The organism is Phycicoccus sp. CSK15P-2 (genome assembly GCF_016888005.1).
GTDB lineage: Bacteria > Actinomycetota > Actinomycetes > Actinomycetales > Dermatophilaceae > Phycicoccus.
The window spans coordinates 1-56,335 of record NZ_JAFDVE010000022.1; the positions used below are offsets into that span (position 1 = coordinate 1).

52 protein-coding genes and 2 pseudogenes are annotated in these 56,335 nt (G+C 72.5%); 37 read left to right on the forward strand and 17 right to left on the reverse strand.

The genetic code is table 11. The features are described from left to right. The first annotated feature begins 265 nt into the window (after positions 1-265). Positions 266-1,552 (forward strand): citrate synthase, encoded by a 1,287-nt coding sequence (locus JQN72_RS12780; RefSeq protein WP_204135508.1) that lies wholly within the window; start codon positions 266-268, stop codon positions 1,550-1,552. A 464-nt stretch (positions 1,553-2,016) separates the two neighbouring features. Beyond that, the gene (locus JQN72_RS12785; RefSeq protein ID WP_204135509.1) at positions 2,017-2,547 is read left to right on the forward strand and encodes a MarR family winged helix-turn-helix transcriptional regulator; all 531 of its coding nucleotides are present in this window, start codon (positions 2,017-2,019) and stop codon (positions 2,545-2,547) included. 7 nt (positions 2,548-2,554) lie between these two features. Here JQN72_RS12785 and JQN72_RS12790 read toward each other — a convergent pair whose 3' ends face one another. Together JQN72_RS12790 and dapD are read right to left on the reverse strand one after the other, a co-directional pair. Continuing rightward, positions 2,555-3,457: a hypothetical protein gene (locus JQN72_RS12790; protein WP_204135510.1), complete on the reverse strand. Its 903-nt coding sequence runs from the start codon at positions 3,455-3,457 to the stop codon at positions 2,555-2,557. A gap of 20 nt (positions 3,458-3,477) precedes the next feature. Further along, positions 3,478-4,410: a 2,3,4,5-tetrahydropyridine-2,6-dicarboxylate N-succinyltransferase gene (gene dapD, locus JQN72_RS12795; RefSeq protein ID WP_204135511.1), complete on the reverse strand. Its 933-nt coding sequence runs from the start codon at positions 4,408-4,410 to the stop codon at positions 3,478-3,480. A gap of 69 nt (positions 4,411-4,479) precedes the next feature. Between dapD and dapE the strand changes: the two genes are divergently transcribed. The 9 genes from dapE to JQN72_RS12840 all read left to right on the forward strand — a co-directional run bounded on the left by dapE (position 4,480) and on the right by JQN72_RS12840 (position 12,903). Next, complete coding sequence (dapE, locus tag JQN72_RS12800) at positions 4,480-5,574, forward strand: succinyl-diaminopimelate desuccinylase (protein ID WP_204135512.1); 1,095 nt, start codon at positions 4,480-4,482, stop codon at positions 5,572-5,574. A 55-nt stretch (positions 5,575-5,629) separates the two neighbouring features. Next, the gene (locus JQN72_RS12805) at positions 5,630-6,406 is read left to right on the forward strand and encodes a TIGR00730 family Rossman fold protein (RefSeq protein WP_204135513.1); all 777 of its coding nucleotides are present in this window, start codon (positions 5,630-5,632) and stop codon (positions 6,404-6,406) included. A 28-nt stretch (positions 6,407-6,434) separates the two neighbouring features. After that, entirely contained in the window at positions 6,435-6,722 is a 288-nt protein-coding gene (locus tag JQN72_RS18940; protein WP_204135514.1) for a DivIVA domain-containing protein, read from the forward strand. Continuing rightward, entirely contained in the window at positions 6,722-7,168 is a 447-nt protein-coding gene (locus tag JQN72_RS12815; RefSeq protein WP_204135515.1) for an SRPBCC family protein, read from the forward strand. The genes JQN72_RS18940 and JQN72_RS12815 overlap by 1 nt, the downstream gene beginning before the upstream one ends. Beyond that, positions 7,165-9,261, forward strand: a complete 2,097-nt coding sequence (locus JQN72_RS12820; protein WP_204135516.1) for a glycosyl transferase — start codon at positions 7,165-7,167, stop codon at positions 9,259-9,261. The genes JQN72_RS12815 and JQN72_RS12820 overlap by 4 nt, the downstream gene beginning before the upstream one ends. Beyond that, the gene (locus tag JQN72_RS12825) at positions 9,258-10,568 is read left to right on the forward strand and encodes a hypothetical protein (protein WP_204135517.1); all 1,311 of its coding nucleotides are present in this window, start codon (positions 9,258-9,260) and stop codon (positions 10,566-10,568) included. Before JQN72_RS12820 ends, JQN72_RS12825 begins: the two co-directional genes overlap by 4 nt. A 138-nt stretch (positions 10,569-10,706) precedes the next feature. Continuing rightward, positions 10,707-10,880, forward strand: a complete 174-nt coding sequence (locus JQN72_RS12830) for a DUF3117 domain-containing protein (protein ID WP_204135518.1) — start codon at positions 10,707-10,709, stop codon at positions 10,878-10,880. 176 nt (positions 10,881-11,056) lie between these two features. Beyond that, complete coding sequence (locus JQN72_RS12835) at positions 11,057-12,550, forward strand: M17 family metallopeptidase (RefSeq protein ID WP_204135519.1); 1,494 nt, start codon at positions 11,057-11,059, stop codon at positions 12,548-12,550. After that, positions 12,547-12,903 (forward strand): hypothetical protein, encoded by a 357-nt coding sequence (locus JQN72_RS12840; protein WP_204135520.1) that lies wholly within the window; start codon positions 12,547-12,549, stop codon positions 12,901-12,903. Before JQN72_RS12835 ends, JQN72_RS12840 begins: the two co-directional genes overlap by 4 nt. A gap of 15 nt (positions 12,904-12,918) precedes the next feature. Here the strand turns inward: JQN72_RS12840 and JQN72_RS12845 are convergent, their stop codons facing one another. Further along, positions 12,919-13,554, reverse strand: a complete 636-nt coding sequence (locus JQN72_RS12845; protein WP_204135521.1) for an O-methyltransferase — start codon at positions 13,552-13,554, stop codon at positions 12,919-12,921. Positions 13,555-13,689: 135 nt separating this feature from the next. Between JQN72_RS12845 and sigE the strand changes: the two genes are divergently transcribed. From sigE to JQN72_RS12865, 4 genes are read left to right on the forward strand one after another with little or no spacing between them, the layout of a single operon-like run. Continuing rightward, positions 13,690-14,310 carry an RNA polymerase sigma factor SigE gene (sigE, locus tag JQN72_RS12850; RefSeq protein ID WP_204135522.1) on the forward strand — a complete coding sequence of 207 codons (621 nt, stop codon included), beginning with the start codon at positions 13,690-13,692 and terminating at the stop codon, positions 14,308-14,310. Then, positions 14,307-14,867 carry a hypothetical protein gene (locus tag JQN72_RS12855; RefSeq protein WP_204135523.1) on the forward strand — a complete coding sequence of 187 codons (561 nt, stop codon included), beginning with the start codon at positions 14,307-14,309 and terminating at the stop codon, positions 14,865-14,867. The genes sigE and JQN72_RS12855 overlap by 4 nt, the downstream gene beginning before the upstream one ends. Beyond that, complete coding sequence (locus JQN72_RS12860; protein ID WP_204135524.1) at positions 14,864-16,207, forward strand: S1C family serine protease; 1,344 nt, start codon at positions 14,864-14,866, stop codon at positions 16,205-16,207. Before JQN72_RS12855 ends, JQN72_RS12860 begins: the two co-directional genes overlap by 4 nt. A 33-nt stretch (positions 16,208-16,240) precedes the next feature. After that, positions 16,241-16,753 (forward strand): twin-arginine translocase TatA/TatE family subunit, encoded by a 513-nt coding sequence (locus JQN72_RS12865; RefSeq protein ID WP_204135525.1) that lies wholly within the window; start codon positions 16,241-16,243, stop codon positions 16,751-16,753. An 11-nt stretch (positions 16,754-16,764) separates the two neighbouring features. Here the strand turns inward: JQN72_RS12865 and JQN72_RS12870 are convergent, their stop codons facing one another. Genes JQN72_RS12870 through JQN72_RS12885 form a run of 4 tightly spaced genes read right to left on the reverse strand, consistent with a single transcriptional unit; the run spans position 16,765 to position 20,436 of the window. Beyond that, on the reverse strand, positions 16,765-17,898 hold the full coding sequence (locus tag JQN72_RS12870) for an Mrp/NBP35 family ATP-binding protein (RefSeq protein ID WP_204135526.1): 1,134 nt from the start codon (positions 17,896-17,898) through the stop codon (positions 16,765-16,767). Between the two features lie 10 nt (positions 17,899-17,908). Beyond that, positions 17,909-18,460: a DUF1003 domain-containing protein gene (locus JQN72_RS12875; protein ID WP_307812657.1), complete on the reverse strand. Its 552-nt coding sequence runs from the start codon at positions 18,458-18,460 to the stop codon at positions 17,909-17,911. Continuing rightward, on the reverse strand, positions 18,453-19,751 hold the full coding sequence (locus JQN72_RS12880) for a magnesium transporter MgtE N-terminal domain-containing protein (RefSeq protein ID WP_204135527.1): 1,299 nt from the start codon (positions 19,749-19,751) through the stop codon (positions 18,453-18,455). The genes JQN72_RS12875 and JQN72_RS12880 overlap by 8 nt, the downstream gene beginning before the upstream one ends. A gap of 40 nt (positions 19,752-19,791) precedes the next feature. Next, positions 19,792-20,436, reverse strand: coding sequence for a hypothetical protein (locus JQN72_RS12885; protein WP_239100598.1), 645 nt, complete (start codon positions 20,434-20,436; stop codon positions 19,792-19,794). A gap of 303 nt (positions 20,437-20,739) precedes the next feature. Here JQN72_RS12885 and JQN72_RS12890 point away from each other — a divergent pair, with 303 nt between their 5' ends. The 5 genes from JQN72_RS12890 (at position 20,740) to JQN72_RS12910 (ending at position 26,587) form a co-directional block, all read left to right on the forward strand. Continuing rightward, positions 20,740-21,804, forward strand: a complete 1,065-nt coding sequence (locus tag JQN72_RS12890; protein WP_204135528.1) for a CoA ester lyase — start codon at positions 20,740-20,742, stop codon at positions 21,802-21,804. Beyond that, a complete protein-coding gene (locus JQN72_RS12895) occupies positions 21,801-22,667 on the forward strand; it encodes a CoA ester lyase (RefSeq protein ID WP_204135529.1) in 867 nt (288 codons plus the stop codon). The genes JQN72_RS12890 and JQN72_RS12895 overlap by 4 nt, the downstream gene beginning before the upstream one ends. A 112-nt stretch (positions 22,668-22,779) precedes the next feature. Continuing rightward, entirely contained in the window at positions 22,780-23,664 is an 885-nt protein-coding gene (locus JQN72_RS12900; RefSeq protein WP_204135530.1) for a L,D-transpeptidase family protein, read from the forward strand. A gap of 363 nt (positions 23,665-24,027) precedes the next feature. Then, positions 24,028-25,194: a ThiF family adenylyltransferase gene (locus JQN72_RS12905; protein ID WP_307812658.1), complete on the forward strand. Its 1,167-nt coding sequence runs from the start codon at positions 24,028-24,030 to the stop codon at positions 25,192-25,194. Positions 25,195-25,369: 175 nt separating this feature from the next. Then, a complete protein-coding gene (locus JQN72_RS12910; RefSeq protein WP_204135532.1) occupies positions 25,370-26,587 on the forward strand; it encodes a hypothetical protein in 1,218 nt (405 codons plus the stop codon). A 26-nt stretch (positions 26,588-26,613) separates the two neighbouring features. On the opposite strand, the gene JQN72_RS12915 is transcribed toward JQN72_RS12910, so the two are convergent. Both JQN72_RS12915 and JQN72_RS12920 read right to left on the reverse strand, forming a co-directional pair. Next, positions 26,614-27,657, reverse strand: a complete 1,044-nt coding sequence (locus JQN72_RS12915) for a Gfo/Idh/MocA family protein (protein ID WP_204135533.1) — start codon at positions 27,655-27,657, stop codon at positions 26,614-26,616. 42 nt (positions 27,658-27,699) lie between these two features. Further along, positions 27,700-28,302: an RIO1 family regulatory kinase/ATPase gene (locus JQN72_RS12920; RefSeq protein ID WP_239100599.1), complete on the reverse strand. Its 603-nt coding sequence runs from the start codon at positions 28,300-28,302 to the stop codon at positions 27,700-27,702. 516 nt (positions 28,303-28,818) lie between these two features. On the opposite strand from JQN72_RS12920, the gene JQN72_RS12925 reads away from it, so the two are divergent. The 3 genes from JQN72_RS12925 (at position 28,819) to JQN72_RS12935 (ending at position 31,449) form a co-directional block, all read left to right on the forward strand. Continuing rightward, positions 28,819-30,015 carry an acyl-CoA dehydrogenase family protein gene (locus JQN72_RS12925; protein ID WP_204135534.1) on the forward strand — a complete coding sequence of 399 codons (1,197 nt, stop codon included), beginning with the start codon at positions 28,819-28,821 and terminating at the stop codon, positions 30,013-30,015. 74 nt (positions 30,016-30,089) lie between these two features. Then, positions 30,090-30,647, forward strand: coding sequence for a general stress protein (locus tag JQN72_RS12930; protein ID WP_204135535.1), 558 nt, complete (start codon positions 30,090-30,092; stop codon positions 30,645-30,647). 34 nt (positions 30,648-30,681) lie between these two features. Further along, a complete protein-coding gene (locus tag JQN72_RS12935) occupies positions 30,682-31,449 on the forward strand; it encodes a PIG-L deacetylase family protein (RefSeq protein WP_204135536.1) in 768 nt (255 codons plus the stop codon). A 9-nt stretch (positions 31,450-31,458) separates the two neighbouring features. Here the strand turns inward: JQN72_RS12935 and JQN72_RS12940 are convergent, their stop codons facing one another. Both JQN72_RS12940 and JQN72_RS12945 read right to left on the reverse strand, forming a co-directional pair. After that, positions 31,459-32,265 carry a thioesterase family protein gene (locus tag JQN72_RS12940; protein ID WP_204135537.1) on the reverse strand — a complete coding sequence of 269 codons (807 nt, stop codon included), beginning with the start codon at positions 32,263-32,265 and terminating at the stop codon, positions 31,459-31,461. A gap of 77 nt (positions 32,266-32,342) precedes the next feature. Further along, positions 32,343-33,833 carry an aminopeptidase P family protein gene (locus tag JQN72_RS12945; RefSeq protein WP_204135538.1) on the reverse strand — a complete coding sequence of 497 codons (1,491 nt, stop codon included), beginning with the start codon at positions 33,831-33,833 and terminating at the stop codon, positions 32,343-32,345. Positions 33,834-34,476: 643 nt separating this feature from the next. Between JQN72_RS12945 and JQN72_RS12950 the strand changes: the two genes are divergently transcribed. Beyond that, the gene (locus JQN72_RS12950) at positions 34,477-35,517 is read left to right on the forward strand and encodes a DUF2332 domain-containing protein (protein WP_204135539.1); all 1,041 of its coding nucleotides are present in this window, start codon (positions 34,477-34,479) and stop codon (positions 35,515-35,517) included. Positions 35,518-35,679: 162 nt separating this feature from the next. Here JQN72_RS12950 and JQN72_RS12955 read toward each other — a convergent pair whose 3' ends face one another. Then, entirely contained in the window at positions 35,680-36,420 is a 741-nt protein-coding gene (locus tag JQN72_RS12955) for a GntR family transcriptional regulator (RefSeq protein ID WP_204135540.1), read from the reverse strand. 118 nt (positions 36,421-36,538) lie between these two features. On the opposite strand from JQN72_RS12955, the gene JQN72_RS12960 reads away from it, so the two are divergent. The 8 genes and pseudogenes from JQN72_RS12960 to JQN72_RS18455 form a co-directional block, all read left to right on the forward strand. Then, entirely contained in the window at positions 36,539-37,906 is a 1,368-nt protein-coding gene (locus JQN72_RS12960) for an MFS transporter (RefSeq protein WP_204135541.1), read from the forward strand. Beyond that, positions 37,903-38,955 (forward strand): phosphoglycerate dehydrogenase, encoded by a 1,053-nt coding sequence (locus JQN72_RS12965; protein WP_204135542.1) that lies wholly within the window; start codon positions 37,903-37,905, stop codon positions 38,953-38,955. Before JQN72_RS12960 ends, JQN72_RS12965 begins: the two co-directional genes overlap by 4 nt. Next, positions 38,952-40,046, forward strand: coding sequence for a tartrate dehydrogenase (locus JQN72_RS12970; protein ID WP_204135543.1), 1,095 nt, complete (start codon positions 38,952-38,954; stop codon positions 40,044-40,046). The genes JQN72_RS12965 and JQN72_RS12970 overlap by 4 nt, the downstream gene beginning before the upstream one ends. A 43-nt stretch (positions 40,047-40,089) precedes the next feature. Next, the gene (locus tag JQN72_RS12975) at positions 40,090-41,454 is read left to right on the forward strand and encodes an acyclic terpene utilization AtuA family protein (protein WP_204135544.1); all 1,365 of its coding nucleotides are present in this window, start codon (positions 40,090-40,092) and stop codon (positions 41,452-41,454) included. Then, entirely contained in the window at positions 41,451-41,828 is a 378-nt protein-coding gene (locus JQN72_RS12980) for a DUF4387 domain-containing protein (protein ID WP_204135545.1), read from the forward strand. Before JQN72_RS12975 ends, JQN72_RS12980 begins: the two co-directional genes overlap by 4 nt. Next, the gene (locus tag JQN72_RS12985; protein WP_307812660.1) at positions 41,825-43,504 is read left to right on the forward strand and encodes an FAD-binding dehydrogenase; all 1,680 of its coding nucleotides are present in this window, start codon (positions 41,825-41,827) and stop codon (positions 43,502-43,504) included. The genes JQN72_RS12980 and JQN72_RS12985 overlap by 4 nt, the downstream gene beginning before the upstream one ends. Before the next feature lie 458 nt (positions 43,505-43,962). Beyond that, positions 43,963-44,133 (forward strand): annotated as a pseudogene (locus JQN72_RS19055) (serine hydrolase); the annotation flags it as partial. Positions 44,134-44,185: 52 nt separating this feature from the next. Beyond that, a pseudogene (locus JQN72_RS18455) lies at positions 44,186-44,539 on the forward strand (serine hydrolase); the annotation flags it as partial. Between the two features lie 117 nt (positions 44,540-44,656). On the opposite strand, the gene JQN72_RS12995 reads toward JQN72_RS18455, so the two are convergent. Beyond that, the gene (locus JQN72_RS12995; RefSeq protein ID WP_204135547.1) at positions 44,657-46,663 is read right to left on the reverse strand and encodes an RICIN domain-containing protein; all 2,007 of its coding nucleotides are present in this window, start codon (positions 46,661-46,663) and stop codon (positions 44,657-44,659) included. Between the two features lie 377 nt (positions 46,664-47,040). On the opposite strand from JQN72_RS12995, the gene JQN72_RS18730 reads away from it, so the two are divergent. Then, positions 47,041-47,574, forward strand: a complete 534-nt coding sequence (locus JQN72_RS18730) for a MaoC family dehydratase (protein WP_204135548.1) — start codon at positions 47,041-47,043, stop codon at positions 47,572-47,574. A gap of 1 nt (position 47,575) precedes the next feature. Here the strand turns inward: JQN72_RS18730 and JQN72_RS13005 are convergent, their stop codons facing one another. Further along, a complete protein-coding gene (locus JQN72_RS13005; RefSeq protein WP_204135549.1) occupies positions 47,576-49,027 on the reverse strand; it encodes a hypothetical protein in 1,452 nt (483 codons plus the stop codon). Then, entirely contained in the window at positions 49,024-49,533 is a 510-nt protein-coding gene (locus JQN72_RS13010) for a SigE family RNA polymerase sigma factor (protein WP_204135550.1), read from the reverse strand. Before JQN72_RS13010 ends, JQN72_RS13005 begins: the two co-directional genes overlap by 4 nt. 97 nt (positions 49,534-49,630) lie before the next feature. On the opposite strand from JQN72_RS13010, the gene JQN72_RS13015 reads away from it, so the two are divergent. The 4 genes from JQN72_RS13015 (at position 49,631) to JQN72_RS13030 (ending at position 52,484) form a co-directional block, all read left to right on the forward strand. After that, positions 49,631-50,476: a PHP domain-containing protein gene (locus JQN72_RS13015; protein ID WP_307812661.1), complete on the forward strand. Its 846-nt coding sequence runs from the start codon at positions 49,631-49,633 to the stop codon at positions 50,474-50,476. Further along, complete coding sequence (locus JQN72_RS13020) at positions 50,473-51,102, forward strand: MarC family protein (RefSeq protein ID WP_204135552.1); 630 nt, start codon at positions 50,473-50,475, stop codon at positions 51,100-51,102. Before JQN72_RS13015 ends, JQN72_RS13020 begins: the two co-directional genes overlap by 4 nt. Before the next feature lie 18 nt (positions 51,103-51,120). After that, the gene (gene purU / locus JQN72_RS13025; protein ID WP_307812662.1) at positions 51,121-51,981 is read left to right on the forward strand and encodes a formyltetrahydrofolate deformylase; all 861 of its coding nucleotides are present in this window, start codon (positions 51,121-51,123) and stop codon (positions 51,979-51,981) included. 65 nt (positions 51,982-52,046) lie between these two features. After that, the gene (locus tag JQN72_RS13030) at positions 52,047-52,484 is read left to right on the forward strand and encodes a hypothetical protein (protein ID WP_204135553.1); all 438 of its coding nucleotides are present in this window, start codon (positions 52,047-52,049) and stop codon (positions 52,482-52,484) included. 24 nt (positions 52,485-52,508) lie between these two features. Here JQN72_RS13030 and betT read toward each other — a convergent pair whose 3' ends face one another. Together betT and betA are read right to left on the reverse strand one after the other, a co-directional pair. Then, entirely contained in the window at positions 52,509-54,599 is a 2,091-nt protein-coding gene (betT, locus tag JQN72_RS13035; RefSeq protein WP_204135554.1) for a choline BCCT transporter BetT, read from the reverse strand. Positions 54,600-54,638: 39 nt separating this feature from the next. Beyond that, complete coding sequence (betA, locus tag JQN72_RS13040) at positions 54,639-56,321, reverse strand: choline dehydrogenase (protein ID WP_204135642.1); 1,683 nt, start codon at positions 56,319-56,321, stop codon at positions 54,639-54,641. Positions 56,322-56,335: the final 14 nt, after the last annotated feature.

The window sequence follows — 56,335 nt, forward strand, 5'->3', positions numbered from 1 at the left end:
ACCGGGGCCTCCTACGACTGTGGATAGGCCGAGCAGGCGCCTCCTGCTCGGTAACCCACGAACACTCGTGAGCGAGGCCCCGGCCCGCAACCCCCTCACCGCGAGGGCGTCACGTCATACCGTCTGACTGTGCGGGTCGGCGGCGCAGCCTGATCGTGCCGGGCCGCTCCGGCTCGACCGTCGACGGCCGCGTTTCACGCCCCGGCTACGGGCGGGTAGGGTCGAAAGGACGTCCGAGCCACCACGAACCCCCGAGGATCGCGACATGACCGACGGAGCCACCCTCCACGCTGCGGGAACGCAGCTCGACCTCTCCCTCGTCCCCGCCACGGAGGGGAACAGCGGCTACGACATCTCCGCGCTCCTCAAGGAGACCGGGAACGTCACCCTCGACGCGGGCTTCACGAACACCGCGAGCTGCACGAGCGCCATCACGTACATCGACGGCGACGCCGGCATCCTGCGTTACCGCGGCTACCCGATCGAGCAGCTCGCGAAGAGCTCGACCTTCCTCGAGACCTCGTACCTGCTGATCTACGGCACGCTGCCCACCACCGCGCAGCTCGAGGACTTCGAGGACCGGGTGCGCGACCACACGATGCTGCACGAGGACCTCAAGGGCTTCTTCCAGGGCTTCCCGCGCGACGCGCACCCGATGCCGGTGCTGTCGTCCGCCGTGTCGGCGCTGTCCACCTTCTACCAGGACAGCCTCGACCCGTTCGACCAGGAGCAGGTCGAGATCTCGACGATCCGCCTGCTCGCCAAGCTGCCGACGATCGCGGCGTACGCGTACAAGAAGTCGATCGGCCAGCCGTTCCTCTACCCGGACAACGACCTCTCGCTCGTCGAGAACTTCCTCCGGATGACGTTCGGGGTCCCGGCGACGCAGTACGAGGTCGACCCCGACATCGTCAAGGCCGTCGAGCTCCTTCTCATCCTGCACGCCGACCACGAGCAGAACTGCTCGACGTCCACCGTCCGGCTCGTCGGCTCCTCGCACGCCAACCTCTTCGCATCCGTCTCGGCCGGGATCAACGCGCTGTTCGGGCCGCTGCACGGCGGCGCCAACCAGGCGGTGCTCGAGATGCTCGAGCGGATCCAGAGCGCCGAGTACTCCACGGACGAGTTCATGAAGAAGGTGAAGAACAAGGAGGACGGCGTCCGGCTCATGGGCTTCGGGCACCGGGTCTACAAGAACTACGACCCGCGCGCGGCGATCATCAAGGACACCGCCCACTCCATCCTCGAGAAGGCCGGGGGTGGCGACGAGCTGCTCGAGATCGCCATGCGTCTCGAGGAGATCGCGCTGGCGGACGACTACTTCGTCGAGCGCAAGCTGTACCCCAACGTCGACTTCTACACGGGGCTCATCTACAAGTCGATGGGCTTCCCGACGCGGATGTTCACCGTGCTGTTCGCGCTCGGCCGGCTCCCCGGCTGGATCGCCCAGTGGCGCGAGATGATCGAGGACCCGACGACGAAGATCGGCCGGCCCCGCCAGGTGTACACCGGCGAGGGTGAGCGTGACTACGTGCCGCTCGACCAGCGCTGAGCGGCCACGCCCCTACTCGTCTGCGCGGCGCTCTTCGGGCGCGACGACCTGTCCCTGCCCTGGGCGTTCCGCGCGCCACGATCTGCACCTGCCCTGGGCGCCCGGGTTGGCGCCTGCCCGCGGCCTCCAGCGGACGGGGGAGGGGAGACCCCTCGGCAGAGCTAATACTGCGGGTGAAGGGTTCGCTTCCGGCGCGGTAGTGGTTCTGCCGACCCCCATGGCACGGGGTGCCTGGCCCCGCCTCCCTGCCCGGTGGTCTCACCTGGCCTGGTGACGACCCCTACTTCCTCGACCGCCTTCACGTCTCCTCGTCATCGGGCTTGTGGACAACGCCCGAGCCTCGTGCGCCGCCCCGGGCAGGATGGTTCCGGGCGTCGGGCGGGTGATGGTGCTCCGGACGCGCGGTGGACACCGGCGGCGGAGGCGCAGGACCAGGGGAGGCGAGCGTGGAGATGGGTGGGCACGTGACGAGCAGCGGGAGGGCGGAGCCCGACCGGTCGGTGGCCGAGCTGGTGGAGTTGCTGGAGCAGCGCGTACGCCTGGAGCGACGACACGCGTACCGGATGCACCATCCGGACGTCGACCTCGCCGGTGACCTCCCACTGCTGCTGCGCCTTGCCTCCGCGGCCCTCGACACCCAGCTCGACCGAGCCCTCGCTCGGGCCGGGTCGGAGCTGAACCTGCTCGAGCTCGAGGTGCTACGCCGGGTCCGGGCCCGCCCGTCGGGGGGCGGTGACCTCGCCGAGTACCTGGGTCGGAGCCCGCAACGCATGTCCGCCGTGCTCTCCGGGCTCGAGCAGGGCGGCCTCGTCGAGCGCGAGCCCGCATGGCACGACCAGCGGGTGAGGCAGGCCCGCCTCACGGACGCGGGCCTGGACGTCGCCGACGAGCTCGACGCCTGCCTGTCGTCCCGGCTCGACCTCGTGGTCGGCGACCTCGACCCGGTGGCCCGCCGGGCGCTCGCGCTCCTCCTGGCGCTCGTCCTCGTCGGGTGACCGCGCCTCAGGAGGTGGCGAGGTCGATGACCACGTGCCCGGGGTCGCCGGCACCGGAGTCGTCCGCGTCGAGCCGGGTGAACGTGAGCGAGGTGTCCGCCATCGACCGCTCCCACCGGTAGCGGTCGAGCGTGACGCGCACGGCACCGGTGTCGGTCGCCCGGGCCACGGCCCAGGAGGCGACCGCCCACGGCAGGTCGCCGTCGGAGCGGACGGTCACGGTCGCCCCGTCCACCTCCCCGGCGAGACCGAAGTCCTTCCGGAGCAATGCGGCGAGGTCCTCGGCGTCGCCCGGTGCCTCGGGGTCGCGCAGCGCGCAGCCGATGCCGGCGCTCGTCTGCCCGGACAGCACGGAGGCCGTCGCTCTCGCCTGCCCCTCGTGCTGGGCGTACGCCGACCCGGCGGCCGAGCGCTGCACCTCCTGCGCCGCCTCGGCGATGTCCATCTCGGTGTAGCCGTCGACCTCGACCAGCGCGTCGTAGAACGTGTTCGTCGAGTACTCGGGGTCGAGGATCTGCTCCGCGGTGCCCCAGCCCTGCGACGGACGCTGCTGGAAGAGCCCCAGCGAGTCACGGTCGCCGAACCGGACGTTGCGCACCTTCGACTCCTGCATCGCGGTGGCCAGGGCGATCGAGGCGGCTCGCGGCGGCAGCCCGCGCTTGACCGCGATCGCGGTGATCGCGGCCGCGTTGCTCGACTGGTCGGGGGCCCAGGTGTAGGTGGCACCGCCCGCGCTGACCTGGCACCGCTGGCTGGACAGCGTGTGCACGACCCGCTGGAACCCCTGGTAGCCGGCCACGCCGAGCACCCCGACGACGAGCACGCCGACGACCCCGGCGAGGACCCGCGCGGCACGGCCGCGTGGCTGCTCCTCGGCGAGGGTCAGGGCACCCCTCGACGTGCGGGGCATCGGCGAAGTCCCTCCGGTGGTCAGTCGTTGGCGTGCAGGACGGAGTTGAGGACGATGCCGTGGCCGTCCCGCGGCCGGGCCTCGACCGCGCCCGACACCGAGTTGCGGATGAACAGGAGGTTGCTCTGGCCGGACAGCTCGCGGGCCTTGGTGACCGTGCCGTCGGGCAGCGTGACCTTCGTCCCTGCCGTCAGGTACAGCCCGGCCTCGACGACGCAGTCGTCACCGAGGGCGATGCCGAGGCCGGCCTCCGCCCCGAGCAGGCAGCGCTCGCCGATGCGTACCCGCTCGGTACCGCCACCGGAGAGCGTCCCCATCGTCGAGGCCCCGCCGCCGACGTCCGAGCCGTCGCCCACGACGACGCCCTGGCTGATCCGCCCCTCGACCATCGACGAGCCGAGCGTGCCGGCGTTGAAGTTGACGAAGCCCTCGTGCATGACCGTCGTGCCGCTCGCGAGGTGCGCGCCGAGCCGCACGCGGTCCGCGTCGCCGATGCGGACTCCGCCCGGGACGACGTAGTCGACCATCCGGGGGAACTTGTCGACGCCGAGCACCTGGACCGGACCGCGGGCCATGAGTCGGGCGCGAGTCGTCTCGAAGCCCTCGACGGCGCACGGGCCCTGCGTGGTCCACACCACGTTCGGGAGGACGCCGAACAGGCCGTCGAGCGAGATCGAGTTCGGCTCGCAGAGGCGGTGCGAGAGCAGGTGCAGGCGCAGGTAGGCGTCGGCGGTGTCGACCGGTGCCGCGTCGAGGTCGACCGTCACGAGCCGGATCTCGCGCTGCACGCCACGCGCGTCGTCCGGGCCGACCAGCGCCTCGAGCCCTGCGGGCGCGTCGAGCTCTCCGGCGCCCCCCGGCTCACCGAGGGCGGGGGAGGGGTACCAGGCGTCGAGGACCGTGCCGGTCCCGGTGGTCGTGAGGAGCCCGTGGCCCCAGGCGGTGCGCGTCATGCCGTCCAGGGTACGGGGGCGGCGCGGGCACCCCACAGCGCGTCCGGCCCGCTCACTAGGGTGGACGGCATGCCACCCGGAGCCCCGTCCCTCGACCTCTCCGCCGACGTCACGAGCCTCACGGCGGCGGTCTGCGACATCGAGTCGGTGAGCCTCGACGAGGCCGCTCTCGCGGATGCCGTCGAGGCCGCGGTCCGCGCGACGGGCCGGCTCGAGGTCACCCGGATCGGCAACACCGTCGTCGCCCGGACCGCCCTCGGCCGCGACGAGCGCGTCGTGCTCGCCGGGCACCTCGACACGGTGCCCTTGACCACCGACCCCGAGAACCTCCCGACCCGGCGGGTCGACGGCGCCGGCGGCGAGGTGCTCTGGGGCCGCGGCACGGTCGACATGAAGGGCGGCGTCGCCGTCATGCTGCGCGTCCTGCACGAGGTGCCCGAGCCCACCCGCGACATCACGTACGTCTTCTACGAGGCCGAGGAGATCGACAGCCGGTTCAACGGCCTGCTCCACGTCCAGCAGGAGGCCCCGCACCTCGTCGAGGACGCCGACTTCGCCGTCCTGCTCGAGCCCACCGACGCGCGGGTGGAGGGCGGCTGCAAGGGCACCCTGCGGGCCCTGGTCTCCACCAAGGGCATCGCGGCCCACTCCGCGCGGCCGTGGAAGGGGCACAACGCCATCCACGACGCCGCCGAGATCCTCGCGCGCCTCGTCGCCTACGAGCCGGAGACCGTCGAGGTCGACGGCCTCGAGTACCGCGAGGCCCTCAACGCCGTCGGCGTCGAGGGCGGGGTCGCCGGCAACGTCATCCCCGACCGCTGCGTCGTCACGGTCAACTACCGGTACGCGCCCTCCCTCTCCGAGGCCGAGGCCGATGCCCACGTCCGCCAGGTGTTCTCCGGCTTCGAGGTCGAGGTCGTCGACAACGCCGGTGGCGCCCGCCCGGGGCTCGACCTCCCCGCGGCCCGCGCCTTCGTCGAGGCGCTCGGCCTGCCCGCCCGGGCCAAGCAGGGATGGACCGACGTCGCGCGCTTCTCGGCGATGGGCGTGCCCGCGGTGAACTTCGGGCCGGGCGACCCCAACCTCGCGCACATGGACGACGAACAGTGTCCCGTCGCCCAGTACGAGGAGTGCGAGGCCGCGCTGCTCCGCTGGCTGTGCTGACGCGCGGAGGCAGCGGCACCCGGGGCCACTCGTGGACCGGCCTAGAGTGACGGACATGACGCCCTCGCAGGACCGCGACTACTACCAGGGGCCGGTCGTCATGCGCCGGTCCAAGGTGCCGGGGTCGACCACGGACCAGCGGCTCCTCGACACGCGGGGGTCCGCCGACTGGCTGCACACCGACCCGTGGCGTGTCATGCGCATCCAGTCCGAGTTCGTCAACGGCTTCGGTGCGCTCGCCGAGCTCGGGCCGGCGGTCAGCGTGTTCGGCTCGGCCCGCACCCGCCCGGACGCCCCGGAGTACGCGCTCGGCGAGCGGGTGGGGAGGGCGCTCGTGGAAGCCGGCTACGCCGTCATCACCGGCGGCGGCCCAGGTGCGATGGAGGCCGCGAACAAGGGCGCCCTCGAGGCCGGCGGCACCTCCGTCGGCCTGGGCATCGAGCTCCCCTTCGAGGCCGGCCTCAACGAGCACGTCGACCTCGGCGTCAACTTCCGCTACTTCTTCGCGCGCAAGACGATGTTCGTCAAGTACGCCAGTGGCTTCGTCGTCCTCCCGGGCGGCTTCGGCACCCTCGACGAGCTCTTCGAGGCGGTGACCCTCGTCCAGACCCAGAAGGTGACGAGCTTCCCGATCGTGCTCCTCGGGTCCGCGTTCTGGGGTGGCCTCGTCGACTGGCTACAGGGGACCGCGGCCGTACAGGGGACGGTGGGGGCGAAGGACCTCGCCCTGCTCACCGTCACCGACGACGTCGACGAGGCCGTGGGTGTCGTCGTCGACGCCGACCGGGTGGCGGGGCGGGGAGGTCCGGGCGGCCCGGTGCGGCCGGAGTAGCCGCAGGTCGCGGCCGTAGGATCGGCGCGTGGTCCCGATCGTCCTCCTGCTCCTCACCGGGGTGGCCCTCGTCGCCGCGACCCTCGCGGTGGCGTCCGGACGGCTGCGGGTCGACGGGCTGGCGGAGGCCACCACGTCGACCCCGGACCACGGCCTGGGGACCGAGCCGGAGGCCTCCGACGTCGACTCCGTGCACTTCGACACCGCGCCCCGGGGCTACCGTCCGGAGGACGTCGACGCCCGGCTCGACGCGCTGCGCGACGAGCTCGCCGACCGCGAGCGTGAGCTCGCCCGGCTTCGGGACCAGGAGGCCTGATGGCCTTCACGGTGCACCGCAGCACCTCCCTCCCGGCGCCGCAGACCTGGGCGGTCGTCACCGACCTGCCCGAGCACACCCGTCACGTGCCGCTCACCGACGTCGAGGTCGCCGGCGACCTCGCGCTCGGGACGGAGGTCCGAGCCGTGACCCGCGTCGGCCCCCTGGCGGGCGCGGACCGGATGCTCGTCACGGCCCTCGAGCCCGGCCGTCGGCTCCGCCTGGTCAAGACCGGCTGGTTCCTGCGCGGCTGGGCCGACATCACGGTCGAGGACTCCCCCGAGGGCAGCCGGGTCGAGTGGACCGAGGAGCTGTGGCTCCCGGGGCTGCGCCGCGTGACCCGTCCGCTCGGGGACCGCCTCGGCCCCGTGCTCTTCGGACGCGTCGTCGACGGCCTCGTGAGCGGGGCCGAGCGGGCCGCGCCGGGCCGGGGGAGTGCCCGATGACCTGGTCGCTGCTCGCCGCGGCGGCCGCGCTGCTCGCGCTGGCGGCCGTCGCCGGATGGCTCGCGCTGCGTCCCGGCGGCGCCCGGGCCGCGGCCGTGGGGAGCGCCGACTCGTTCCGGACGGCGGTCCGCGGGTACCGGATGGACCAGGTCGACGAGGTCGTCGAGCGGCTGCGCACCCGGATCGCGTCGCACGACGTCGAGATCGCGCGGCTGCGCGGCGAGGAGCCCGCTGCGTCGGCCGTGGCCCTCGCCGAACCGCAGGCGCCGGCACCTCCGACCGAGGGCCCGGTGGACGCGGGGGACGACCCGCCCCCTCGAGACCGGCCGGCAGCCGGGACGGATCCGACTGCCGGCGACCCCGCGCCGTGGCGTGCCGGTGACTGGCTCGCCCCGCTCGCGTACCTCGTCGCCGCCGCCTACGTGACGCGCCACCTGCTCGCCGGCATCCGTACCGGCTACCTGTCCCAGGGCGTCCAGGACCAGCAGGCCTTCGAGTGGTACTTCGGCGCCACGGCGCACAACCTCGTCACCTTCTCCAACCCCCTCATCAGCGACCTCCAGAACTTCCCGGACGGCGTCAACCTCATGGCGAACGCCGCCGTCCTGGGGCTCGGGGTGCCGCTCGCCCCGGTGACCCTCCTCGCCGGGCCGGAGGTCACGTTCGTCCTCGTCGAGCTCCTCGGTCTGGCCCTCACGGCGTCGGCCTGGTACGTGCTCTTCCGGCGCCGGCTCGCCGTCCACCCGGCCCTCGCGTTCCTCGGTGCGGCGCTCGCCGGCTTCGGACCGGGCATGGTCTCGCACGCCAACGGGCACCCGAACTTCGTCGTCCAGGCCCTCGTCCCGCTCGTCGTCGACCGTGTGCTCCATCTCGCGGAGGGGCGGCGCCCGGTCCGTGACGGCGTGGTGCTCGGTCTCCTCGTCGCCTGGCAGGTGCTCATCGGCGAGGAGGTCCTGCTCCTGGCCGCCGTCGGCATCGGCGTGGCCGGTGCGGTGCTCCTCTCCGACGCGCGGGCCCGGGCGCGGCTGGCGCTCCGGCCCGCGCTGCAGGGTCTCGGCCTGGCGGCCGGGCTGGCCGCGGTCCTCGTCGCGTTCCCGCTCTGGTGGCAGTTCTCCGGTCCGCAGAGCTACACCTCGATCTGGCACCCGCCTGCGGGCAACGACCTCGCGCAGCTGTGGGGACGGGCCACCCGTACCGTCGGGGCCGATCCGTGGGCGTCCGCGGCGGTCTCGATGAACCGCACCGAGGAGAACTCGTTCTTCGGCGTCCCGCTCTGGGTCGCCGCGGCCGTCACCGTGCTCCTCCTGTGGCGCAGCGCCGTCGTCCGGGCCCTCGCCGCCGTCGTCGTCGTGTCGTGCTGGCTCAGCCTCGGTGAGGAGCTCACGCTGCACGGCACCCCGCTCGGCGTCCCCGGCCCGTGGGCCCTCCTGGAGCACGTCCCGGTCGTCGAGAACGTCCTCCCCACCCGGTTCGCCCTCGTGGCGCTCCCGGCGTTCGGGGCGCTCCTGGCGCTCGGTGCCGAGGCCCTGCGCCGCAGGGTGGACGACGCGGTGGGGGACGAGGGGCCCGGCGCCGCGCTGGCCGTGGTCGCCGCGGCGCTCGTGCTCGCGCCCGTCGTCCCCACCCCCCTCGTCGTCGACCCGCGTGACCCGGTCCCGGCGTTCTTCACGGCAGGCGCGTGGCGCGGGTACGTCGACGACGGCGGCTCCGTCCTCGCGGCGCCCCCGCCCGACGTCGCCGACACCCGGGCGCTGGAGTGGCAGGCCGCGGCGCGCTGGCAGTTCCCCGTCGTCGCGGGCTACTTCGTCGGTCCGGACGGCTCACCCGAGCGAGGCGGCCAGTACGGTGCCACGCCCACGGGCCTCACGGTGTGGCTCGCCGAGACGGCCCGGAGCGGTGTGCCCACTCCCGCCACGCCGGAGCAGGTGGACGGCTTCACCGCCGACCTCCGGGCCGGGCGCGTGGACGCGATCGTGCTGCCGGACGGCCGCCCCTCGGCCGACGCCCTGCGCACCGCGCTCTCGCTGGCGTTCGGCGAGCCGGACCGGGTCGGCGGGGTCTCCGTCTGGGACGTCCGAGGGCAGGCCGGATGACCGCCGGGACGAGGACCCGCCAGGAGACCGGCACGCGGACGTCGGTCCTCCGCCGGCTGCTCACCTCCGCCGGGCGGCACGAGCTGGCCGGGCACGCGCTGGCGCATCCGGTGCGCACCGTCCTCGTCGTCTACGTCGTCTCCCGCGTGGTGAGCCTCGTCGCGCTGTGGATGGCCGCCGAGTGGTTCCAGAACCCGGCGGGCGTCGGCCACCACGACCCGACGGTGTCCGACCTCCTCGGGCTGTGGGACAGCGTCTGGTACCGGCGGATCGTCGAGGACGGCTACCCGGTGCCGCTGCCCCGCGACGCCGACAACGGCCTCATCACCTACAGCGCCTGGGCCTTCTACCCGCTCTTCCCGTACCTCGTGAAGGGCGTGATGGTCACCGGGCTGTCCTTCGATGCCGCGGGGATGCTGCTCAACCTCGTCCTGGGAGCCGTCGCGGCGGTGCTCATCCACGCCCTGTTCCGGACCGGCTACCACGCCGACCGGCAGCCCCAGCGCGAGCGGCTGGCGCTCGTCGCGGCGTGCCTCTGGTGCCTCTACCCGACGACCGGCGTCATGCTCAAGCCGTACACCGAGGCGCTGGCCGTCGCCCTCGTCGCGACCGCGCTGCTCATGCTCGTGCGGCGGCACTACGTCCTCGTGGCCCTCGTGGCGGTGCCGCTCGGCTTCACCCGTGGCGTCGCCCCGGCGCTCGGGGTGGCGGTCGTCATCCACCTCGTCGCCCGCTGGCGCGAGGAGCGGGGGGACCCGGTGGGGCCGCTCGCCGGGCAGCGGGTGTCGGCCGTCGTCATGCTGGGGGCGCTCGGGCTGTCGGCGGTCGCCTGGCCGGCCGTGGCCGGGATCGCCACGGGAGTGCCCACGGCCTTCTTCGACGTCCAGGCCGCCTGGGGGCAGCGGCCCGCCCTGGGGCCGTACGTGCTCTGGCTCGAGTGGGCCTGGGACGCCCACGGCCTCTTCGGGGTGCTCGTCCTCGTCGGGCTCGTCGCGACGTACGTGGCGCTCGTCCTCGGCCGGCACGGGCGCTGGCTCAGCCTCGAGATGCGTGCCTGGGCGCTCGCCTACCCGCTGTACATGTTCGCCGTGACCCGCCCGATCACGTCGATGTGGCGCTTCCTGCTCCTCGACGTCCCGTTGGCCGCCCTCGTCGCGTCCGTCGCGATGCGGACGGCGAACGGGCAGCGGGTGGTCCCGCACTGGCGGCGCCGGGTGGGGGTGGTCGTCCTCCTCCTCGTCGCCGGGATCGGCTGGTGGACCGTCACACTGCTCACGTACACCCCATGGGGCTCGTTCCCACCGTGACCTCGACCGACAAGGGCGCGTGTGGATTTCGTCAGGTCGGAGCGCTGCGGGATAATAGGCCCTGTTGTGCGGCGGTAGGGCGCCGCGCGAGAACGCGGCTCGACCTTCGTGGTCGCGGTGACGAAGGGAATTGACCCAATGGCGGCAATGAAGCCCAGGACGGGCGACGGCGACCTCGAGGTCGTGAAGGAAGGCCGCGGCATCGTGCTGCGGATGCCACTCGAGGGCGGCGGCCGGCTCGTCGTCGAGATGACCCCGGACGAGGTCCGTGCGCTCGGCAAGGCCATCGACAACTGCGAGGGTCTGTCCTGACTCCGGACGACACCCGGCGCGGGGGGCCCCCCCCCCCCCCGGGGGGGGGCCCCCGGGGGGGCCCCGGGGGGGGGGGGGGGGGGGGGCCCCCCCCCCCGGCCCCCCCCCGGGGGGGGCCCCCCCCCCGGGCCGGGGGGGGCCCCCCCGCCGTGTCCGCCCTGAGTAGGGTCGTGCGGGTGCCCCACGACGTGCTCCTCGACCCGCCCCTGTCCGCCTGGTCCACCGCCCCGTCGCTCGACGAGGCCCTCGCCGGCGACGGCGGCGAGCGCGACCTCGTCGTCCCCCTCGGCGACGAGGTCGCCGTCACCGCCGCGCTCGAGGCGGCCGGCACCGATGCCGCCGACCTCCTCGAGACCCACGCCCCCGACCGTTCCGTGGCGAGCGTGTGCACCGTGCCGCTGCGGCCCGGGTCCGCGGCGGTCCGGCGGGTGCTGCTCGTCGGTGTCGGCGACGGCACCGCCGAGGCGTACCGCGCGGCCGGTGCGGCCGTCGGCCGGGCGACTCGCGGACGCTCCGCCGTGGTCCACGCCCTGTCCGCGGGCTCGGAGGCCACGACGGCGGCGTGGGTCGAGGGCGCGGCTCTCGGCGGCTGGGGCTCGCCGCGCTGGACCCGCGAGGGTGCCGTCGCCGCGGTCCGCCCGGCGCACTCCGCCGTCGTCGTCCGGGCCGACGCCGAGGCCCTCGTGCACCGGGCCGTCGCCGAGAGCCGCGCCCAGCTCGTGGCCCGCGGCCTGGCGATGACGCCCTCCAACACGAAGAACCCGGCCTGGATGGCGGCGCAGGCCCGCACCGTCGCCCGCCGGGCCGGCTTCGAGGTTCGGGTCCGGGACGAGAAGGCCCTCCGCACGGAGGGTTTTGGCGGTCTGCTCGCGGTGGGCTCCGGCTCGGTCACGCCACCCCGCCTCGTCGAGCTCTCGCACCGCCCGTCCGCGGCCGCGGGGGCGCCGCACGTCGTCCTCGTCGGGAAGGGGATCACCTTCGACACCGGAGGCCTCCAGGTCAAGCCGGCCGAGGGGATGCTCGGCATGAAGACCGACATGTCCGGCTCGGCCGTCGTCCTCGCCGTGCTGGCCGCCTGCGCCGAGCTCGAGGTCCCGGTGCGCGTCACCGGCCTCCTGGCGCTCGCCGAGAACGCCGTCGGCGGGGCCTCCTACCGGCCCGGGGACGTCGTCACCCAGTACGGCGGCACGACCGTCGAGATCGGCAACACCGACGCCGAGGGCCGGCTCGTCATGGCGGACGCCCTCGCCTACGCCGACGCCCGTCTCGACCCCGACGTCGTCGTCGACATCGCCACACTCACGGGTGCGGCCCGCATCGCCCTGGCCCGCGCCGTCGCTCCCGTCTTCGCCACCGACGACGCCCTCGCCGAGGCACTGACCCGGGCCGGCGAGACGACCGGTGAGACGCTGTGGCGGATGCCCCTCGCGGACACCTACCGTCGTGCTCTCGACTCCGACGTCGCCGACCTCACCCACATCGCCACCGGGGTCGGCGGTGGTGCCGTCACCGCGGCGCTCTTCCTCCGCGAGTTCGTCGGGCAGCGCCCCTGGGCGCACCTCGACATCGCGGGCACCGGTCGCTCGGACGTCGACGCCGGGCTCACCGCCAAGGGTGCGACCGGCTTCGGGACACGACTGCTGCTGCGGTGGCTGGAGGAGATGCGATGAACGCCGGGTACGGACTGACGGTGCGCTGGTCCCTGGACGGAGCCCCCGACGACGCCCCGGACCGGCTGCGCGAGTACGTCGTCGGCACGTCCATCGCCCGCTTCATGTTCCTCGACGGCCTCGCCTTCAAGGTGTGGCGGATGCGCGAGGGCGAGTGGTTCGAGGGCACCTACGTCTTCGACAGCGAGGAGGAGCGCCGCTCCTTCCGCGCCGACTTCGAGCCGGGTGCCGCGACCTCGCCCGGCAGCGACATCATCGGGTCGGCCCCGGTCCTGCTCGAGGAGTGGGAGGTCGTCGCGATCGCCGAGGGCCCCGCGGGCTTCCGCCGCGGTGCAGGCCCTTCGGTCAGCTGAGCGACGCGCGGCCGGTCAGCGGCGGACGGCGACGAGCACCCCGTCGCTCACCGGCAGCAGGGTCGGCACGAGGTCCTCGTGGTCGCGCAGCGACTTCCCGAGGTCGCGCAGCGTGGTCGTCGTGGTGTCCCGGGAGGCCGGGTCAGCCACCTGGTCGTGCCACAGCATGTTGTCGACGACGAGGACGCCCCCGGGCTTGAGCAGCCGGACCGCGTGGTCGACGTACGTGGGGTAGGTCTCCTTGTCGGCGTCGACGTGCACCATGTCGTAGCCGCCGTCGGCCATCCGGGGCAGGACCTCCGCGGCCGCGCCGGTGATGACCCGGGTCCGCTGGTGGGGGTAGCCGGCCTCGAGGTACGCCTGGCGGGCGAGCCGCTGGTGCTCGGCCGAGACGTCGATCGTCGTGAGCACGCCGTCCTCCGGCATCCCCGCCAGCAGCCACAGGCCCGAGGTCCCGGCGCCCGTGCCGACCTCGAGGACGTGCCTGGCCCGGACGGCGGCCGCGAGGAGCCGCAGCACGGCACCCGCCCCGGTGCCCACCGGTGCCGCGGCACCGAGCTCGGCTCCGCGGCGACGAGCGGCCTCGATGACCTCCGGCTCGGGCACGAACTCCTCGGCGTACGACCAGCTGGCCGGCTTCATCCCGCTCATGCGCCAACCCTACGGCTCCGGAGGGGGTGAGCAGCGCCACGTGGCTCCCAGCGGACACCCAGGTTCTCCGGGAACAATTCACGGCTCCGACGCGTATCGATGGGTGACATGACCAGCATGGCGAGGGACGAGCCGATGACGACACAGGACACCGCCGGGGCCGGGGCCGGTGCCGCCTGGGCGCCGCCGACCTGGGAGGAGGTCGTCGAGCAGCACTCGGCGCGGGTCTACCGCCTCGCGTACCGGCTCACCGGCAACGTCCACGACGCCGAGGACCTCACCCAGGACGTCTTCGTCCGTGTCTTCCGGTCCCTCCACACCTACCAGCCCGGCACCTTCGAGGGCTGGCTGCACCGGATCACGACCAACGTGTTCCTCGACAAGATGCGCCGCAAGCAGCGGATCCGGTTCGACGCCCTCTCCGACGAGTCCGCCGCCCGGCTGCCCAGCCGGGACCGCGGGCCGGAGCAGACCTACGCCGACACCCACCTCGACGACGACGTGCAGCGCGCCCTCGACGCCCTCTCGCCGGACTTCCGTGCGGCCGTCGTCCTGTGCGACATCGAGGGGCTGTCCTACGAGGAGGTCGCCGCGACGCTCGGGGTGAAGCTCGGCACCGTGCGCTCCCGCATCCACCGCGGGCGGGCCCAGCTGCGCGAGGCCCTGGCCCACCGGGCCCCGCAGCCGCGTCCCGCGACGACGGCGAAGGTCCGCCGTGGGCCCGTCGTCCGCCGTCCCGCTGCGGGAACCGTATGACGCAGCGACGCACCGTGGACTGCCTGGACGACGAGCTCTCGGAGTACGCCGCCGGTCGGCTGGACGACCTCCGGACCCGCGCGTGGGACCTGCACCTCGTCGCGTGCCGGGTGTGCGGTCACGCCGTCGCCGAGGAGCGGCGGCTGCGTGAGGCGCTCGCCGGCGGCCCGTCGATGCCGGGCGACCTCCGGCTGACCCTGCTCGCCCTGGGTCGCGAGCTCGACCACGTCCCCGCGGTGTCGCGGGCCTCGGCGCGCGAGCCGCTGGCCCTGCTGGCCCCGACCGCACCGGCCTGCCACCGCAGCGCGTTGCGCGCGACGGTCGTGGCGGCGGCTGCCGCGGGGGCGTCGGCCGCCGCGGCCTGGAGCCTCACCGTCATGGGCGGCCCGGGCGTCGCGCGCCAGGCCGTGGTCACCGGGCCCACCTCACCCGCGGTGGCGCCCGTGGGGTCGACGTCGCCGCGCCCCACCGGCCCGGTCATCACGACCGTCGGGTTCGGCCGGTCCGCCACCCCGCGGCCCGTCCAGTCCGGCCGCCAGGCAGAATCGGGTCCATGACGGAACGGGAGCCCGGGGCCGAGGAGTGGCAGCCGTGGGACCGGGGTGAGAGCCCGGCCGAGGGCCGGCAGCTCTCCGCTCCACAGCCGGCCGAGCCGTCGTGGGCCGCGCAGTACCCCGTCTCGCAGCCGAGCACCCCCACGGCGCCCTACGAGCCGATCAGCGGGTCGTGGTCGGCGCAGCCGCCGCTCCTGCCCACCGAGCCGCTTCCGCAGTCCGCCCCGCCGCCGCGTCGGCGCGGGCCCGGTTGGGGCGCACTCGTCGGGGCGACGGTCGCCAGCGCCCTGCTCGCGGGGACCGTCGGTGGCCTCTTCGGCGGCGCACTCGTCGAACGTGGCGACACCGAGTCGTCGGCCTCCGGGTCGCGGGCCCCCGCCCCGACCCCCGGGGCGGGGGCCACGTCCCGTCCACAGGGCTCGATCGCCAACATCGCCGCCACCGCGCTGCCGAGCGTCGTCACGCTCCGCGTCGAGGGCGCCGACGGCGGGTCCACGGGGTCCGGGTGGGTCTACGACGACGGTGGTCACGTCGTGACGAACAACCACGTCGTCGCCTCCGCGGGGGACCGGGGGAACATCGTCGTCGTCCTTGCGAACGGCGAGCAGGTCGAGGGGAAGGTCGTCGGTCGGGACGCCTCCTACGACCTCGCCGTGGTCGAGGTCACCGGGGCGGATCTCGCTCCGCTGCCGCTCGGACGCTCCGCCGACGTCGTCGTCGGCGACGAGGTCATCGCCGTCGGGGCGCCCCTCGGGCTGGACTCCACGGTCACCACCGGCATCGTCAGCGCCCTGGACCGGCCGGTCACACCCGGTGGCGACGACGACCAGTCCTTCATCAACGCCATCCAGACCGACGCCGCGATCAACCCGGGCAACTCGGGTGGGCCGCTGCTCGACATGGCCGGCAACGTCATCGGCGTGAACTCGGCCATCGCCCGGGTCCCCGGCAGCTCCATCGGTGGACAGAGCGGCAACATCGGGGTGGGCTTCGCCATCCCGAGCGACCAGGTGTCCACCACCGTCGAGCAGCTCATCGAGACCGGCTCCGCGAAACACCCGATCATCGGGGTCTACCTCGACAGCTCGTACCAGGGCGAGGGGGTGCGGATCGCGGACTCCGGGCCGGACGGCGCACCGGCCGTCAACCCGAAGGGCCCCGCCGACGAGGCCGGGCTGGAGGCCGGCGACGTCATCGTGAAGTTCGAGGGACAGCCGGTCACCGAGGGCGGCGAGCTCGTCGTGAAGATCCGGGCCCGGCGGGTGGGTGACACCGTGACCCTCACCGTGCGGCGCGACGGCGCGGACCGGGATGTCAGGATGGTCCTGCAGGGCTCGGAGTGACCGGGCGGCCGACGGCGGAAGGGGTGTGAGGTCGTGGCCGGCGTCAACGGCTGGGAGTTCATCCTTCTCGCGCTCATCGCCGTCTTCGTGCTGGGTCCGGACAGGCTGCCGGAGTACGCGGCCAAGCTGGCGCACGGCATCCGGCGGCTGCGGGTCATGGCCGAGGGTGCGAAGGACCAGCTGCGCGACCAGCTCGGGCCGGAGTACGAGGACATCAACTGGCGGCAGTACGACCCGCGGCAGTACGACCCGCGCCGGATCGTGCGCGAGGCCCTGCTCGACCCGCTCGACGACGCCGTGGCGCCGGTCCGTGACGAGATCGGCTCGGTGCGCGACGCCGCCCGGTTCCGGGACGGTGCCGAGACGGGCGGGGCCGCCGCGGCCGGGGCGGGGACGGGGGAGGTCCCCGGGGACGACGAGGACCCGCCGGAGTACGAGGACGACCTGATGGACGACGACGAGCTCGTCATGGACCGGGAGGAGTGGGGCCGGCCCCGCGCCTGGGACCCGAGTCGTCCCACCCCGTTCGACACCGACGCCACCTGACGCCGGCGACCTCAGCGGCCGACGGGGGAGAGCCCGAGCGAGCGGCCGGCGAGACCCCGGGCGCGCGAGGCGAGGTCCGAGGCCACCGCGCGCAGGGCGACGGCGGCGGGGGAGTCCGGCTCGCCGAGGACCACGGGCATACCCTGGTCGGCCCCGACCCGCAGCCGCGTGTCGAGCGGGACCTGACCCAGCAGCGGCACGTCGGCGCCGACCGCCCGGGAGAGCGACTCGGCCACCTCGCGGCCACCGCCGCTGCCGAAGATCTCCTCGCGGGTGCCGTCCGGCAGCTCGAGCCACGACATGTTCTCGACGACGCCCGCGATCCGCTGGTGCGTCTGCAGGGCGATCGAGCCGGCGCGCTCGGCGACCTCGGCGGCGGCCTGCTGCGGGGTCGTGACGACGAGGATCTCGGCGCCGGGGACGAGCTGGGCGACCGAGATGGCGATGTCGCCCGTGCCGGGCGGGAGGTCGAGGAGGAGGACGTCGAGGTCGCCCCAGAACACGTCGGCGAGGAACTGCTGGAGTGCGCGGTGCAGCATCGGCCCGCGCCACACGACGGGCTGGTTGCCGGGGACGAACATCCCGATCGAGATGACCTTCACGCCGTGCGCGTCCGGCGGCATGATCATGTCGTCGACCTGCGTCGGGCGGCGTTCGACCCCGAGCATCCGGGGGATGGAGAAGCCGTAGATGTCGGCGTCGACGACACCGACTGTGAGGCCCTGCTCGGCCATCGCCGCCGCGAGGTTCGCCGTGACCGAGGACTTGCCGACCCCACCCTTGCCGGACGCGACGGCATAGACGCGGGTCAGCGAGCCGGGCTGGGCGAACGGCACCTCGCGCTCGGCCGTGCCGCCACGCAGCTTCGTCTTGAGCTCGGCGCGCTGCTCGTCGGTCATCACGCCGAGGGTGACGTCGACGTGGGTCACGCCCTCGACGCCCGAGAGCGCCGTGGTCGTGTCGGCGGTCAGGGTGTCCTTGAGCGGGCACGCGGCGACGGTGAGGAGGATCGTCACGGCGACCCGTCCGTCGGCGTCGCAGGTGAGGTCCCCGACCATGCCGAGCTCGGTGACCGGCCGCCGGATCTCGGGGTCGATGACCGTCTCGAGGGCGGCGTGGAGGGCGTCGGGGCTGACCTGCGGCATGGCCTCGAGTCTAGGTCGCCGCGGCCTGCTCGCCGTCCTCGGCCCCGGCGGGCGTCTCCTGCCTGGTCACGACGAGCCCGCGCTCCTCCATCTCGTCGAGGAGGTCGCGCAGCTCGCTGCGGACGAAGTCGCGGGTGGCGGTGTCGCGCATCGCGAGGCGCAGCGCCGCGACCTCGCGGGTGAGGAACTCGGTGTCGGCGAGGTTGCGCTCGTCGCGGGAGCGGTCCTGCTCGAGGGCGACGCGGTCGCGGTCGGCCTGCCGGTTCTGGGCGAGGAGGATGAGCGGGGCCGCGTACGAGGCCTGGAGGCTCAGCATGAGCGTGAGGAAGATGAAGGCGTACGGGTCGAAGCGGACGTCGGCCGGGGCGAGGCTGTTCCAGAGCAGCCAGGCCGCGACGAACACCGTCATCCCGATGAGGAAGTACGCCGTGCCCATGAACCGGGCGAACTTCTCGGAGAGGACGCCGAACGCCTCCTCCGAGAACGACACGGGCATCGTCAGGCGTCGACGCCGCGCCTCGACGGGGACGTCGATCCGGGTCCGCCGCTCGCGCTCAGCCACCGCTCACCTCCGCAGGGGCGACGACGTCGTGCCGCTCCTCGCGCCAGTCCTCCGGGAGGATGTGGTCGAGGACGTCGTCGACCGTGACCGCGCCGAGCAGGTGGCCGTCGTCGTCGACGACCGGCAGTCCGACGAGGTCGTACGTGGCGAGTGTGCGGGTCACCGCACCGAGGCTCGCGGCCGGGGGGAGCGGCTCGACGTCCTTGTCGATGATCCCGCCGACCGGGTTGTGCGGCGGTTCCCGGAGCAGCCGCTGGAGGTGGACGACGCCGAGGAACTTGCCCGTGGGGGTCTCGAGCGGCGGGCGGCACACGAAGACGGTGCAGGCGAGCGCCGTGGAGAGCTCCTTGCGACGGACGACGGCGAGGGCCTCGGCGATCGAGGCCTCGGGGCCGAGGATGACCGGTTCGGTCGTCATGAGACCGCCGGCGGTGTTCTCGTCGTAGGTGAGGAGGCGGCGGAGGTCTGCGGCGTCGTCGGGCTGCATCGTCTGGAGCAGCTCCTCCTGGCGCTCGACCGGCAGCTCGGCGAGGAGGTCGGCGGCGTCGTCGGGCTCCATGGCCTCGAGGACGTCGGCGGCGCGCCTGACCTCGAGCCCGACGAGGATCTCGACCTGGTCGTCCTCGGGGAGCTCCTCGATGACGTCGGCGAGCCGCTCGTCGGTGAGTGCCGCGGCGACCTCCGCCCGGCGCTGGGCGCTGAGGTCGTGGATGACCTCGGCGAGGTCGGCCGGCTTGAGGTCGCCGTAGGTCTCGAGGAGCTTGGCGGCGCCCTGGTTCTCGCTCGCGTCCCGCAGTCCGCGGACGTCCTCGATGGGCGCGACGAAGGTCTCGCCGCGGCGCCGGCCGAGGCGTCCGAGCCGGCTCGGCCGGGATGCCTGGAGCCGGACCGCCGCGCGGGTGACGTTCCATCCGCGCGGGCCCAGCTGCTCGATGCCGACGTCCTGGACGGTGGCGGGCACGACGTCGCCGCCGTCGGTGCGCACCTGCACCTGGCGCTCGAAGAGCTCGGCGACGACGAGGGTCTCGTTCGGCCGCTGCTCGAAGCGACGCATGTTGACCAGACCGGTCGTGATGACCTGGCCCCCCTCGACCGAGGTGACCCGGGTCATCGGGACGAACACGCGGCGCCGGCCCGGGACCTCGACGACGAGCCCGATGGCGCGCGGGCGGGTACGGGCGACACTGAAGGTGACGACGACGTCGCGGACCCGGCCGACCTTGTCACCGAGCGGGTCGAAGACGTCCAGCTCGGACAGACGGCCGACGAAGGCGCGGGTCGGCGTGCTCACGTCCGACAGGCTAGCCGTCGGCGGTGCTCACCCGGCCGCGTCAGGGGCCGTGTTGCGCAGCCCGCACGTTGCGGCGCGCCCCGGAGCGTCCGCGCCAGTGCCACGGTCTCCACCGTGCCGTCGTGCCGGCCGCGGGGCGGACCGGCGCCGCGCCGGAGTCGTCGTCGTAGCGGCCGGGGGACTCGACGGGCGGACCCTGCGGGGTGAGGACGTGGATGGTCGCGGAGTGCCGCCACCGTTCCGCGAGCTCGTCCGCGGTCCCCGAGGCGTTGAGCCGGGCCGGGCGGAGCACGGCCACCGCGGTGTCCCACTCCGGCGAGGCGGGCTCGACCTCCCGGACCGTCGCGCGGAGGATGAGCAGCCGGCCACCGGAGTCCTTGCTGCGCAGGACGACCTCGACCTCGTCGGGCAGCCGGGGCAGGCTCTGCTCGCCCGGGCCGGAGACGACGTACGCCGCCGGGCCGGCGCCGCCCTCGTCCTCGGTGTCGTGCCAGACGTGCCAGACGGGATGGGTGGTTCCCTCGGGGATGCGCACCCAGAGCATCCCCGACTTCGACGCGGCCTCGTGCGTCACCCGCGTGACGTCGACGAGATGCCGCGCGGGGGGTGCGGGGGGTGCCGCGCCGGCCGCGTCCGCCGGCCGGCCCGGAGCCGCCGAGGCCGAGTCGCCGTCCGTCCCGCTCATGAGGAGCACTCTCGCACAGCCGGGACCGGACCCCACGACGCAGACCACGAACCTCCGCCCCGCGCAGCCCGTCCATGAGCCCATCCGTGAGCTCACCCGTGAGTCGACCGGTGAAGCCCGGATCCCATACGCCCCCACCTGTGGAGCCCGGGCTTCATCCGTCGCCCCACGCCCGGTCCGCGCCGGTCACGCGCTCTCCGGCCACCGCGGCGTCCGTCACACCGTGACGTGCCTCATGCGAGCGCGGCCCGGCCCGCTGCTAGCGTCCGAGCGGACCCGTCCACGCCCCCGAAGGGACCCTCGATGCGCAGCGCCAAGGACTTCTTCGCTCCCCTCGCCGTGGGCGCGCCGGCCCCGCTGCGGGAAGTACCCGCGCGGCCGGCGCGGATGATCCACTTCTTCGACCCGAGCAACCCGAAGATGGCGGCCAAGGTGCCGGACATGGTCGGCAGCGTCGACGTCCTCCTCGGCAACCTCGAGGACGCCGTCAAGGCCGAGAACAAGGAGGCCGCGCGGCAGGGTCTCGTCGACATCGCCCGCGCCACCGACTTCGGCGAGCACACCCAGCTGTGGACGCGGGTCAACGCGCTCGACAGCCCGTGGGCGCTCGACGACCTCGTGACCCTGGTCACCGAGGTCGGCGACCGGCTCGACGTCGTCATGGTGCCCAAGGTGCAGGGCCCCGAGGACATCCACTACGTCGACCGGCTGCTCGCGCAGCTCGAGGCCAGGGCCGGGCTGACCCGCCCGGTGCTCGTGCACGCCATCCTCGAGACCGCTCGTGGCGTCGCGAACGTCGAGGAGATCGCCGGCGCGAGCCCGCGGATGCAGGGAGTCAGCCTGGGGCCTGCCGACCTCGCCGCGGACCGGCGGATGAAGACCACACGCGTCGGCGGGGGCCACCCCGGCTACCTCGTGCGCCAGGACCCCGTCGACGGGGACGTCGCGGGGGAGCGGACCACGTACCAGCAGGACCTCTGGCACTACACGATCGCCCGGATGGTCGACGCCTGCGCGATGCATGGCATCTTCCCGTACTACGGCCCGTTCGGGGACATCAAGGACGTCGTCGCGTGCGAGGACCAGTTCCGCAACGCCTTCCTGCTCGGCTGTGTCGGCGCCTGGACGCTGCACCCGGCGCAGATCGCCATCGCGAAGCAGGTCTTCAGCCCGAGCGCCGAGGACGTGGCGCATGCCCGCCGGGTCGAGGCGGCCATGGGCGACGGCACCGGGGCGGTCATGCTCGACGGGAGGATGGAGGACGACGCGAGCCTCAAGCAGTGCCTCGTCATCCTCGAGCTCGCCGAGCGGCTGGCCGCCACCGACCCCGAGCTCGCCGAGCTCTACGCCGAAGGTGGCCCGGCATGACCGACACGTACCGCCCGCGCCGCTCGGTCCTCTACATGCCGAGCAGCAACGAGCGGGCCCTCGAGAAGGCCAAGGCCCTGCCCGTCGACGGACTCATCCTCGACCTCGAGGACGCCGTCGCCCCCGACGCGAAGGAGACCGCCCGCGAGAACGCCTGCGCCGCTGCTGCCTCCGGCGAGTACGGGCACCGTGAGGTGACGATCCGGGTCAACGGTCTCGGTACGCATTGGCACGACGCCGACCTCGCGGCCGCGTGCGCCGCCGGCCCGGACGGCGTCGTCGTCCCCAAGGTCGGCTCGGCCGAGGAGGTCCGCGGTCTCGTCGCGGCGATGGAGCGTCACGGAGCACCGGGCCACACCCGACTCTGGGCCATGGTCGAGACCCCCGGCGCGGTCGTCGGCGCCCGCGACCTCGCGGTGGCCGACGAGCGGCTCGCCGTCCTAGTCCTCGGCACCAACGACCTCGTCAAGGAGCTCGGCGCGCGGTTCGTGCCCGGCCGTGCCCCGCTCCTCACGGCCCTCTCGACGGTCGTCCTCGCCGCCAGGGCCGCGGGTGTCGCCGTGCTCGACGGTGTCTACAACGACGTCAAGGACGCGGGCGGCTTCGTCGAGGAGTGCCGCCAGGGCCGCGACCTCGGCTTCGACGGCAAGACGCTCGTCCACCCGGGCCAGGTCGACCCGTGCAACGCCACCTTCGCGCCGTCCGAGGAGGAGGTCGAGGACGCCCGGGGGCTCCTCGCCGCCTGGGAGGCCGGGGCCGGGTCCGGCGTGGTGACCCACCACGGCCGGATGGTCGAGAACCTGCACGTCGAGGTCGCCGAGCGCGTGCTCGCGACACACGACGCCATCCGCGCCCGCGGCTGAGCACGGCGGGGTAACGAAAGGGTCACGGGCGCGCGGGTCGGGCAACCCCGCGCGTGATGAAGGCGTCTTCTGGGTAGCACGGACGTGCTCGACGACCGGAAGTGAAGGTGCCATGAGGACGACACACCGCGCAGCCGCTGTGGCCGCGTCGGCCCTGGCCGTGACCACCGTCCTCGGTGGCTGCGCCCAGCTCGACCAGTGGACGGGGGCGAGCGCCGCCGCCGAGCCACCGACGCCCACTGCCACCCCCACCGGGACCCCGCGGCCTTCCGAGAGCTCGCCGTCGGCGAGCCCGAGCCCGTCGTCCTCACCCTCTCCGTCCGAGACCCCGAGCGCCACCCCTACCGCGACCCCCACCGCGTCGGAGAGCCCGAAGCCCTCGCCCAGCCCGACGCCGAAGCGGACGTCACTGCGGTACGGCGACTCCGGGCCGAAGGTGCGCGAGCTCCAGGAGCGCCTCAGCGGGCTCGGCTACTGGCTCGGCGACGTCGACGGTAAGTTCGGCTCCTTGACCCAGCAGGCCGTCTTCGCGCTGCAGAAGTCCGCCGGGCTGTCCCGCGACGGCGTCGTCGGCCCGAAGACCCGCAAGGCCCTCGCCGCCGGCGCCCGGCCGAGCCCGAAGCTCGAGGGGAACGGCGTCGAGGTCGACATCGACCGTCAGATCATCATGGTCGTCCGCGGCGGCAAGGCGGCGACCGTCATCAACACCTCCACCGGCAACGGCGAGCCGTATACCTCCTCGGCCGGACGGCCGGCGCGGGCCGTCACCCCCAAGGGCAGCTTCGAGGTCGTCCGGCAGGTCGACGGCCCGGACGACAGCGAGCTCGGCAAGCTGTGGCGGCCGAAGTACTTCTACCGCGGCTGGGCGGTGCACGGGTCGCCGAACATCCCGCCGTACCCGGCCTCGCACGGCTGTGCCCGGGTGAGCAACGCGGCGATGAACATGTTCTGGTCCAGCGGCGTGATGAAGATCGGCACCCCGGTCCTCGTCCACTGACGGGCGCCGGAGGGCCTCCGGGCCCATGGGCTCAGCCGCCCGGACGTCGTGATGCGGGGACGCGAGGACTGCCGGATGGGAGCGTCTTCGACGGCGAGCGGCTCGACGAGGAGTGTCGGCAGATCATCGTGGACCAGCCGGTCGGCCGCTACCTGCTCGCCGTCACCGAGTTCCAGATGAAGGTCGTCGACCGCGAGGCGGTCTTGCTCGAGGGGCCGATCCGGGAGACGACTACTGCCCAGGGCGGGCCGTCCGCAGTCCGGATGCAGGTTGTTGCAGTCTGCTTGGTGGGCCGTCGGATGCAGAGGCAGCATCTCTGCAGGGGTGCCGTGGGGCACCGCCCGGCGGGGAGGAGCAGGGAGGGTGCGACCACAGTTGAAGGACGTCGTCTGGGAACGCACGGACGACGAGCTCACGCTCGTCTTCGACCGGCGCTCGCCACTCGTCGTCACCGATGTCGACGGTCGGATGGAGATGCTCCTGGGGCTGCTGCGGCTCGGAGGACTCACGGTCGACGAGCTCGCCGCGCGGCTCTCGCAGGAGGGCCCTGCGGTGCCGCCGTCGGACGTCGCCGACATCGTGGCGACCCTCGACGGCCACCGGCTGGTCGAGGACGGCGAACGGCTCGGCCGGTACCGGGGCGATCTGGGTGAGCGGCACTACTCGAACCTCGCGTTCTTCGAGACCTTCGCGACGCTGGCGCGCTCGCACGAGGATCTCCTCGACGCGGCGCGCGGCGCCCATGTGCTCGTGCTCGGGACCGGCGGCCTCAACTCCAACACCGTCCCGCACCTGGCGGGGCTGGGGGTCGGCCGCCTGACCCTCGCCGACCGTGACCTCGTCGAGGCCAGGAACTTCGCCAGGCAGTACCTCTACTCGTGGCGCGATCTCGGGCGGTCCAAGGTGGAGGCGGCCGGTGCGTGGGTCGAGCGCTTCGACCCCGACCTCGACGTGGCGACCCACGAGCTCGACGTACGAGGTCCCTCCGACGTCGCCCGTCTCGTCGACGAGACGGCTCCGGACGTCGTCATGTCGGGCATCGACTCGCCGCGGGAGGTCGACCTGTGGGTGAACGAGGTCTGCGTCCCGCGTGGCGTCCCGTTCGTCCGCGGGGGGATGGGCGTCTCGGCGGCCGGAGTCTGGTCCGTCGTGCCGGGGGTGAGTGCGTGCCGGATGTGCCTCGAGCTGGCGGACCCCACCCACGGCGAGTCCGACTTCTCGCCCGGGAGCGACGACGCGCACACGAGAACCGCTCGCAGGATCTTCGAGGCCAAACCCCGCGTCAACCGGGGGATCGGGGCGGTCGCGGGGCTCCTGGGCTCGTACGCGGCGTTCGAGGTGATCCGCCTGCTCACCGGCTTCCAGGAGCCGCAGTACTCCGGCTCCCTGCTCACCATCGACCTGGTCGACGGATGTTCCACCACGGTTCGGCGCTGGGAGCGGCACACCGACTGCCCGGTCTGCCGGGCCTTCGGCCCGCTCGACCGCCGGACGACCTCCAGCACGTCGCGACGGCCGGTGGCCGTCTGACGCCCTGCCGCGACGACCGAGAGGAGGTGCCCCATGAAGATCGAGATCCGTGAGGTGGAGAACACCCGCCTGACCGTCTGGGTCCCCGAAGAGGACAGCTGACCCGGTCACGTCCGACCAGGTGGGCCGGGGCCGGAAGGTCAGGTCCCGGTCCACCACCCGAGAGGAGGCTTCTGTGGACGAGACGACGGAGACCACGTCCTCCGAGCCGCTCGCCGTGGGCCACGGCCTGCGGCGGCTCGTCGTGGCGGACGAGGACGACGGCTGCGTCCTCGGCCGGCCTGACCTCGGCCGCTATGTCACCGTGCCTCCCGCCGGCGGCGCGTTCGTGCGGTCGCTGCAGGACCACGGTGACCTCGTGCGCGCCACCCGCGCAGCCACCGAGGTCGCGGGTGAGGAGGTGGACGGTGAAGACTTCGTCCGGGCGCTCGCCGGGATGGGCCTGCTCACCGATCCGGAGGTCGACGAGACCCGGACGCGGCCACTGGTCACCCCCGGCGTCGCCGGCGTCTTCTTCGGCCGGGTCGCGTGGTGTGTCTACGCCGTTGCTGTCCTCGGCTCGCTCCTCGCGATCCTGTCGACGCCCGCCCTACGGCCCGGGTACTCGGACGTGTGGTTCCTTCGCGACAAGGCACTGTCGTCACTGGTCGTCGGGCTCGTCGGTATCGCGCTCGCGGGGGTCCACGAGCTGTGGCACTGGCTCGCGGGACGGGCAGAGGGGCTGTCCGGGCGGTTCCGGGTCAGTCGACGTGGTGTGTTCCTCGTGTTCGAGACCGACCTCACCGAGGTCGTCACCATGCCACGGGCTCGACGCCACGGCATCTACCTGGCCGGTATGGCGGTCGACTCCGTCATCCTCGCCATGGCCCTCCTCGTGGAGTGGCTCGCGCTCTCGGGGAGTGGCGGGCTCCCCGCCGGGGTCGGCCGGTTCGCGGCCGCCGTGGCCTTCATCAAGGTCGTCGGCATCGGACAGCAGTGGGCCATGGTCTTCCTCCGCAGCGACGTCTACGCGCTGCTCGCCAACCTGCTCGGTTGCCACAACCTCTACCGCGCCACCTGGCTGACGACCAAGAGGCGAACCGTCGGTCTCACCACCCCCGAGAGCGACGAGCTCGCCCGGATCGGCGAGCACGACCGGGCGGTCGCAGCGTGGTTCGGCTGGGTCCATCTCAGCGGTCTTGTCGCCGTGGCGGCCATGGTCGTCTTCTGGGTCGTCCCCTACCTCGCGGGCATGGTGCGGTGGCTGGTGCCGGTACTCGCCCGTGGCGATGTCGGGTCAGGTCAGTTCTGGACGGCCGCCGGTCTGCTGACCCTGACCGCCGTCACCTGGCTCACGCCGGTGGTCGTCGCGGTGCGGGAACGTCGTCTGCGCCTCGCGGGTCGCCTGCTCTAGGTAGCGGCTGAGCGTGAGGCCGGATGTCACTCGCCGGGGTAGACGACGCCGACCTGGCGGCGCACCTCGTCCATGACCGCCATGACCCGGCGGGTGGCCTCCCACGGCACCGACCACGCCTCCGTGCGGGCCTCGGCCAGGGCACGGGCGACCTCCGCGGCCTGGAACCGGAAGCCGTGCTCCGAGGTCTCCGGGACCCACTCGTCGAGCAGGTCCCCATCGGGCGACACGAGTCGGACGACCGAGCCCGCGGCGTAGAAGTGGCCGGGGCCGGTCAGCTCGACCCGGCCCGCCGTGCCGGCGACCAGCGCGTCGCAGGGGGTGGCCGCCGCCATCGTGCTCGTCATCCGGGCCAGCGCCGACCCGACCCGGCCGGTGACCCCGACGGTGACGTCGACGCCCTGGTCGCTCAGCGTGCCGCGCGCCGCGACGTCGTCGAGCTCGCCGAGCAGGTGGTCGGCGAACGCGATCGGGTACACGCCGAGGTCGAGCAGTGAGCCGCCGGCGAGCGCGGGGTCGGACAGCCGCTGCGGGCCGTCCGGCCAGAGCAGCTGGCCGTGGTCGGCCTGGACGAGGACGACGTCCCCGATCGTCCCGGCCTCGACGGTGCGGCGGACGATGTCGTACTGCGGCATGTAGCGGGCCCACATCGCCTCGGCGGCGAAGAGCCCCGCGTCGCGGGCGGCGGCGAGGACCTCGTCGGTCTCGGCGAGGCTGCGGGCGAAGGCCTTCTCGACGAGCACCGGCTTGCCGGCGCGCAGGGCGAGCAGCGCGTGGTCGCGGTGCTCGCTGTGCGGCGACGAGACGTACACGGCGTCGACGGTGTCGTCCGCGACGAGATCCTCGTAGGAGCCGTGGGAACGCGCCACGCCGTGCCGCCGCGCGTACGCGCTCGCGCGGTCCTTGGAGCGCGACCCGACGGCGACGACCTCGCTGCGGGTCCCCGACCGGACGGCGTTGGCGAAGGTGTTCGCGATGCCACCGGGACCGAGGACACCCCACCGCAGCGGCGGCGCCTCCATCGGGTCCGGGACGGTCGGGGCGGCGAGCGTGGGCGTCGTCCGAGGCATGACCGCGACCCTATCGGCCCACGGGTGGCAGGGCATCGGCGCTCAGAAGCGGCTCGTCGCCTCGGCGACCAGGTCGCCGAGGAGCTCGCCGGCATCGACATCCAGGCCCTTGCGCACGAACCAGGCGGCCATCGTCGTCGCGTCCCGCTCGAGGAAGTCGAAGCCTTGGGGGTTGCCGATGACGTCGACCACCTGCGGCCAGTCGATGAGGACGAGCCGCCCGTCGTCGACGAGCGCGTTGTACGGGCTGAGGTCGCCGTGGGTCCAGCCGTGACGGGCCACGGCGAGCATCGCCGATCGCAGCTGGTCGAAGAGGTCGGCGAGCAGCTCCGGCCCGGGGCGGCACTGGCCGAGCCGCGGCGCGGCGACGGGTGCCGCGCCGTCCGTACGGCCGACGAACTCCATGAGCATCTCCGACTCGTCGAGCTGCACGGGGTAGGGGACCGGGAGGCCGAGCTCCCACAGGCGGCCGAGCGCGTCGAACTCGGCGGCCGCCCACTGGCCGGCGATCAGCTGCTTGCCGAAGCCGGTACGCCGGGCCATCGCGCGGGTCTCGCGGCTCTTGCGCACCCGGCGCCCCTCGAGGTAGCCGGCGTCGCGGTGGAACAGGCGGTGCTCGCCGGAGCGGTAGCGCTTGGCGGCCATCGTCGTGACCTGGTCGGTGCCGGGCAGCCAGCGGCGGACGACGTGGACGTCCGCCTCCTTGCCGGTCTTGAGGACGCCGAGGTCGGCGTCGACCGCGCCGAGCTCGGTGACGACCCATCCGGGGCGGGGGCGTGGCCCGTGGGTGGCGCCGTCCCAGGTGGACCGGCGTCACCCTCGGGCGGAGCGTCAGGGGAGGTGTCGGTGGAGAAGGCTGCCTGCTTCTCCGGCAGGTGGAACGGCGGATGTGCCATCGGAGTGCTCCTGAGCGAAGGGGGTGTGCGGGGCCGAGGTGCGGCCCGGGACGGTCGTGGACATGTCGGCCTCCTCCGTCGCTCGTCGGGCGCGCCGTCGCGTGCTCCGTGGTCGGCCCAGGGTGACGCACCGCGCAGGTCTCGCGCCACCGGTTAACGTCGGAGGGGCGGGTGGCCACGGGCCGCGTGGGAGGCATCACACGGTGGGGGGTCTCACACCCCGAGGCGGTGCCCGCCGCCCGAGCCGCCGGGCATACTCGCAGCCATGTCGCGACTGCAGACCACCGACGGCCTCACCGAGGAGCAGCAGGAGCTGGTCAAGCTCGTCCGCGAGTTCGTCGACGAGCAGATCCTCCCGGTCGCCGGTGCGCTCGAGGCGAAGGACGAGTACCCCACGGACATCGTCGAGGGCATGAAGGAGATGGGGATCTTCGGCCTGATGATCCCGGAGGAGTACGGCGGTCTCGGCGAGAGCCTGCTCACCTACGCGCTCGTCGTCGAGGAGATCGCCCGGGGCTGGATGAGCGTCAGCGGCATCATCAACACCCACTTCATCGTCGCCTACATGGTCCTGCGGCACGGGACCGAGGAGCAGAAGCAGCGGTACCTGCCGCGGATGGCGACCGGCGAGGTGCGCGGGGCGTTCTCGATGTCCGAGCCCGGGCTCGGCTCCGACGTGGCCGCCATCCGTACCAAGGCGGTCAGGGGCGACGACGGGTGGACGGTCGACGGCCAGAAGATGTGGCTGACCAACGGCGGCTCGGCCAACCTCGTGGCGGTCCTCGTCAGGACCGACCTCGGCGAGTCCGGCAGCCCGTACAAGAACATGACGACCTTCCTCGTCGAGAAGGAGCCCGGCTTCGGCGAGACGGCGCAGGGCGTCACCGTGCCCGGGAAGATCGACAAGATGGGCTACAAGGGCGTCGACACGACCGAGCTCGTCTTCACCGGCCACCGCACGAGCGACGAGCAGATCCTGGGGGGCGAGCCCGGCAAGGGCTTCTACCAGATGATGGACGGGGTCGAGGTGGGCCGCGTCAACGTCGCCGCACGGGCCTGCGGCCTCGCCCGCCGCGCCTTCGAGCTGGGCATCGAGTACAGCCAGCAGCGGGAGACGTTCGGCAAGAAGATCGCCGAGCACCAGGGCATCCTCTTCCGGCTCGCCGACATGGCGACGAAGGTCGAGGCGAGCCACCAGATGATGGTCAAGGCGGCCCGGCTCAAGGACGCCGGGAAGCGCAACGACCTCGAGGCCGGGATGGCGAAGTACCTCGCGTCGGAGAACTGCGCCGACGTCGTCGAGCAGTCCTTCCGCATCCACGGCGGCTACGGGTACTCCAAGGAGTACGAGATCGAGCGGCTCTACCGCGAGGCGCCGATGCTGCTCATCGGCGAGGGCACGGCCGAGATCCAGAAGATGATCATCGGCCGCCGGCTGCTCGAGGACTACAAGGCCCGCTGAGCCGGGCGCGGGCGGACGACGCGGGAGCGGGTGCCGTCCAGCCGTGACCCAGGCGGTGGTGGGACACTGGGGTCATGAGCAGCCAGCCGATGCGTCCCGGCCTACGGGCCGCCCTGTCGCTCGAGTACCCGATGAGCCTCGGTGTCCATGACACATACGAGGACGCGCAGGAGGCCGTCGACTACCTGTCCGACCACGAGTTCCCCGTGCAGGACGTCCTCATCGTCGGCACCGACCTCAAGCAGCTCGAGCGGGTCACCGGCCGGCTCACCCAGGGCCGCGTCATCGGGGCGGGCGCCCTCTCGGGAATGTGGCTCGGTCTCTTCGTGGGCGTGATGTTCGCCCTCTTCGACCCGGCCGGCGTCGAGCTGCTCAACATCCTCGCCACGGTCGCCTTCGGGGCGGTCTTCGGCGCGGTCTGGGCCACCGTGGGCTACCGGCTCACGCGGGGCCAGCGAGACTTCACGTCCGTCAGCCAGGTCGTGGCCAACAAGTACGAGGTGCTGTGCGAGCACAAGCACGTCCAGCGCGGCCGTGAGCTGCTCGCCGAGATGGACCCGATGAAGGCCGCCCAGGAGCAGGTGCGCCAGGCCCAGGAGGCCGAGCGCGCCCGCCTCTCCACCGAGCAGTAGGCCCGGTCCGGACCAGCCGGGCTATCGTCGCGGCATGGCCGACGAGCATCCTGCGCTGGAGCCCTTCGACGGGTCGTTCACCTCCGTCCTGTGCGTCGTCGCGCATCCCGACGACATCGAGTACGGCACCGCCGCGGCGGTCCACCGGTGGGTCGGGGAGGGTGCGACGGTGGCCTACCTCCTCCTCACGAGAGGAGAGGCCGGGATCGACACGATGGATCCGGAGCGGGCCGCCGGGGTGCGCGAGAGCGAGGAGCGCGAGAGCGCCCGCCGGGTCGGCGTCGAGACCGTCGAGTTCGCCGGATGGCAGGACGGCGCGGTCGAGTACGGCGTCCCGCTCCGGCGCGAGATCGCGGCGGCCGTCCGGCGGCACCGGCCGGATCTCGTCGTCGGCCAGACGTGGGCGGAGTTCTTCGGGCCGAACATGGCCAACCAGGCCGACCACCGGGCCGTGGGTCTGGCCACCCTCGACGCCGTCGCCGACGCCGGGAACAGGTGGCTGCACCGGGACCTGCTGGACGAGGGGCTCGAGCCGTGGAACGGGGTCACCGTGCTGGCCGTCATGGGGTCGCCCACCCCCACCCACTACCTGGACGTCTCGGGCGAGCCCTTCGAGGCCGCGGTGCACTCGCTCGAGGCCCACGAGGAGTACAACGCCGCGCTCCCGGACGACTTCCCGGCGCCGCGCGACCTGCTGACGATGATCCTGGGCGGCGGGGGAGAGGCGGCCGGGGTCGACAAGGCCTGGACAGCGCAGGTCGTCATCGACCGGCGGCCACCACGCGAGGACGCGAAGGGCTGACCGGACGACTCACGATGACCAGCGGGCCAGCTGGCGGGACTGCACCATGAGCCGACCCTGCGCGTCGTGGACGAGCGCGTCCTCGTCGAGGAAGCCGCCCTCGACGTGCCGGGTACCGGCGACGACGGCGAGCGGCCCGACCCCTGCACGGGCTCGGACATGGGCGGTGAGCTCGACGGTGGGGACCCAGCCGGACCGTCCCAGGGCGTTCCACGCCGCCGGAGGGGTCATGTCACACATGGCGAGCGCGCCCAGCTGGTCGGCCGGCAGGTCGTCGGCGACGGCGCGGATCTCTGCCGTGCCGTCCGGTGCCCCCTCGAGAAACCCGGTGGACGCGAGGTCCATCCGCGTTCCCGACCGGGCGGAGGCGCCCGGGGTCCGCAGACCCGCAGCCTCCTGCTCGGGCGTCGCGTGGACCGGCGCGAACCGAGCGGATGCGGCGTCCCACGGCTGGGTCCGGTGCCAGGTGGGGCCCTCGAAGGACGTGCGGTCACCGACCGAGGCCATGACCGCGAGGACGACGTCCTCGCCCTGGGTCGCGGTCGCCGTCACGGTGGAGAACCGGCGGCTGCCACCGAGCCGGCCCACCGAGAACCGGATGGGTCCGAAGCGCGCCTTGCGCAGGTAGTGCGTCGTGATCGTGAAGACGTCCGGGGCGCCGGTAGCGGTGAGCACGGCGTTCCCCGCGAGGGCGAGGAGGTACCCGCCGTGCGGGATGCCGTAGATGTCCCATCCCTCGTGGACGCGTCCGACGAGCTCGGCGCCGTCGGTCTCGAGCGCCACCGCCTCGTCGAAGGGTGCTGCATCGGTCGTCATGGAGGTCCTCTCCCTGCGGCGGTGGGGTGCGGTGGCGCGCCCGCTCGGAGCGCACGGGCGGACGCGTCGTCGTGGGCTCAGCGAGCGGTGAGACGCTGCACCCAGGCCTCGACGTCGTCGGCGCTGCGGGGCATGGCGTCGGAGAGGTTCTCGCAGCCGTCCTCGGTGACGAGCACGTCGTCCTCGATCCGCACGCCGATGCCGCGGAAGCGCTCGGGGGCCTTGAGGTCGTCGGCCTTGAAGTACAGTCCCGGCTCGACGGTGAGGACCATCCCGGGACGCAGCTCGGCGTCCATGTACTCCTCGCGGGTCGCGAGCGCGCAGTCGTGGACGTCGAGGCCGAGGTGGTGCGACGTGCCGTGGACCATCCAGCGCCGGTGGTACTGGCCGTGCTCCTTGTCGAGGGTGTCCTCGACCGACACGCCCTCGGGCAGCAGGCCCCAGGCATGAAGGTGCTCGGCGATGACCCGGATGGCGGCGTCGTGGACGTCGCTGAACCGGTTGCCCGGGCGCACCGCGGCCATCCCGGCCTCCTGCGCGGCGTACACCGCCTCGTAGACCTCGCGCTGGGCGTCGGTGAAGGTGCCGTCGACCGGGAGGGTGCGGGTGATGTCGGCGGTGTAGAGGCTGTCGACCTCGACCCCGGCGTCGATGAGCACGAGCTCGCCCTCGGTGACGTCGCCGGTGTTCTTGATCCAGTGCAGCGTGTTCGCGTGGTTCCCGGCCGCGCAGATGGCGTCGTAGCCGACGCCGTTGCCCCGGTGGCGCGCGGTGAGCCCGAAGGTGCCCTCGAGCCAGCGTTCCCCGCGGCCGTTCGCGACGGCGTCGGGCAGGGCCGCGACCATCGCCTCGAAGCCCTCGCGCGTCGCCGCGACCGCGGCGCGCATCTGCTCGACCTCGTGCTCGTCCTTCGTCATCCGCGCGTGCGACACCGCGTGGGCCAGGGCGTCGTCGGACCCCGCGAGCGTCTCGCGCTCGGCGCCGTTCGCGACCCGGGCGTCGTCGAGGCGCTCGGTGAGCTCGCGGTCGGCGTCGCGGACGACCCGGACGGTCACCTGCCCGGCGTCCTTCGCCACGGCGTCGACGAGACCGTCGACGTGCCGGGCGGTCACCCCGAGCTCGAGCTCGACGTCCTCGAGGGTCGGACGGGCGCCGACCCAGAACTCCCCGTACCGGGAGTCGGCGAAGAACTCGTCGCTGTCCCGGTCGGCCAACGGGCGGAAGTAGAGCACGGCCTCGTGGCCGCCGTCGTCGAACGGCTCCATGACGAGCACGGCGTCCGGCTCGCGGTCGGCGCCGAGGCCGGTGAGGTACGCGAAGGCGGTGTGCGGCCGGAACACGTAGTCACTGTCGTTGCTGCGCACCTTGAGCCCGCCGGCCGGGACGACGAGCCGCTGCCGCGGGTAGGCCGCGCTGAGCAGTGCCCGCCGGTCGGCGGCGTACCGCGCGGCGGGCGACGGGCCCTGCACGGTGGGGCGGCGCGCGGCCCAGCCCTCGCGGATGAACGCCCGCAGCTCGTCGGTCGTCGACCGCGCCCGGTTGTCGGCCTGCTTCTGCTCCTCACTCACCGTTCCATGCTCCCACGGCCCGGGGCCGCGTCTCTCCGCGGCGCTGACCAGGGGGCTTGCCGATGCTCCGAGGGTGTTGCCAGACTCGCCGGATGGGCAAGCACAGCGCACCGTCCCGCGGTGGCCCGGCTAGGCGCCCTCGCCGCGGTCCCGTGGCCGTCCTCCTCGGCGCATCGGTGGTCACGGCGAGCGCGGTCTTCGCCACGACGCTCATCGACGGCACCCGCGGGGTCCCGCCGAGCGCGCAGGCGCCGCAGGAGACCCCGCGGCCCGCGACGAGCCACGTCCTGTCCGAGCTCCCACGGCCGGACGACCCCAACCGGGCGTCTCGCACGTTACGGCGCACCGCGCCACCGGCACCCGCACCGACCACGGCCCGGGGCGGGCGTCCGCCCGCCCCGCCCACCATCGCCGCGAGACCCACGCCCCGCCCGTCGCCCAGCGGAACGCCCTCGGAGCCGGAACCGGCGCGTCGTGGCGCGACCCCGACCCCGTCCTCCACGCCCTCACCCTCAGCGTCGCCCTCTTCGTCCGCGTCGCCGTCGCCGTCGCCGTCCGGGACGCCGAGCCCGACACCCACCACCTCTCCGACCCCCCTGTCGCTCGCCCACGCGCTCCGGGACCTCGTCGGCGGGGTCGTGCCGTGACGTCGGACCTCACGCTCGCCGACCGCCTCCGCGACCACTTCGGCCACCGGGACCACCTGTACGGCGTCCTGCTCGCCGAGCTCGCCGACGACTGGGACGCCGGAGGGGTGGCGCGCGAGATCTTCGCCGGATGGGAGGACGCCGAGGCCCGCCAGCTCCCGCAGCTGCGCCTCCTCGCGGGGCTCTTCCGGATCGTGCTGCGCGGTGACGCGCCGCAGCTCGAGCCCTTCTACCCCTGCCTCGGTGGCGACACCGACCCGGAGGAGGCCTGGCCCTCCGTGCGCCCGCTCCTCGCCGCGCACGTCGAGGAGCTGCGCGCGTCGCTCACCGAGGCGCCGCAGACGAACGAGCCGGGTCGCGCCGTCGCGCTGCTCGTGGGGCTGTCCGAAGCGGTGCGCCGCACCGGGACGCGGCGGGTCCGCCTTCTCGAGCCGGGTGCGTCCGCCGGGCTCGGGCTGCTCGTCGACCGCTACCGCTTCGAGGGCGAGGGATGGAGCGCCGGGCCCGCGGAGACACCCTTCGTCGTCCGGGGCTGTGGCGCGGAGGGGCTCGTCCCGGAGAGCGTCGAGATCGTGGAGCGGCGTGGCTGCGACCTCGCGCCCGTCGACGCCTCGACCCCCGAGGGGCGTACCTACCTACGGTCGTTCGTCTGGCCCTGGCAGCTCGACCGGCACGCCCGGTTGGACGCCGCGCTCGCCGTCGCCGCGGAGCATCCGGTGACGGTCGACCGGTCGGGGGCGGCCGCCTGGGTGCGCGAGCGGCTCGCCGAGCCTGTCGCCGACGATGTCCTCACCGTCGTCTGGCACTCGGTCACCCGGCTGTACTGGCCGCTCGAGGAGACGCAGGCGATGGAGGCCGCGGTCGCCGAGGCGCGCGAGCGCGTCCCGGTCGCGCACGTCGCGATGGAGCATCCCTGGGTGACGTGGCAGGAGCGCCCGTCCGTGGACGGCGGCCGCACGCCGTCCGTCGAGCTGGACGGCGAGGTGCTCGGGTCCTGCGGCCACCACGGCCCTCCGCTCGTGCTCGCCCCGCGATGACCGACCCGGTGCCGAGCGGGCCGTTCAACCTGGCCCGGTACTGCCTCGGGGCGGCACCGCACCGGCCCCCGCCTGACACCGGGCTCGTCGTCACCCAGGAACAGGAATCGACACCCCGATCTCCTGCCACGGAAGGCACGTGTTGCGTTCACACGCCAGCAATCACCCGCTCACCGGCGGAACCGGGTCGGGGTCGACTCTGTAGGCGAGCAGGTCTCCCAGACCGCCTCGCACGTCCTCGATGACGATGGCTTCGGCCGCGGTCGAATCGCGTGACCGCAGCGCGGAGACGAGAGCTCGGTGACTGGACCACCGATCGAGCCCGAAGGTGGGGTCCTGCGTGGCGCGTTCGATGAGCCTCGCTCGTCGCTCGCCGCGTGGGAAGACGCGCGACTGATCAAGGAGTCGGACGAGAACGGGGTTGGCTGCGCAGGCGTCGACGGCGTCGTTGAAGAGCTGCATCGTGTCGAGCAGCTTGTGCAGTCGCCCTGTGACGTCCTCGCCGGCGCTGTGCCGTTGCTTGATGATGATCAGTTGGTCGTCGGCCTCGTCGAGGATCGCGTCGAGCTGGTCGATCTGAGGGGGGGTTGCGTGTCGTGCGGCGAAGCGCGCGACCATGCCGCGCAGCGCGACCTCGACCTCTGCAAGGTCGGAGATGGCTTCGTCACGGAGTGCGGAGACCTTGACGGTGCGGGGACCCGTTCGATGGAGCAGCCCTTCCTGTTCGAGGCGTCGGATCGCCTCACGTACCGGTGTGGCACTCATCCCCAGCTGGTCGGCGGCAGCGCGCTCGGTGACTTTCTCGCCAGACCTGAGCCCGCCGGTCACGATCGCATCGCGCAAAGAGCGGTAGGCGCTGTCGGCGAGTGTGCGCTCGGTGGTGTCGGTGGCAGGAGAGGACATGCGGTCACCTTACCGCCTGACCATGGCAGGTAATTTTACGACCTCTTGCGAATTTTGCCATAGCAAACTAGTGTGGCCTGCGCCGCGGCGAAGCGGTAGGACGGACGTGGGTGTCGGGATGACCACTGCGGGTACGGAGCACGTCGGCGGGGAGAAGCGTCCGCGGACCGGGCGGGTCACGCTGCTGGTGGCACTTGCGGTGTTCGCCCAGGAGTCGACGTGGAACTTCTACGACAACCAGGTGCCGCCGCTACTCCGTGAGCATCTGGCCAGCGCGGCTCTGGTGGGTCTGTTCATGGGCATGGACAACCTGCTCGGGATCTTCGTGCAGCCCTGGCTGGGGAGCAGGTCGGACAACACGCGGACCAGATGGGGGCGCAGGATTCCATACCTCGTGGTCGGTATGCCGGTGGCCGCTGTGCTGTTCCTCCTCATCCCGCACGCCGCCGCCACGTTGCCGACGCTGATCTTGACGATGTTCTCGTATGCGTTGGTGGCGAACGCGTTCAAGCCGATCGCGGAGGCGCTGCTGCCGGACTTCATCGAGCCGGATCGACGCAGCCGCGCCAACGCGGCGGTGAAGATCGCCTCAGGCCTGACCGTGATCGTCGCAGCGTCGATCAGCCTGCTCGTCGTCGACGAGCATCCCTATCTCGCGTTCGCGATCCCCTCGGGGCTCATGGTCATGGCGGTCGTGGTCTTGGCGAGTCGGCTTCGTGAGACCAGGTCGACCGGCTATCAGACCGCGCTGGCCGATGACTCTGCTTTCGCCGCTCGTGAAGGTGGGCAGAACCTCGGGCAGGGACGACACGCGGGTCCGGTGGGCACACGGGTGCGTGACACCTTGGTCGACATCGTGGGTGACCCGGACCGCAGCCGGTTGTCGATGATGCTGGCCATCTTCGTTTTCGCCGGTGCCTGGTTCTCGAGCCGGTCGTTGATGACGCCGTTCGGGCAGGAGGCGCTTGGTCTGTCCCGCGGTGATGCGGGCGGCCTGACACTGCCGAGCGGTCTCGCCTTTCTGTTGGCCGTGTATCCGGCTGCGCTGCTCGCTGAGCGGTACGGCCGGTTCGTGGTGATCATGGCAGGGATGGGCGTGTTCGCAGGAGCCTTGGTCCTGGGAACCGTGCTGGACAGCTCGACCGGCGTGGTCGTCGCGCTCTGCATCGGCGCGGCCGGTGCCGCGGGATTCATGGTCAACGCGGTCGTCGTGTTGTGGAACCTTGCGCCGAGCGTACGGGTGGTGGGCACCTACTCCGGCTTGTACACCGTGGGCTGGATGAGCGGCGGGTTCCTCGGCCCAGCCCTCGTCGGTGGTCTCGTGGACCTGCTCGGGTGGCGCTGGATGTTGCTCGACATCGCTGCTCTTGCCGTCATCTCCATCGCGATCGTTGCGCGTGTGCGCCGGCACCACCGGCACCCGGACGAGCAGTCCGCGGACGAGCGCTCCGCGAGTGACCGGGTTGCCGAGGAGCGGACCACGTGAGCCGGATCCTGATCACCACCGACTACCTACGTCCTGGCGACGAGGTCGACCGCTACCTCACCGGTCGCGGCCACGAGACCACCCATCTTCCGATGGTGGGCCGGCGTGACCCCGGGGAGCTGGTCGCCGCCTTGCAGGCCGTCGACGGGGCGCTCATCGCCAACGAACCGTTGGACGCCGACGTTCTGGGGCGTGTCCCGGGGTTACGCGCCCTCGTGCGTACCGGAGTGGGTTTCGACTCGGTCGACATCGAGGCCGCGGCAGGTCTGGGCATCACGGTGAGCAACCTTCCGGGAGTCAATGCCAACGCGGTCGCCGAGTACACCCTCGGGCTGTTGCTCGCCGCCGCCCGCCACCTGGTCCAGAGCGCTGTCGGGGTCGCCGCAGGTCGCTGGCCCCGCGAAGACGGACGTGAGCTACGCGGCGCCACCGTCGGGCTGATCGGCTACGGTGCGGCCGCGAAAGCGCTGGTGCCGCTCGTCGAAGCCGTGGGCATGTCGGTGCTCTGCACGACCAACATGCCGATCTCGGATCCGGCGGGGGAGCGGGAGCACCCGAACGTGCGGTTCGTGGAGCTGCCCGAGTTGCTCGCCGAGTCCGACTATGTCTCGATCCACACTGCGCTCACCGCGCGGAGCAGGGGCCTGATCGGCGCCGACGCACTAGCCCTGATGAAGCCGACGGCGATCTTGGTGAACACCGCTCGCGGCGGCATGGTCGACGAGGTCGCTCTGGTGGACGCCGTGCGCTCGGGCCGGATCGCGGGGGCCGCGCTCGACGTGGTCGCCGCCGAACCGCTGCCGGCCGAGAGCCCGCTACGAGGCGTGGACGGCATCGTCGTCTACTCACACATGGCCGGGCAGACCACCGAGGCACGAGCCGCCTCCGGGCTTCGAGGGGCGAAGGAGCTCCTTGCCGCGCTCGCGGGAGAGCCCCGGAACTGCGTGAACGCGCATCTCATCGAGCGACTGCGTGAGCGGCGCCACGAGAGCGTGGATACGCCGGGAACGACAACGAAGACTCCAGACACACCAAGGACTCTCGGATGACCGGCCAGAGCGCATACCGGATCGCGGTGATACCCGGTGACGGGATCGGCATGGAAGTCATCACCCCCACGGTGCGGGTGCTGGACATGCTGGCCGACCGGGGCGGGTTCAGCCTCGACTACGACCACCTCGACTGGTCGTGCCAGCGCTACCTGGCGACCGGCACCATGATGCCCTCCGATGGCCTGGAGCAGATTGCCGGCCACGACGCCATCCTGTTGGGTGCCGTCGGCTGGCCCGGCGTACCCGACCACGTCTCCCTGTGGGGGCTGCTGATCCCGATCCGGCGCCACTTCCGCCAGTACGTCAATCTCCGCCCGATCAAGGTGATGGACGGTCTGCCCGGGCCGCTGCGCGACTCCGGCGGCGTCGACTTCGTGGTCGTCCGTGAGAACGTCGAAGGCGAGTACAGCGAGATCGGCGGCCGGACCAACCGGGGGTTCCCCGACGAGATGGCCGTGCAGGAAGCTGTGTTCACCCGGGCCGGCGTCACCCGCATCGTCGACTACGCCTTCGAGCTGGCCGTGCAACGCGGCAGCACCCTGACGTCGGCGACGAAGTCCAACGGCATCGTCCACACGATGCCCTTCTGGGACGAGATCGTCCGGGAGCGGGCCGCGCTCCATGACATCCCATGGCGGCACGAGCACATCGACGCCCTGGTCGCCAAGCTGGTCCTCCGTCCCCGCGACTTCGACGTCATCGTCGGATCCAACCTCTTCGGCGACATCCTGTCCGACCTCGCCGCCGCGATCGCCGGCAGCATCGGTATCGCCCCTGCGGCCAACCTCAACCCCGAGCGCGAGTTTCCCTCGATGTTCGAACCCGTGCACGGCTCTGCCCCCGACATCGCGGGCCAGGGAATCGCCAACCCCCTCGGATGCCTGTGGGCCGCCGCCATGATGTTGGACCACCTCGGCCAACCGGGCGCAGCGCACGCGCTGATGGTGGGCATCGAGACCACCCTGGCCGAAGGCAGCGTCCGCACCCCCGACCTCGGTGGCGACGCCACCACTGGCGAGCTGACCGACGCCGTCCTCGCCGCCATCCCCACCGTTCACGCCGGGTCGACCCCGACCATCCAACCCTGAAGACCGAAAGCAGCCTCGAATGAATGCGACCGAAAGAGTGAGCGTGTTGGTGCCTGCCGGGATGCTCGGCGCCGGGTTCGCAGAGGCCACCGTGGAGCGAGGGCTGGCCCTGGGTGCCGACGTGATCGCGGTGGACGGCGGATCGACCGACTCTGGAGCCCACTACCTCGGCTCGTCGACCTCGAAGAGCACCGCAGGCGCGGTCGCACGAGACCTCCGTAGTCTGATCAAGGCGGCAGCCCGAGCCGACATCCCACTCATCATCGGGTCGTGCGGCACCAGCGGCACCGACGATGGCGTCGACTGGGTGGCAGACATCGCGGCAAGGGTGATGGCCGAGGAGGGCCTGGACCTGCCGGTCGCCCGCATCTACGCCGAACAGCAGGCCGGCACCCTCGAAGAGATGCTCGGCGCCGGGCGGGTCCACCCGCTGCCACCCCTGGGCGAGCTCCAGGTGGGCACGCTCGAGAGCTGCGCCCACATCGTGGCGATGATGGGCCACGAGCCGATCGCCGCGGCGCTCGAGGAGCTCGGGGAGGCCGGGACCGGTGCTCGGGTGGTGCTAGCGGGTCGGGCCACCGACACCGCCCTCGCCGCCGCCCTTCCCCTCATGCGGGGCATGCCCGCCGGCCCTACCTGGCACGCAGCGAAGATCGTCGAGTGCGGCGGACAGTGCACCACCAACCCCCGCGCCGGAGGAGTCTTCGTGACGATCGACCACCACGGGTTCACCATCGAACCGCTTGACCCCGAGTCGGCCTGCACCCCCATCTCCGTGGCCGCCCACATGCTGTACGAGACCGTCGATCCGTTCCAGATGCGCGAACCGGACGGCACCCTCGACGTTCGTGAGGCGACCTACGTCGCCCTGGACGAACGCACCGTACGGGTCGAGGGTTCGCGGTTCCACACCGCCGAGCAGTACACCGTGAAGCTGGAAGGTGCTCGGGTCGCCGGGTTCGAGACGATGTCGTTCACCGCCATCCGCGACCCCCTCATCCTGGCCGACATCGACGCCTGGGCCGACCTGCTGCGCACCACCCTCACCCAGTGGGTCACCGACAAGTTGGCACTCTCCGAGGACGAGTACGCCTTCGACATCCGCCTCTACGGCCACAACGCGGTCCTGGACGACCTCGAACCGGCGACCGCGCCGCCGCGTGAGGTGGGGGTGATGCTGCTGGTCAACGCCGTCGACCAAGCCACCGCGACGGCCGTGGCAAAGGTCGCGAACCCGTTGATGCTGCACCTGCCCACGCCCCGCATGGACTACCTGCCCAGCCTCGCTTTCGCCACCTCACCGGCCGAGGTCGAACGAGGACCAGCCTTCGAGTTCGTCCTCAACCACGTCGTGGACACGACCCCGCTGGAGATGTTCCGCATCGAGCGCCGGGCAGGCGGGTCATGAACGGCCCCGAGCCGGGCGTCGCTGCGGGCCCCGGTGCAGGCGCGGGCCCGGTCACCATCGGCGACCTGGCCCTGGAGGTCCGCTCCAAGAACGCCGGACCGTTCTGGGTCACCATGGAGCTGTTCATGCGCGGCGCCGACGGATACGCCCTCGTCGCAGACCCGTCCTTCCTTGACGAGTACGTCGTCGCTGGTCTCTACAGGGTCGACCCCGGAACGGTGCAGATGTTCCGGATCCCGTCGCTGAACGTCGTGAAGATCTCCTTCCCACGGCCGGTCACACAGGGCTCACTGCGCGACCGCGACATGCACGCCGGCCAGCACCATGTCCCACTCGCCCGGCTGCCCGTCCCTTCACGCGGGGAGCACCCGTGAACACCGACCGGACCCGTCCGAGGCGAGTGACCGGCGAGACCGATGTGGTCGTGGTCGGCGCCGGCCTCGCGGGCCTGGTCGCGGTCGCCGAGGCCGCTGACGCCGGCCAGCAGGTGATCGTGGTCGACCAGGAGCCTGAACAGAGCCTCGGCGGTCAGGCGTTCTGGTCGCTGGGCGGCCTGTTCCTGGTCGACAGCCCCGAACAGCGGCGCATGGGGGTCAAGGACTCCCACGAGCTCGCCCGGCAGGACTGGATGGACAGCGCCCAGTTCGACCGCGACGGGGACCGGTGGCCACGCGCTTGGGCAGAGGCCTACCTCGATTTCGCCGCCGGTGAGAAGCGGTCCTGGCTGCGGCAGATGGGCCACCGGCTCTTTCCCGTTGTCGGCTGGGCCGAGCGCGGCGACGGCCGAGTCGACGGGCACGGCAACACTGTGCCGCGGTTTCACATCACCTGGGGTGCCGGCCCGGGTGTCGTCACGCCCTTCGAACAGCGCGTTCGAGAGCACGTGTCCGCCGGGCGGGTCACCCTCGCCTTCCGGCACCGGGTCGACGAGGTCATCATCGAAGGCGGAGTCGTTGTCGGGGTTCGGGGCCGGTTGCTCGAGCCCAGCGACGTCGCACGTGGCCGCCCCTCCAGCCGCGTGGACCTCGCCGACTTCGAGATCCGCGCCCGAGCCACCATCGTCACCAGCGGCGGCATCGGCGGCGATCTCGACCTGGTGCGCCGCAACTGGCCCACCTCGCTGGGCAAGCCCCCGGTCAGCATGGTCGCCGGGGTGCCCGCGCACGTCGACGGACGCATGCTTTCCATCGCCGAGACCGCCGGTGCCAGCGTCATCAACCGCGACCGCATGTGGCACTACGTGGAAGGGATCCGGAACTGGGACCCGATCTGGGACAACCACGGCGTCCGGATCCTGCCAGGGCCCTCCAGCCTCTGGCTCGACCCCACCGGGAAGCGGCTACCCCCGCCGTACTTCCCCGGTTTCGACTCCCTCGGCACCCTGCGCCACCTGCGAACCACCGGATACGACTACTCCTGGTTCGTGCTGACCCAGGCAATCATCGAGAAGGAGTTCGCACTCTCGGGCTCCGAGCAGAACCCCGACCTCACCGGCAAGAACATCAGGCTCCTCCTCCAGCGGCTCAGGAAGGGTGCGCCCGGCCCCGTCGAGGCCTTCAAGCAACACGGTGAGGACTTCGTGGTCGCGGACACTCTCTCCGAGCTGGTCGCGGGAATGAACGAGCTCGGAGAGGTCGACATCGACGAGCCGGCCCTGCGCACTCTGGTCGAGCGGCGCGATCGCGAGCTCGACAATGCCTTCGGCAAAGACGCCCAGCTCACTGCGATCCGGGGGGCTCGCAACTACCGCGGCGACACGATGAGTCGGATCGCCGGCCCACACAAGCTGCTCGACCCCGCGCACGGCCCCCTGATCGCGGTGCGACTGCACATCTTGTCCCGCAAGACTCTCGGGGGGCTGGAGACCGACCTTTCCGGACGTTGCTTGACCACCTCGGGCGAACCGCTTCCGGGCCTGTACGCCGCCGGGGAGGTCAGCGGGTTCGGCGGCGGTGGCATGATGGGCCACAACGCACTGGAAGGAACCTTCCTCGGCGGCTGCCTCTTCAGTGGGCGAGTCGCAGGCCGTGCGGTGGCCGGCTCCTCCTGAGGCAGAGGGCACGTGAAGCCGGTTCTGTGTGGAGGCATCCGAACGAGGACTGAGCTGTGGTGCCCTCCCTCCCTCGGGGGGACGGAGCTCGCCCTCGGACACGGAACTGGCCCACGGATGTCTCAGAAGAGCCGCTTTTCCGCGGGTCGGTGGCGGTCCCGCGTGGTGCGGGGCACGATCGCGGCGTGACGACGGACCTGATGTGAACCACGGCGGGACGACGCGCGCTTGTCCTCGGCGGGCCGGCCGGACTGGCCCTGGGGGCCGTCGGGCTCACCGAGCCGGCGGCAGCGGCCGGGATCGACACCGCCTCGCAGCTGTCCTCCGCGCTCGACCGGTGCATGGCCACCCGGTCGGGGGTCGCCGGGATCATGGTGCGCGACAACCGCAACGGCCGGTACTTCCAGTGGCGTCCGCGGCGGCAGCAGAGCCACAGCACGATCAAGGTGCTCATCCTCATGACGACCCTCAAGATCCAGCAGGACCGGCGCCGCGGCCTGACGTCGCACCAGAAGTCGCTCGCGTCGGCGATGATCCGCCGCTCCGACAACTCCGCGACGAACGCCCTGCTCAGGTGGGCCACTCCGCGCCGGTGCCGCATCGTCGCCGACCAGCTCGGGCTGCGCAGCACGAGGTTCCTCGGCGGGACGACGTTCCGGTCGAGCACGTGGTGGGGGGCACTCGACGACGACGAACCGCGACCTCGTCCAGCTCGAGAACCACCTCATCCTCGGGACGTACCTCTCGCCCGCACGCCGGGCGTACGCCCGGCGGCTCATGGCCTCGGTCACGCCGTCGCAGACGTGGGGTCTGGGTCAGGGTCTGCCGAGCGACGTGCACGTCGAGCTGAAGAACGGATGGGGCCCGCGCTCGGACGGCTACCGGCTCAACTGCGTCGGGTACGTGTCCGGCCGCGGTCGCGACTACCAGATGTCCATCCTGTCCCGCAGCTTCAAGGGCTACTCCTACGGGCAGACCACGGTGAACCGGCTCTCCCGCATCGTCTTCGACGCCCTCGACCAGCCACTGCGCTGAGATCTCGCTCCCGGCCCGGCGCAGTCCGCGCGCCGTTCCCGAGCGTCCCGACCTCGACGCCGGACGACGGCGCGACTCCCGTCGCCGGGGGCCGCGCCGTCGCTCGTCGTGCCGGGGTCAGCCGCTGACGCGGGTGAGGGCCCAGCTGTGGGAGGCGTACCGCGTGTTGTGCTTCCGCTGGGCCAGCACGCGGTGGCTGTCCAGCCTCGTCGAGCCCAGGGCGAGGTCCATCCCGGTGTGCTGCACCCGGAAGGTCACGCCGGCGCGGCCGCGGTAGGCGCCGAACAGCTGGTGTGCCTGCCGGTCGCAGCGCTGCTGGACGAACGGTGCGCCGTTGGCTCGCGACGCGTCCTTGACGCCGAGGCACAGCCCGCTGCTCGCCGAGCGGAGCATGTACTTCCCGTCGCCGACGTCGACCGCGCTCCACTTCTGGTTCTGGCCGGACGTCGCGGGGTACTGGATGACACCGCCGTCGACGTCGCCGTTCGCGCGGAACACGTCGGCGAGGAGGCCGGTGCGCCCGTTCGTCATCGTGAAGTACGTGGCGGGCTGGGGGTCGTCGGTCCCGGCCTTGGCCGTGCGCACCGAGAGTGCCGCGCTCGCCGGCGAGGCGTTGCCGGCCGCGTCGCGTGCCACGACCGTCACCGAGTAGGCGGTGTCGGGGGTCCGACCCTCCACCTTCAGCGAGGTGCCGCCGGTGCTGCCGACCTTGTCGCCGCCGACGAGCACGTCGTAGGCGGTGACGCCGTGCTCGGCGTCGGCCTCCGTCCATGACACGGTGAAGGCCGTGGCCGTGACGTCCGCGGACTGCAGCCCTTCGGGGGCCGGGGGAGCGGTGGTGTCGCCGCCTCCGCCACCGCCACCGCCACCGTCGCCGTCGCCGTCGCCCCCATCACCGCGGATGAGGAAGGTGTTGTCGGCGACGTTGTAGTGGGTCGCGAGGTAGCTCCCGGGGCTGGGCTCGGCCGAGTAGTAGTCGTCGTGGTTGCAGTCGAGCAGCCTGTCGAACGCGCGGTCCGTGCAGACGTAGCGCATCGGCGGGTTGTACGGCGCGTCGGAGTAGCACATGATGTCGTACTCGTCGACGCAGTGCCCACCACGGCTGGTGTTCGGCGCGGAGTTGTTGACCGCACCGAGGTTGTGCCCGAGCTCGTGGGCCGCGGTCGAGGCGCTCCAGCAGCCGCTGTCGCTTCGGCCGTAGGACGGACCGAAGTTCGACCGGTTGGAGGCGCTCTTGCTGTCGTCGCCGGTGAACCCGCCGATGCCGCAGTAGGTCTTGTCGTCGACCCAGAGCACGTACTTGCGGTCCTTGCGGTCGTAGCCCTTGCTCGCGAGCTCCCGGTTGACGCCCGAGAAGTCGCCGATGACGCTCGCGCTCACCTGGACCGGGGTGACGGTCGGACGGCAGTCGGCGTCCACCGTCTCGGTCACGAACCGCACGTGCCGGTCTCCGCCACTCTGCTTCGCGCTCTCGGAGTAGATGTCGTCGATACCGGCCGTCCAGGTGACGAACGAGTCGCGGTACTCCTCGAAACGGCTCGTGCCGCTGTACACGTACAGCGCCTGCACCCGGTTGCCGGACTGGCCGTCGCCCTCGCAGACCACCGACATGTCCGACGGTGCGGCGACGGCGTCGGCGGTCGCGGCGGCCGCCTCGGCGTCGGCGGCGAGCTCCTCCTCGTCGGGCAGGGGAGCGTCCTGCCCGGTGGTCTCCGCCGGCTTGGAGGCGACGACCGGTGGGGTGTCCGTGGTCGGGTCCTGGCCTGGGAACGGAACGTCCGGACCATGGGTGCAGATCGTGGTGTCGCCGACCTTCGCTTCGAACTGCCCGACGCAGGGACCGTCGGTCGGCGTGTCGAGGCCGTCGTAGACGAGGCCCTTCTCCGGCTGGTTCGCAGGCTTCTCGATGGGCTCCGGCGCCTTGCCGTGGTCGTGGTCCCCGTGGTCGTGGTCGCTGTGGTCATGTTCGGCCGGCTCCGGGTCCGGCGCCTCGGTCTCGGTCTCCGCCGCTGTGGTGACCTCGGGTGCGGCCGGGGCGGCGACCGCCACCGCGGCGGGCGCTTCGTCGTCGGTCGCGGCCCCCACGGAGGGGGCCACGAGGAAGGCGAGGCCGAGCGATGCCATGGCGGCGAGTGTGCTGAAGGTGCGCTTTCGCCGCACGCGCCGTCGGGGCGCCCCCGTCATGCTGTGTCGTCCCACGATGATCCTTTCGTCACTGCTTCATCACGACGCCTCGAATCGTCCTGTCCTCCACGGGCCGTCATCGAGGGTCGTGGTTCGCAGGCGTTTGGAGCAAGAGTTATCGACTCGTTACTCTCAGGCCGCTTTCAGGCTTCCCGGGGACCAAGACGCCGAGATGCGGGACGGTCGCTCGCAAGGCCCGTCCGGGTGTGTGGGCAAGGGCACGTCGTGACGCCGCGCCCACCGTCGGTCCCACGCGGGAGGATGAGCGGGCAGCGCGGCGGAACGACCGCCGCGCGACATCCGCGAGGAGGACCGCCGTGCAGTTCGGGCGCAGCTACGAGGAGTTCGAGGTCGGCGCGACGTACAAGCACTGGCCGGGCAAGACGGTCACCGAGTACGACGACCACCTGTTCTGCCTGCTGACGATGAACCACCACCCCTTGCACCTCGACTCGCACTACGCCGAGGGGACGACGCAGTTCGGGAAGAACGTCGTCGTGGGCAACTACGTGTACTCGATCCTGCTCGGGATGTCGGTTCCGGACATCAGCGGCAAGGCCATCGCCAACCTCGAGATCGAGTCGCTGCGCCACGTCGCGCCCACCTTCCACGGCGACACCCTCTACGGAGAGACGCGGGTCCTCGACAAGTGGGAGAGCACGAGCAAGGACGATCGGGGCGTCGTCCACGTCGAGACCGTCGGCTACACCCAGGACGGCACGGTCGTCTGCATCTTCCGCCGCAAGGTCATGGTGCCGAAGGCGAGCTACCTCGAGGCCCGCGGCGGCGAGCAGCCGGGCCGTCCGACGCCCGTCCCCGACAAGAGCCGGCCGGGGCCGGAAGCCGGCTGAGTCACTCGAACCCGAGGGTGTGCGTCCGCCCGTCGACACCGGTCCAGCGCAGCTGCGCGACGGCGAGCCCCTCGGCTCCCGGGGAGGCCACGACGACGTGCACGCCGGCACCCGGCACGTCCACCTGGTCCCAGCCGGCCTGCCCGCCGAGCTCTCGGCCGAGGACGTCGAGCAGCGTGATGTCCTTCGCCTCGTCGGGGAGGGCGGCGCACACCGCGCCGCCGTCGGGCAGGCACTCGACGAGACGGCCCTCGGCCGGGAGGTCGGAGGCGTCGACATCCGTGACGACGGGCCTGCCCGCGTCGTCGAAGCGGACGAGGTGCACCGTCGTCGCGCCGTCGAGGGTCACGCCGTACACGCCGATCTCCACGCCGGAGCCGGGGGTGGTGAGCGCACCGGCGTGGCCGACGTCGTGGCGGCCCGTGGCGTCGGTCCAGTGCACCTGGGTCACGCCGCTGCCTTCGGACTCCGGTGGTGTGGTCAGCCGGGCCAGCATGACGGTCGCCCGGTCGCCGAGCGCGCTCGTCGTGCTGTCCTCGAGCGTGGCGTCGGGAGCGAGGTCCACCGAGACGTCCTCGGCCCCGGGTGGGAGGAGGACGGCGTAGGTGGTGTCCATGGCAGACGCGTCGCGGCGCACACCCATCAGGGCCTCCGGGGGGAGCCCGGTATCGGTGTCGTCGCTCGTCGGGACGTTGCCCCAGCCCTCCGGGGTCACGACACCGAACATCCCGCCCTGCTGGTCGTGGTAGGCGATGCGATCGCCCATCGCGGCGCTCTCGACGGTGCGGCCGTCGGCGGTCCGCACGGCCCTGCCGTCGGTCCAGTAGACGTCGGTCACCTCGGTGCCGCGGTCCTCCCGCTGCCCGCGGACGACGAACGCGCGGTAGCCCGTCCCGGCGAGCTCCGCGTCCCCCGTGCTCACCCCCCGCTGCTCGCTGATGACGGGGGAGAACGAGGTAGCCCCCGCGGGCAGGACGCCGACGACGACGAGCGGGTCCTCGCTCACCCGGCCGTAGAGGACCTCGGAGCGTCCCGCGGAGAGCGTCCCGACCTCGACGGCCCGATCCTGTGCGCCCCCTCCGGGGAGCTCGGCGGAGAGGGTGCGACGGTCGGTGTCGAGGCGGACGAGCACGGTCCCCTTGGCGCCGTCGGGCACCCGCGCCTCGACCACGCCGGTGGCGGTGGCACTCGGCGTCGGCGTGCCGCTCTGCGTCGCGGGCACCTCGTCCAGCGCGTCCGGGGTGCCCTGGGCGAGGACGGCCCACGCGCCGAGCCCCGCCACGACGGCGAGGGCGAGGGTGCCTCCCGCGGCGGCCATCCGACGGCGCCGGATGATCCGTGCGCCGGACCCGATCACCGATGCCGTGTCGATGTCGAGGAACGCGCCGGCCTCGGCGTCCGCGGCGGAGCGTAGCTGGCCGCGCAGCTCGTCCTCGAAGATGTCGGGGCTCATCGGTGGTCTCCTTCGGAGGTGGTGAGCTGGGCGCGCAGCGTCGCGAGGCCACGTGACGCTGCCGACTTGACCGAACCGACGGAGATGTCGAGGAGGTCCGCGACGGCTCGTTCGGAGAGGTCGGTGTAGTAACGCAGGACGACGACGCGGCGCTGCTGGTCGGGCAGCGCCGCGAGGAGCCGGACCACCTGGTCGCGGTCCTCGGTCGTCGTGGCGGGGCGCTCGTGCGGGCCCTCCGGGATCTCGCCGACCACGACCTCCCGGTGACGCCGGCGCCAGAGGTCGGTGCGTTCGTTGACGAGCACCTTGCGGGTGTACGCGAGGGCACCCTCGGGCCTGACCCGCGGCCACGCGACGTAGGTCTTGACCAAGGCGGCCTGGACGAGGTCGTGCGCCACGTGGTGGTCACCGGTGAGCAGCCAGGCCGTGCGCAGCAGCGAGGGCGAGGCCTGCTCGACGAAGCGCGTGAACGCCTCGTCGCGCGCGGCGCGGCCCCGGGTCGTCATGCGACCTCCTCGGTGTCACCCATACCCTCTCCTACGGGGGAGCGCATGGAAAGGTTGCCGCGCACGACGAGGTCGTCCACGCCACTACGCTCCTGTCGTGATCGACCTGCACACGCACTCGACGGCGAGCGACGGGACGGAGACGCCGGCCGCTCTCGTCGGGTCGGCGGCCACGGCCGGGCTGGATGCGGTCGCCCTCACCGACCACGACACGACCGCCGGCTGGGACGAGGCGGCCGGCGCCGCCCGGCAGCGGGGCGTCGTGCTCGTCCCCGGCATCGAGGTCTCGTGCGCCCGCGGGTCACGGTCGGTGCATCTCCTCGCCTACCTGCCCGACCCCGCTCACCCGGTCCTCGTCGCCGAGCTGGCCCGGGCCCGGGAGAGCCGGGACACGCGCCTGGACCGGATGGTCGAGAAGATGGCGGCCGACGACATCCCGGTCACCGTCGAGGCCGTCCGGGCCGAGGTGCGGCCGGGTGCCACACCGGGGCGCCCGCACATCGCCGACGCCCTCGTGCGTGGCGGGGTCGTCAGCCACCGGGACGAGGCGTTCGCCCGGTGGCTGGGCGACGACAGCCCGTACTACGTGACGCACTACGCCCCGGACCCGGTGCGGGCCGTCGAGGTCGTCCGCGACGCCGGCGGGGTCGCCGTCATCGCGCACCCGCACTCGCGCACCCGCACCGGCACGGTCGGTGACGAGCTCGTCGAGGAGATGGCCGCCGCCGGGCTCGCCGGGGTCGAGGTGCACCACCGCGACCACGACCCCGAGGCCGTCGCCCACCTGTGCCGCCTCGCGGAGGCCCTCGGGCTGCTCGTCACCGGCTCCAGCGACTACCACGGCGCGGGCAAGCGCAACCGCCTCGGTGAGCACACGACCGACCCCGCGACACTCGCCGCGATCGAGGAGCGGGCCGGTGGCTCGGAGGTGGTCCGCCCGTGAGCTGGTTCGACGTCGCCGCGTTCTCGACGACCTTCGTGACCCTCATCGTCATCCTCGACCCGCCCGGGGCCATCCCGATCTTCCTCGCGCTGACCGGCCCGCTCACCCCCAGGCAGAAGGCGGCCGCCGCCCGCCGCGCGAGCCTCGTGGCGGTCGGCGTCATCGCCTCGTTCGCCGTGTTCGGCCAGCAGATCCTCGACTACCTCGGCATCACCCTGCCGGCCCTGCAGGCCGCCGGTGGGCTGCTCCTGCTCATCGTCGCGCTGCAGCTGCTCACCGGATCGGAGTCCGAGCAGCACGCGGACGCCGGGGTCAACGTCGCACTCGTCCCGCTCGGGACCCCGCTGCTGGCCGGCCCGGGGGCGATCGTCGCGACGATGCTCGCCGTGCAGCGGCACGACGACACCGCGGGCGGGATCGTCGCCGTCGCCGCCGCACTCGTCGCCGCGCTGCTCGTCGTCTACCTCGTGTTCCGGTTCGCGACTCCCCTCGCCCGCTTCCTCAAGGACAGCGGCATCGTCCTCCTGACCCGGATCGCCGGGCTCCTGCTGTCCGCCATCGCCGTCCAGATGGTCGCCAACGCCGTCATGGCGTTCGTGAGAGGCGAGGGCACCCCGGTCGGCTGAGCGCGTAGCGTGGCCGCCGTGCCGCAGACCGCCCAGTACGTGCTGCTCCTGTCCTGTCCCGACCGCCGGGGCATCGTCGCCACGGTGACCGCGCTGCTCTTCGAGCACGGCGGCAACATCGAGGAGAGCCAGCAGTTCGACGACGTCCGGACCGACCAGTTCTTCATGCGCATCCGGTACTCCGTCACCGACGACGAGGTCGACGCGGACGGCTGGCGCGCGCGCTTCGCCCCCGTCGCCGCGCAGTACGCCATGGAGTGGACCATCCGTCCGGCCGACGAGCCGTACCGCGCCGTCCTCATGGTGAGCCGGTTCGGGCACTGCCTCAACGACCTGCTGTTCCGCTGGCGCTCGGGGCAGCTCAACCTCGAGATCCCGGCGGTCGTGAGCAACCACCCGGACCTCGAGCCGCTCGTCGCGTCGTACGGCGTCCCGTTCGTCCACGTGCCGGTCACCGCCGACACCAAACCGCAGGCGGAGTCCCGGCTGCGCGGGGTCCTTGCCGAGCACGAGGTCGACCTCGTCGTGCTGGCCCGCTACATGCAGGTGCTCTCCGACGGCCTCGCCCGTGACCTCGACGGCCGGGTCATCAACATCCACCACTCGTTCCTGCCCTCGTTCAAGGGAGCCAGGCCCTACCACCAGGCCTTCGAGCGTGGTGTGAAGCTCGTCGGTGCGACCGCGCACTACGTGACACCGGACCTCGACGAGGGTCCGATCATCGAGCAGGACGTCGTGCGCGCCGACCACCGCCTGTCGCCGGACGAGCTCGTGAGCGCGGGCGAGGAGGTCGAGTCCCGCGTGCTGGCACGCGCCGTGCGCTGGCACTGCGAGTCGCGCATCCTGCGCAACGGGACGCGCACGGTCGTCTTCAGCTGAGGCGGGTCCCGGCGCCTGTGGAAAACTCCGCGGCCACCGGCCCGGACGGCGGCAGTCTGGGCGGCATGAGCTTCGACGACCTCCCCGAGTCCTGGTCCGACCTCCCCCTCGACGACCCCCGTCTGGCCGCGGACGTCGTCGACCTCCTGGTCGGCCACGCCGACCGCCTGGACGGGTGCCTGTGCCTGCTCCTGCTCGACGACGGTCTGCGGCTGCTCCAGCCGGTGCTCGTCTCCGAGGGCGGGCAGGAGCGTGACCCCCGTGCGGCCGCGCCGGGCATCGGGGCGGTCCTCGACGACGTCGCGGCGGCCGGCGGTGCGCTGGTCTTCGCCCGAGGCCGGGACGGGTCGGTCCTGCTGACCGACACCGACCGCGTCTGGCACGAGGTCGTGCTCGCCGAGTCCCGGCGTTCCGGGGCGCCCCTCGTCGGCGCGTACCTCGCGACCCCTGCGGCCGTGCGCTCCTTCCCGGCTCCCCTCGGCGAGGCCGCCGCCGCGTCGTGACGACGGCCTCGCCGTGGGTGGGCCTCAGGAGCCGGACGGCTCCGCGAGCCGGAGGAACTCCAGGTGCCGCTCGTAGTGGTCGAGGCAGTCGTGGATGACCTGCGCCTGGGTGTAGCCCATGACGTCGTAGTCCTGGCCGCCGTCCTCGAGGTGCACCTCGAGCCGGGCGTAGGTGTCCCGGGCCTGCACCATCCGTCCGCCGTACGTCGGCACGGGCGACATCTCGAGCGCCACGCGGTAGACGAACGGGGTGGCGTCCTCACCCTCGGTGCGCAGCGCCACCGCGGGCTCGTCGCCCTCGTAGTCCTCCTCGCACACCGTGGTGACGCCGAGCCCCGAGAGCTCCGCGGCCACCTCGGTGAGCGCGGGGGAGACGACGTCGCGCAGGTGCGCCAGGGCGTCCTCGCGGTCGACGAAGTTCGTGGCGCGGGCCAGGCGGGTCTTCCACGACGCCCCGGCCTGCACCGCGTCGCGCGGCTGGGCGCTCCGGGCGGAGAGCAGCGCGTGCATCGCGTGGTCGCGGCTGGCCGCGCGATGGCCCTCGACCCGCAGTGCGCGGAGCAGTCCGACCATGACGAGCACGAGCACGACCGCGAACGGCAGCCCGAAGATGATCGTCGCGTACTGCAGCGCGACGATCCCACCGACGAGCAGCATCGCGACCGTCAGCAGGCCGGTCGCTGCGGCCCAGACGATCCGCAACCAGGGGGCGGCGTCGTCGGAGAGCGAGCCGAGGCGGCTCGTGAGGTTCGCCATGACGAGCGCGCCGGAGTCGGCCGAGGTCACGTAGAACAGCAGGCCGACGAAGAACGCGAGGGCGATGACGACCTGGCCGGCCGGGTAGCCCTCGAGGAGCTCGTAGAACCCGAGCCCGGTGAAGTCCTGCGCGGTCTCGGCGAAGGTGGCGTCGCCGTCACGGATCCGCTCGATGGCGGCGTTCCCGAAGATCGAGATCCACATGACGATGTAGAGGAACGGGATGACGAGCGTGCCGGCGACGAACTGCCGGATCGTGCGTCCTCGCGAGATGCGGGCGAGGAAGAGCCCGACGAACGAGGCCCAGGCGACCCACCAGGCCCAGAAGAAGAGCGTCCAGTAGCTCATCCACTCGGCGTTGTCGACGAAGGGGAAGGTCTCCATCGTCTTGGCGGGGAAGGTGCGCACGAAGTCGCCGACGTTCGCCACCGTCACGTTCAGCAGCAGCGCGGTCTTGCCGGTGACGAGCACCCAGGCCGCCAGCCCGAGCGCGAGGACGACGTTGAGCTGGGACAGGAAGCGGATGCCCTTGTCGACGCCGGTCGTCGCCGACACCGCCGCCATGACGACCGCGAGGACGGCCAGCGCGATCTGCGCACCGGTGCCGACGGGGATGCCGAAGAGGACCTCGAGGCCGACGTTGAGGAAGACGACGCCGATGCCGAGCGAGGTGGCGACGCCGAAGATCGTGCCGAGCACGGCGGCGGTGTCGACCGCGTGGCCGAGCCCGCCGTCGATGCGCTTGCCGAGCACCGGCGCGAGCGCCGAGCGCACGGCCAGCGGCAGGCCGCGGCGGTAGCAGAAGTACCCGAGGGCCAGGCCCATCAGCGCGTACATGCCCCAGCCGGTGATGCCGTAGTGGAAGAGCGTCCAGACCGTGGCCTCGCGGGCGGCGCCGACCGTCTCGGCCTCCGGCCCGCCCGCGGGCGGGGCCATGTACTGCGTCGCCGGCTCGACGACGCTGTAGAACATGACGTCGGTCCCGATGCCCGCGGCGAAGAGCATCGACGCCCAGGCGAACGTCGAGAACTCGGGCCGTGAGTGGTCCGGGCCGAGCCGGACGTGCCCGTAGCGCGAGAGGCCGAGGTAGATGACGAAGAGGAGGACGGCGGTCGCGAGGAGGACGTAGAACCAGCCGTACCACTCGGTGACCCAGGTCGTCACGGTGCCGAGCGTGGACTCGGCCGACTCCGGCGACACGAGCGCCCACACCGCCATGACGAGCACGCCGGCGAGAGAGGCGGCGAACACGGGCACGCGGATCGGCGCTCCTCCGAGCGAGCGCGGGCCGACAGGAGGCGGTGCGGCGGGGGTGTCGTGCGGGGTCGTGCCGCCCGGCGGGGAGTCGGTGGTGGTCATGGGTGTCTCCTGAGGGTGGGTCGTGGTCGGGGGCGAGGTTCAGGCGCCGGCGGGCGGATCGAGCGGGCTCCCGGCACGGTGGTCGTACCAGGGCGCGTCCGACGGCGGCAGCGGGGTGTTCCCGGCGATGAGGTCCGCCGCCTTCTCGGCGAGCATGACGACCGGGGCGTAGATGTTGCCGTTCGTCACGTAGGGCATGGCGCTGGCGTCGACGACACGCAGGCCCTCGGTGCCGTGCACCCGCATCGACGCCGGGTCGAGGACGGAGAGGTCGTCGGTGCCCATCCGCGCGGTGCAGCTCGGGTGGAGCGCGGTCTCGGCGTCGGCGCGGACCCAGTCGAGGATCTGCTCGTCGGTCTCGACCTCGGGCCCCGGCGAGATCTCGCCGCCGTCGTAGGCCGCGAGGGCCGGCTGGCCCAGGATGTCCCGGGACACCCGGACGGCCTCGACCCACTCGCGCTGGTCCTGCTCGGTGGAGAGGTAGTTGAACTGCATCGCCGGCTTCATCCGCGGGTCGGTGCTGCGGATCCTCAGCCAGCCTCGGGCGTCTGAGTACATCGGGCCGATGTGCACCTGGTAGCCGTGCCCCTCGACCGGGCTCGTGCCGTCGTAGCGGATCGCGATCGGCAGGAAGTGGAACATGAGGTTGGGGTAGTCGACGTCCTCGTTGCTGCGGACGAACCCGCCGCCCTCGAAGTGGTTCGTCGCCCCGAGGCCCTGGCGCAGGAAGAGCCACTCCGCGGCGAGCTTCGGCCGGTTCTTCCAGGCCAGGCCCGGCGCGATCGACACCGGCTGGGTCGCGGCGTGCTGGATGTAGACCTCGAGGTGGTCCTGGAGGTGCTCGCCGACCCCGCGCAGCCCGGAGACGACGTCGATGCCGAGCGGCCGGAGCAGCTCGGGGTCGCCGACCCCGGAGAGCTGGAGCAGCTGCGGGGTGTTGACGGCACCCCCGGCGAGGACGACCTCGCCGGCGCGGACGGTGTGCCGCCGCCCGAAGGCGGTGTACTCGACGCCGACGGCCCGGCTGCCCTCGAAGAGCACCTTGGTCGTCATCGCGAGGGTGCGGACGTGCAGGTTCGGCCGATGCATCACCGGGTGCAGGTAGGCACGGGCCGCGGAGAGCCGGCGGCCGCGGTGGACGTTGCGGTCGAAGGGGGCGAAGCCCTCCTGGCGGTAGCCGTTGACGTCGGTCGTGCGCGGGTAGCCGGCCTGCTGCGCGGCCTCGAAGAAGGCCGTGAAGAGCGGGTTGGTGGCCGGCCCACGCTCGAGGACGAGCGGCCCGTCGCCGCCGCGCCAGGTGTCGGCACCGGCGAGGCAGCTCTCCATCCGCTTGAAGTACGGCAGGCAGTGCGCGTAGTCCCAGTCCTGCATGCCGGGGTCGGCACCCCAGCGCTCGTAGTCCTTGGGGTTGCCGCGCTGGAAGATCATCCCGTTGATCGAGGACGACCCGCCGAGGACCTTGCCGCGGGCGTGGTAGACCCGCCGGCCGTTCATGTGCGGCTCGGGCTCGGACTCGTACTTCCAGTCGTAGAAGCGGCTGCCGATGGGGAACGGCAGCGCGGCCGGCATGTGGATGAAGGGGTCGGCCTTGAGGTCGCTGCGTCCGGCCTCGAGGACGAGGACGGAGGTGCCGGCGTCCTCGGAGAGCCGGTTCGCGAGGACGCAGCCGGCGCTGCCCCCGCCGACGACGACGACGTCGACCTGGTCGGGGACCTCCGCCATCGTCGTGCGGTCGC

Coding starts and splice junctions, on each gene's coding strand:
- dapD (WP_204135511.1), bottom strand. CDS start 4,410: ATGACGCGCACCGCCTGGGGCCACGGGCTCCTCACGACCACCGGGACC.
- JQN72_RS12895 (WP_204135529.1), top strand. CDS start 21,801: ATGACCGACACGTACCGCCCGCGCCGCTCGGTCCTCTACATGCCGAGC.
- JQN72_RS12900 (WP_204135530.1), top strand. CDS start 22,780: ATGAGGACGACACACCGCGCAGCCGCTGTGGCCGCGTCGGCCCTGGCC.
- JQN72_RS12890 (WP_204135528.1), top strand. CDS start 20,740: ATGCGCAGCGCCAAGGACTTCTTCGCTCCCCTCGCCGTGGGCGCGCCG.
- JQN72_RS12820 (WP_204135516.1), top strand. CDS start 7,165: ATGACCTGGTCGCTGCTCGCCGCGGCGGCCGCGCTGCTCGCGCTGGCG.
- JQN72_RS12840 (WP_204135520.1), top strand. CDS start 12,547: ATGAACGCCGGGTACGGACTGACGGTGCGCTGGTCCCTGGACGGAGCC.
- JQN72_RS12845 (WP_204135521.1), bottom strand. CDS start 13,554: ATGAGCGGGATGAAGCCGGCCAGCTGGTCGTACGCCGAGGAGTTCGTG.
- JQN72_RS12935 (WP_204135536.1), top strand. CDS start 30,682: ATGGCCGACGAGCATCCTGCGCTGGAGCCCTTCGACGGGTCGTTCACC.
- JQN72_RS12955 (WP_204135540.1), bottom strand. CDS start 36,420: ATGTCCTCTCCTGCCACCGACACCACCGAGCGCACACTCGCCGACAGC.
- betT (WP_204135554.1), bottom strand. CDS start 54,599: ATGACCACCACCGACTCCCCGCCGGGCGGCACGACCCCGCACGACACC.
- JQN72_RS12855 (WP_204135523.1), top strand. CDS start 14,307: ATGACGCAGCGACGCACCGTGGACTGCCTGGACGACGAGCTCTCGGAG.
- betA (WP_204135642.1), bottom strand. CDS start 56,321: ATGGCGGAGGTCCCCGACCAGGTCGACGTCGTCGTCGTCGGCGGGGGC.
- JQN72_RS12885 (WP_239100598.1), bottom strand. CDS start 20,436: ATGAGCGGGACGGACGGCGACTCGGCCTCGGCGGCTCCGGGCCGGCCG.
- JQN72_RS12825 (WP_204135517.1), top strand. CDS start 9,258: ATGACCGCCGGGACGAGGACCCGCCAGGAGACCGGCACGCGGACGTCG.
- JQN72_RS12815 (WP_204135515.1), top strand. CDS start 6,722: ATGGCCTTCACGGTGCACCGCAGCACCTCCCTCCCGGCGCCGCAGACC.
- JQN72_RS12830 (WP_204135518.1), top strand. CDS start 10,707: ATGGCGGCAATGAAGCCCAGGACGGGCGACGGCGACCTCGAGGTCGTG.
- JQN72_RS12920 (WP_239100599.1), bottom strand. CDS start 28,302: ATGGCCGCCAAGCGCTACCGCTCCGGCGAGCACCGCCTGTTCCACCGC.
- JQN72_RS12960 (WP_204135541.1), top strand. CDS start 36,539: ATGACCACTGCGGGTACGGAGCACGTCGGCGGGGAGAAGCGTCCGCGG.
- JQN72_RS13010 (WP_204135550.1), bottom strand. CDS start 49,533: ATGACGACCCGGGGCCGCGCCGCGCGCGACGAGGCGTTCACGCGCTTC.
- JQN72_RS13005 (WP_204135549.1), bottom strand. CDS start 49,027: ATGAGCCCCGACATCTTCGAGGACGAGCTGCGCGGCCAGCTACGCTCC.
- JQN72_RS12860 (WP_204135524.1), top strand. CDS start 14,864: ATGACGGAACGGGAGCCCGGGGCCGAGGAGTGGCAGCCGTGGGACCGG.
- JQN72_RS12780 (WP_204135508.1), top strand. CDS start 266: ATGACCGACGGAGCCACCCTCCACGCTGCGGGAACGCAGCTCGACCTC.
- JQN72_RS12930 (WP_204135535.1), top strand. CDS start 30,090: ATGAGCAGCCAGCCGATGCGTCCCGGCCTACGGGCCGCCCTGTCGCTC.
- JQN72_RS12790 (WP_204135510.1), bottom strand. CDS start 3,457: ATGCCCCGCACGTCGAGGGGTGCCCTGACCCTCGCCGAGGAGCAGCCA.
- JQN72_RS12925 (WP_204135534.1), top strand. CDS start 28,819: ATGTCGCGACTGCAGACCACCGACGGCCTCACCGAGGAGCAGCAGGAG.
- JQN72_RS13030 (WP_204135553.1), top strand. CDS start 52,047: ATGAGCTTCGACGACCTCCCCGAGTCCTGGTCCGACCTCCCCCTCGAC.
- JQN72_RS12995 (WP_204135547.1), bottom strand. CDS start 46,663: ATGGCATCGCTCGGCCTCGCCTTCCTCGTGGCCCCCTCCGTGGGGGCC.
- JQN72_RS12870 (WP_204135526.1), bottom strand. CDS start 17,898: ATGCCGCAGGTCAGCCCCGACGCCCTCCACGCCGCCCTCGAGACGGTC.
- JQN72_RS12805 (WP_204135513.1), top strand. CDS start 5,630: ATGACGCCCTCGCAGGACCGCGACTACTACCAGGGGCCGGTCGTCATG.
- dapE (WP_204135512.1), top strand. CDS start 4,480: ATGCCACCCGGAGCCCCGTCCCTCGACCTCTCCGCCGACGTCACGAGC.
- JQN72_RS12915 (WP_204135533.1), bottom strand. CDS start 27,657: ATGCCTCGGACGACGCCCACGCTCGCCGCCCCGACCGTCCCGGACCCG.
- JQN72_RS12980 (WP_204135545.1), top strand. CDS start 41,451: ATGAACGGCCCCGAGCCGGGCGTCGCTGCGGGCCCCGGTGCAGGCGCG.
- JQN72_RS12940 (WP_204135537.1), bottom strand. CDS start 32,265: ATGACGACCGATGCAGCACCCTTCGACGAGGCGGTGGCGCTCGAGACC.
- sigE (WP_204135522.1), top strand. CDS start 13,690: ATGACGACACAGGACACCGCCGGGGCCGGGGCCGGTGCCGCCTGGGCG.
- JQN72_RS12970 (WP_204135543.1), top strand. CDS start 38,952: ATGACCGGCCAGAGCGCATACCGGATCGCGGTGATACCCGGTGACGGG.